This is a genomic window from Hahella ganghwensis DSM 17046, assembly GCF_000376785.1.
In the GTDB taxonomy this organism is placed as follows: domain Bacteria; phylum Pseudomonadota; class Gammaproteobacteria; order Pseudomonadales; family Oleiphilaceae; genus Hahella; species Hahella ganghwensis.
Window position 1 is genome coordinate 1 of record NZ_AQXX01000129.1, and the last position, 57,671, is coordinate 57,671.

The window sequence follows — 57,671 nt, forward strand, 5'->3', positions numbered from 1 at the left end:
CTGCATGCAGTGGACACGAAGCATGGTGGATAACGGATACGGAGGGCGGCCGTTCTCGCCCTTGGGGTAATAGCGGGCGATCTTCTTTTCCATGCGTTTCCATGGGATCAGCTTATCCATTCGCTCCAGAAAGATTTCCCGGCGGGTCTTACGCTTCTTATTCTGGTATTCAGCTTCGGAGAAAGTCATCTGATCCATGGATAGTATTCCTGATGAGTGAAGTTGGCCGTATTATGACTGATTTGGGGAGTTATTCAGAGCCTCCCTAGTACCCTGCTTATTTGAAAGCGGGGTCAAGTTTAATGGGGCGGCGGGCGATTTATATTCTTGCTTCGTTTCTGGTTTGAGTAGCTCGAAAAGCGCCCAGTGTTTCTTATGGAGGGTGTATGATCTAATGGAATTGCCTATGTGTCCAGGTAAGAATTATTATCACCTGAACGATGAAGTGGGCAAACCCAATTATGTAGCCTAAGGCATCTAAATTGGATGTCGCCAGTATAATTCGGGATTGAGGAGCTAATCCCAAAGTGTTGAGAGTTGAAAGGGGCGGCTCGATCCCCGGGGGGGTGGTTGACCTGTCTGAAGTGGCAGCATTACTATATGTCAATAATGACAAATCTCTGGTTAACAAGCTGCTCTCTTTAACTTATATTCATCAACGTCGCTTAATACCTAGAATTCTTATAACAAACTTGAAATGCCAGAGATTGGCTTTCTGTATTATTTGAGGTACCACTTCGAGAGCGTTGTTTCTCTGAGTGGAGGCTTTAAATAGATTGATTTCCCGCTAAGGATTTTGGAATGCAACAACGGCTTAATATAGGCTGGAAAGTTTCTACGTTAAATATCGAGTTGGCCAGTCTTCGTTATAGAGCTATGCTGCCAATTTTAGCGTTAGAGAAGTATGCAATAAAAAGTAAGATATTGGCATGCAGATATCAAGGATGTCTTTCTAATATAGATGTCTTGGTGATAGTTAAGAGTTTTACCGAAGAAGATATTCTATTAGCTCAGGAGGCTGAGAGTATAGGAATCCCGGTTATATTCGATCTCTGTGATAATATTTTTATTCAAGAATACGGTGAAGCTAAGACTAGCTCTCCGGCTAAAGTTTTTAACGCTATTTCTAGAGCCGCGTCGGCTATTGTGGTCACAACAGAGCCTCTTGCTCAAATCGTAAGGAATTCCCTGGAAAAAGACATACCTGTCCATGTGATCCCCGATGGTATAGAGACTGATGAATTGTTAAAACATGCGCGTAGACGCCTAAGGCTGGTGAAGATCAATTCTCTTTTAAACTGGGCGGTAGTAAGGCAGGCTGCAACATCTATTCATCGTCACTTGGTCAGATCTGTCCGTAGCAAGTTGGGCAGCCGTAAAAAACTTACTTTCAAGTTTTGGTTGAAGCTTGCTTATCAATATTACGATAAGAGCCGCTCCAGCGTAAGATCTTTGTTCCAATGGTCTTCCCCAACCCAGAGAGTCGCTTTGGCAGGGGAGAAAAGAGGGCTGTCGAGTGAACTTCCCACCGTAGATAGACTACCTCGCTTAGAGAAAAATCAAGTTGATCGCGGCAGCGAATCCGAAGATTGTTTTCGAATACTCTGGTTTGGTAATCACGGGGCTGCTCATGCCAGCTTTGGTATGTTGGATATTCTTATTATCCGCGATGCACTTGAAAGAATAGCTAAGGATCTGCCGGTTAAATTACAAGTTATTAGTAACAATGTAAGCAAATACGAAGAGTTCATCCGCCCAATGGCTATTACCACTCAGTACATTGAGTGGTCTGCTACTAATTTTCGGGATTATCTCGGTCGTGCAGATGTCGTAATCGTTCCTAACAGTCTTGATCCATTTAGCGTATGTAAATCTTCAAATCGAACAGTCCTTTCCCTGTGTCATGGGGTTCCTGTTGTTGCTACAAGGACTCCTGCACTAAGGGCTTTAGAAAGCTGCATCATCCTTGATGACTTTGAAGAGGGCATTCGTCGATATCTGACTGATAAATCGCTCGTTAAATCACATATTGAGGAAGGTAAGGCTTTAATCGCGTCATTGTATGGCCAGTCCGAAATTGGTTCCTCATGGAAACGGGTCTTCGAAGACGTCAGCAGTCGAATGGGTGAACTGAAAAAAAAGTCCAACCCTGAGCTGATTTTTTTGGTTAACCTGCCGCAAGATATTGATTTGGTAAAGCCCCTCATAGATGTTGCCATCCAGAAGCAACTAACATTTGCAGTATGGACAAGTTTAGGCGCAATTAAAAGCTGGCCGCAGATTGCGCAGTTTATACACTCGTCCGAGTTTGATTGGCGGGTTCTAAATGATTTCCCTGGGGATTTAAGCGATCAGGTCCTGCCTTCCTCTACGCATACTATGCTGGCAGTAACAGAAACTAGCCTGCGCCCCCATCAATTTAGTCATAATTTGGTGGAGCTCGCAAATAAAAAAGGATTGTATACTGCGACGTTGCAGCACGGTTTCGAAAATGTAGGGCTTAGTTATAGTGACGACATTCATGCAATTTCCCGGGTTTCGTTTGCCTCCAAAAAAATCTACACTTGGGGGGAGGTAGATACTCTGCATGATGAAGTGTCGTCGTGCACACGCCTTAAATGTTTTCCAGTGGGTTGCCCCAAACCTCTACATGTTGATAAATCTGTTCCCTTTGAGCGTCTTGTCGCAAATAAAATTGCGATAGGTATTTTTGAAAACCTCCATTGGCATCGATATTCCGATGGCTACAGGGCGTTTTTTCTGGATGGTATTGACACTGTTGCCAAAGCCTTCCCCGATATTTTGTTTGTAATAAAGCCTCATGCAGCAGGCAAATGGTTTACCGACCGTTACCTCGGGACTAAGCCTGAAAGCGATAATTTGATCGTACTCAATTCAAAAGATTCCCGATGGTGTAATCTTTCGGCACCCCAGATGTTGGAGAACCTCGCAGCAGTTATTACTAGCCCTTCCACTGTTGCATTGGATGCTTCACGTGTAGGGTTGCCCACGGCTGTAGTAGGGGAATGTCTAGAATTAAGCAACTATTCGCCACTTCCAATGATTAGGAAAGATAGTGATTGGCTGGAGTTTATTAATCGTGTAATGGATGCTCAAGGTCGCATGCAACTGGAGGAGTTGGCTAGAGCATTCGACAAGCGCGTACTCTTACCTTCTGGCAATGCCGCGGAGGATATAATCAACGATATTGTTTCAAACAGACCGAAAGCTGGAGCCAAGCATGTCTCGTAGAATAATGATAACTGGAGGAGCCGGCTTTATTGGCTCCCGTCTTGTCCAGGCGCTAATAAAAGAAAATGCGAAGTGCAGAATATGGATTTTGGACAGCCTTCTTCCTCAAGTCCATGGTCAGAACCCGGAGTTTGACTGGGTTTCCGATCAGGTTGAATTTATTAGGGGAGATGTTTCGGATAAAGAGATCGTAAATCATGTCGTTGATCTTGCTAAACCTGAAGTTGTGTATCATTTGGCTGCCGAGACCGGGACAGGTCAATCGTATGATGAGGTCGCACGATATTGCGAAGTAAACGTCCAGGGAACGGCTAATTTGATCGAAGCCGTACGTAAATACTCTGGGAAAATTACGACTAAAATTGTTCTTGCTGCTTCCAGAGCTGTATACGGAGAGGGAGGATATCGTGCGTCCGATGGGCGTGTTTATGTTGGTTTGCCGCGACAGCCTGAAACGATGCGCGCAGGAGATTTCTCTGTGCCTTTGCCTCTAGATGCTCCTCTACCCGCTAAAGCGGTTGCGAGCAGCGACCAGTTAGCTCCAGCACCTGCTTCAATTTATGCCTCAACCAAGCTTATGCAAGAGTATTTGCTCAAGCAGGCTGGTGAAGGTGACGCGTGGAGTGCTGTGATCTTACGTTTTCAAAATGTTTATGGGCCCGGTCAATCATTGCGTAATCCCTACACGGGCGTGCTGTCCATATTTGCCAGACAATTACTGGAAGGTAAGCGTTTGTCCATATACGAGGATGGGAAGATAATGCGTGATTTTGTTTATGTAGACGATGTCGTGAATGCTTTAGTTAAGTCCGGTATCTGTAATTTGATTCATGGCTCGACTATAGATATTGGATCGGGTGAGGCTGTAACTATTTGTGATGTGGCCAATCTGCTCATTAGGAATCTTGGAGAAACGGACGAAGGTTATGCGATAACTGGAGAATTTAGGGTTGGAGATATTCGGCACGCTTGTGCAGATATATCTTCTGCCCAGAAATTTCTTGATTGGAGTCCTAGTGTGGGAATTGAAAGAGGTATCACAGAGCTTTCAGAGTGGGCGCGTCAGCAGTTCGAAATAGGCCAATTATAACAGAAGAGGGATTTATGTCCGTTAACGAAACAATCAGAGTTTATGTTGGAGTAGACCGATCTCAACTGTTAGCAGTCCCAGTATTGGAGTACTCAATCAAGAGGCATACGGCGGCGAAGGTGGAAGTTATTCCTATGCTGGATCTACCAGTGCCCGAGCCATTGGACCCCAGGAATGGTCAGCGCACCGGCTTTTCATTCAGTCGTTTTTGCATTCCAAAGCTGGCAGGTTATCAGGGTAAAGCGATATACATGGATGCCGACATGCTTGTGTTCAAGGATATCAGGGAGCTTTGGGATATTCCTTTTGACAATACAAAGGTTGTAATTCAAAAAGAAGTGAAATATCAGGAGCAGACAACTCAGAAAGTCGGAGCTCCCCAGCGCCGGAAAAAGCAGTGCGCTGTGATGTTATTGGATTGTGGACGTCTAGATTGGGATATCGAAACGATCATCGCAGGTATGGATGCAGGGAGCTATGATTATGATGAGTTGATGTCCGATTTGTGTATCCTTCCTGAGTCTGAAGTTAAGTTTGGTGTGCCGTTTGAGTGGAATAGCTTGGAGCACTGGGAGCCTGAAACCTGTTTATTGCATTATACTGACGTTTATACGCAACCGTGGACAGCAGTAGGTAATAAATTTGGATATTTGTGGTTCAATGAAGTGCGTCGAATGCTCAATGATGGAAGTTTAAAAGAAGCTGAAATACGAAAGGAAATTGAATTAGGATATTTCCGCCCCTCATTGCTTCGCGATATTAAATACAGACATATGATTCCGTCTTTTCTGCTAGGACTTTGGGATAAGAAGAATGCATCTATGGACAGATTGGCGGGTTACAAGCCGCATAAGGATGTGTATGAAGCCAAGCGTCGTCGCAAGAAAGCAATAGAAGAGTATGAAAAAAAAATGAGGGCCAGTGTTGAGGGTGCAGAGGTGTCCGGCTGAGTATGAGGGCGATAATAAATAAGTTGATCAAGAGGCCGGTTGCGACGATTGAGTCAAGTCAGGGGGAGTTTGAGGTATACCTGGGAGGGGCGATACATGGCTTGAATATCCTGATTTTCTCTGAACATATTAATGCAACCTATTATATAAGCTTTGATATTCCTTTACGCCGGCTGCATGAGCAGGGGAGGGCTAACCTGGCTGTCGTGTCTCAAGCCTATGTTAAATCTAAAGGCGCTGGGTCCTGGGAATCTTGGCTGGAAACTTTTAAGCCTGATGTTGTTGTCATGACACGATATGGCAAGCCCTATGGGGCAGAAATAATGGCTTATTTTCAGGGTAATAATATCCCCGTTATCTATCATATCGATGATGATCTTCTTGAGATACCTGACTCGCTCGGTAAAGAGATAAAACAGCGACAAGGGGCTGAGGATGTTGTGCGAGTCCGCGAGAAGATGCTAAGTTCTTGTGACTTGATCTATGCGTCAACATCTCGCTTGGGTGATACCTTGCAAAAACGCTTTCCTGACCAGAAGGTATTTTGGGGGATGTATGCGCCTTATTTAGGGGACCAGCTTAAGTCCACTAAGCCCTTCTTGGCGAGAAACCAAAAGACCTTTGGCTATATGGGCTCTAAAGGGCACAAGCAGGATCTTGAATTGGCGGTTCCCGATATAGAGCGCGTGTTGGAAGAGCGCCCAGATGTCAGATTTGAAGTGTTCGGCACGATTGGAATACCATCCTCTTTGATTCGATTTGGAGAGAGGGTTAAAAGCCTCTCTGTGCAAAAATCCTATCCGGAGTTCCTGACCACTCTTGCGTCACTTAATTGGGATATTGGTTTGGCTCCTCTAGTCGATGCTCCATTTAACAACTGTAAGGCCCCGACTAAATACATAGAATATAGCGCTGCTGGGATCCCAGTAGTTGCCAGCAATGTGAGCGTATACAGCAATGTTATCCCTTCTGGTGGTGGCGTTTTGACTGACAAAGATTGGTATACCCCTATCGTCGCCTTGCTTGATGATTCTACTGCTCAGGAGGGTACTATTGAGACCGCAAGGAATTACTGTGCTGAAGCATTTTCTATTGAAAGGTTATCTAACCAATTAGTTGAGGTTTTTAATTTAGTGAGAAACTAGAACGGTACTCCGCACGCTGAAAGGTAGTCGTATTCATACAATCATAAAAGGCGAATAAGAGACATGACACGGGAAGAAATAGAAAGTCGGTTAAAGGAACTATCTCCAGAAACTCCATGGGCTCACTTATACGAGTTTGTGCCAGGCTTGTTTAGTGTCACTCCCGAAAGTGAGCAATTCTACAAGAAGGCTACTGGACTTAATCGAATCGGAGAAGCATTGCTACAGATTGCTGAAACTCAGGTTTACGGACACTCACTTGAAGGAAAGAGGGTGTTGGATTTGGCCTGCGGAGAGGGTCGCCATTCTGTTATGTTTGCCGAGCGAGGAGCTCAGGTGATGGGAGTTGAGGGGCGCAAGCTTTACGTAGATCGGGCGAAGTTTGCTGCTGGAGCTGTAGGGCAGCCTCAAATTGAATTTATCCAAGGCGACGTACGAAAACTGGATCCCGAATTAGGGGTGTTTGATGTAGTAATATTTTCCGGCATCCTTCACCATCTGGGTATTGATGATTTCGATGCTATGGTTCGAGAGCTTGGACGTTTGACGACTGATATGTTGCTTATATACACCCATGTCAGTTCAGACCTGTCCATAAAGCGGCACAACCTGAAAGGGCCGGTGAAAACTGAGGCTGGTCGGGAAGGTTATTTGTTCCGGGAGCATAAAGACAACGCTACGGACCATCAAAAAGAATCCCAAGTTAGAGCGTCGTTAGATAATACTTTCTCGTTTTGGGCAAAGGAAGAAGTATTGATTAACTCGCTTCGTTCGGCAGGGTTTCCTGTTATCCTCAAAGTAATGTCGCCTCACGTTCTTGGGTGGGAGAATGCTTCTTATCGACCAATACTTGTCGCAAAAAAAGCAAAAATAGAAGTGCATCAGAGATAATGTAGCCAGATTATATGCTTTTCAATTCGTTTGTATTCGCAGGTATTTTTTTACCCCTGTGCCTTTTTCTGTTTTGGGTAAGTCCATCGGACCGTATTAAGAGATCTGTACTTTTAGTTGGTAGCCTAATCTTTTATGGTTACTGGTTTCCTCCATATCTTGTCTTATTGGTAGGACTGGTTTTCGTCTCATGGAGTTGTGCATTGTTTGCTGAAAGAACCGCTTCTACCTGGCCGGTTTGGGTGGCTGCGGTCTTACTTCTTGGAACGCTAGGTTTCTTTAAATATGCAGGGTTCTTGGGACAGATTCTGGATGATTTAAATATATGTGAAAATCTAGGCTCTGGAATTGCCAAGTTTGCATTGCCTTTAGGAATAAGTTTTATTGTATTTCAGGCCCTTGGATACGTTATCGATGTTCATCGAAGGGAGTTTTCGGCAGAAAGAAAGTTTTCTGTTGCGTTGTTATTTAAAGCTTTTTTCCCTCAGTTAATTGCAGGACCTATTTGTCGTGCCCATGAATTAATTCCTCAGATTAAGTCTTCTTTCCAGTTTTCGTTGCCAAAGCTATGTTCAGGGATGGCAATATTTGCTGTAGGCTTATTTTTGAAGCTTGTCTTTGCGGATGGGCTGGCACCTTTGGTCGACAGCATATTCTTATCTCCTTTCACCGTCACTCGTATTGAAGCATGGGCGGCGGCTGGTGGTTTTGGTGCCCAGATCTATGCTGATTTTTGGGGGTATTCCACTATGGCAGTAGGACTTGCCCGAATGTTTGGTATAGATATTCCTGTGAACTTCAAACTGCCTTATTTTGCCACATCAATACGAGAGTTCTGGCGGAGATGGCATATTACGCTTTCTCAATGGTTAAGAGACTACTTGTATAAGAGCCTGGGTGGTTCTCGTCATGGACAATTGAGAACTATATTGGCCTTGTTTGCCACTATGCTGTTAGGAGGGCTTTGGCACGGAGCCAACTACACTTTCATAGTTTGGGGGGCGATTCATGGTGCTGTGCTAGCTGTGGAGCATTTGCTCGGAGTTAATCCAAATGCTGGTGGACAAATTTCGGGGACAAGATTGTTCTTGTATCGTTTGTCGCGCTTTATGGGGTGGGGCTATACCTTCATTGTTGTGATGATCGCCTGGGTATTCTTCCGTGCGACAGACGTGTCTCAGGCGTTAAATATTGTGTCTGCAATGTTCATAGGAGGTGACGGAGGTTTATCAGCAACGCTTAAGCAAATTGCGATGATGTCATTGGCATTATTTATAGTTCAGGTCCCAGTGGAGCGATTGTTAGGTGCGTTGAGGGAAGAGAGGCTCGCTCCAGACTTTGCAGTAGGTGGTTCACTGGCGCTTATTCTTGCGGCAGTAGTTTTAGGTGCACCGGAAGCTATGCAGTTTATTTATTTTGAGTTTTAGTTATGTTTAGGGTCTCCATTACAATCTTTTGTTTTGCGACGTTGTTGGCTGTTGCCGAATGGTGGCTCCGCGGCAACCTTTTTGATTTCGTTTCATATAGTAATAGCGAGAGCATAGATGATCAGATATCTCAACGTGATGTTGAGGGGGATTGGACTATGCTGTTTGTTGGTGATTCTGAAACACGTTGGGGAATTCATCCTGCTGAAATAGATGAGGCCTTTGAACAGCAGGGCATTAACATTAAGTCGTTTAATCATGCCTTTGACGGATTTGGTGGTTCCTGGTGGGTAGAGTTGTTACCGCCTTTGCTGGAACAACCTGCATTACAAAAAGTGGAGGTTGTCGTATTAGGGGTGCAGCTAACAGCAGGGTACGGCACAATAGAAAAGCCTAGCGATAATTGCGGAGCCCTACAGAAACCGGTTCTTACCTCTCCTTTAGCAATCGATCTGGGCGTTGATTCACTATGCCGCAACTATGACTGGGATACCCGTCTAGGACGCCAAGTGTTTAATGGCCTATGGACAGTTCGTTATGCTTCTTCGGTTCGTTCTCTACTGCTACCTTCTTCCGTTTTTGCGCCTCAAGGGTTACGGTTCAACTCAGCAAAAAACGGAGAACCCTATCGTGGTTTTTCTCCACACAGCAGCATTGCTGATAATAAGGAAGCATACGAAGGGGAGTTTATGCGCTGGAAAGCCCAGTACAATCCGGAACGGCATTTTGTCCCTTTACCTGAAGATCTGTGGCCTAACCTGACAGGTAAGGACGGTTTTTTTGATCGTTTAAATAATGTAGTGGTTTCGAGCGGTAGACGTCTAGCTTTGTTTGCTCTTCCTACGAATCCGGTTGTTATCGATACTTTTAACAGGAGGGGAGATTACCATCGTAATTCCAAGCTGTTGGCCGACTGGGCAAATAACAATGGTGTGACATATATCGACCTTGGTATTCGTGATGTCGAAGAACCTGATATCTATTTTAGTGATATGCGTCACCTAAGTGATCAAGGTGCCCGGAGTTTTTCACGAATATTGGGCAATGCTTTGGCATCGAAATATTTACCTCGCTCAAGTGGTAAAAGTATGGCCGATAGAGGTAATGATCTTGGCAAGCTATCATCTGCAAAAAACTCTCCTTAGCATTCCGCTATAGATAAGAAGAAAAATATATGGTGATGTGTCTTTAAAAGTGACCCTACTTATTGGTTGGTATGGGGTTAGGGGGGGGATTCTAGTAGATGTGTTAGGGGCTTGAGGGGAAATCGGAGGCAGTATGCAACCCTTAGTAAATAGATGTGTTGAATGGATAATACCGATTCGCGGGGATGTGGGTGAGTTACTTTTGTTTTCGGCATGCGACTCAAAATACTTTGAGTATGCTAGCTCGTTAATAAGGAGTGTCGATTTATACTCACCTGGTTTTGTCTTTTGTTTGCACCTGATAAACCCATCCGAAAAGGTTGTACGCGATGTAAAAATGCTGGCCGACGAGCTGCTTCATACGCGTCTGGCTGTATCAATCGAGAAAACTGATTTATCTACTTATAGTGATGGTGAGAAAGTTACCTACTATGCATGTGCCAGATTTCCACAAGTTGCAAGGTTATTGGAAGAGGTAGACGTAAAATCTATTCTGAGCCTGGATTCTGATTCTCTTATCGTAAATCCTATTGATAATGACTTTTCGGATAAGCCTCTGGCAGAGGTTGTTTTAATAATCCGGCAAAAAGAAAGTAATTCTCAGCCACATTTGGCGGTAGCGACCGGCTCAATCTGGTTTAACTGTTCTGATAGAGTTAAAGCATTTGCTAAATCTGTGGGAGCTGAGCTGGACGCATTGCTTGTTGGGCGGAAACTAAGCTGGTTTGCAGATCAAATAGTGTTTTATCAGCAAATGGATATCTATAGAGAGCGGATGCGGTTTTATAATCTCAAGGGGAAGTATGCTGATTGGAAGTTTGGTAATGATAGTATCGTATGGTCTGGCAAGGGGGCACGCAAAGAATCTGATATGAGGTTCTTTATCCTGCAGTCTTTATTGTCCAATTCTGAAAAGCGCCGCGAATTGGCCCTCCAACTGCTGGAGGTACTTTCAAGCGAATACATATCTGAATCGTCAGAAAATAGTTGGACGGATAGCCGAATAGAGCCTGCCAGGGCAAGATGTATTCAAAAAAAAGAGAAAGTGTGTTTACTGATTCCGAGGCTTGATATGCCCTGGAAGCGGTTAGCGGTCGGGCAACAGATACCACTGCTTCAGGAAGATGCTTTGCAACTGAGGTTATATTGGCGTGAGTTTGTTACAAGGCTTGCAAATGTGTTGCAGGCTCAAGGCTACACCGTAGATATTACTGAGTTACCTGCTTGGGAAATTACGCGAGAAAAAGTGGATGCGATGAATTATTCGATTGCCTTTATTCCACACCGCTGTCACAAAAACTTTGAAGCAGGAAAGACTCAAGTATATTTTTATATGCAGGAATTTTATCGGTGGGTATTTGTAGTGGATCAGCACGGTTGGAGTGCTTCTTCAAGCGTTTACCCAATTAATATTGATTTATTGGCCGATAGCGATAGCCGAGCTTTTGAGATTTATCGCGCGTTACTATCTTCAAATAAATTGGATAGTAAATTTTCTCAAAAACAGCGCAAAACCATAGAACAGCTAATTGCTGATTATGAACTGCCAATTTGTAGCGACGCCATTGGTACCAAAAAAGAAGTGGCTCCTTTTATATTTTTCCCTTTGCAAATACCTCATGACCAATCGATAGAGTATTTCTCAGATATAGATGAGATTGAATTAGTAAGTTGCCTGGTGGAATGGGCCCGTTCACACAAGGTTAATCTGGTTCTTAAGCCGCATCCCGCCAATCGCAAAGCCATGGAGGTATTCCGAACGTTAGTTGATAACACCTCTATTTATTGGAGCGAAGCTCACATACATGATCTTATATCTAATTGTACTGCCGTTTTCACTATCAATAGTGGTGTTGGTTTCGAAGCTCTCATGCATGTGAAGCCGGTAGTAACGTTTGGGCGTGTTGAATATGACTGTGTTTCTTTTAATGCAACGAAAGAAAGCATTAATGAAGCGTGGAAATACTGCAATGAAGTCAGAGCAGAGGATCTTGAGGTCAGGTATCGAAAGTTTGTCAATTGGTTTCTGGATGATTATGCAGTGGATATGTCAAGATCAGATCAGGCAATGCAAAGGATTGGAGGTATCGTTACCGGATTGAAGAGCCGTCAAAATGCTGCATTGGAGGCTCAAGTCTGATGGCTGGGGCATTGATATCCTCCCTTTCTTCAGGGCTGGCTCTAGCCAAAAGGAATATTAGAATACAGGTTCAGGAGCATGCTTTAGGCTATGCCTGGACGTTGATAATTCCGGTTCTTTATGCAACTTGTTATGTTTTTATAAAGCGCGAACTTTCCGGTGGTGGTAGTGTAAGTGAAACGGATGGATGGGATATTATCAGGGCGTTTGGTGGTATTACTTTGTTCCACTGCTGGATTCAGATAGTAAGGGATATGTCCGAAATAGTTACTCGTAACCGAGGGATGTTGAGAGGCTTAAGCGTTGGCTTATCTCCGTTCGTTCTAGCTATTCTTTACGAAGGGGTTCTGGCTCTCATTATTCGGGGGTGTTTAATCGCTGCTGCAATTCCTATCTTGGGTCTTGAATTTCCTTCGAGTGTTGATTCTTGGATGATTATTTTTTCGTGCTTTGCAATCCTCCACCTTACCGCAGCGGCTATAGGGCTGTTTCTCGCCCCTTGGGCTTCATTGTATGGAGATGTAAAAAAAGCAATACAATCAATTAATCTGCCTATGGTTTTGGTTTCTCCAATTTTATATCCGGCGGTAAGCAATGTGGAGTCCTGGATGTACTGGGTAAATATTGTTAATCCCCTCGCTTCCCCGTTGGCGACTCTAAACAGTGCGTTGCAGGATGCTACGGGAACACCCTATTTATTGCCAATGTTGATCTGGGGGGCAACGGCAGTGCTCATGATTGTTATATTGGTCGCTATGTTGAAGAGACAGGTACCGGTTTTGCTTGAAAGGATTGGCTAATGGAAAACTTGTTGGAAGTAGACCATTTATGGAAAAAATATTCTCGCGACCTTAAAGCGTCCGTTCGCTTTGCAACGAAAGAGCTATTAAAAAGTACGCTTGGTAGAACTTCAGAAAAAAGAGAGTTAAGAGATACTGAGTTCTGGGCGCTCAGGAATATTAATTTTCAGCTCAGAAGAGGGGAGGTTCTTGCAATTGTTGGGCATAACGGTGCGGGTAAAAGCACTTTGCTCAAGTGTATAGCCGGCAAGTTACAAGCAGATAAAGGGAATGTCGCTGTAAAGGGCGAAATAGGATATTTGCTAGAAATGAGTGCAGGATTTAATCCTCGAATGAGCGGAAGAGAAAATGTCTCTATAAGAGGCCGCTTGCTAGGCATGAGAGGAAAGGAACTCGATCGGTATGTCGATCAAGTGTGTGAATTTGCGGAGCTGGAAGAGTTTTTTGATGCACCAGTTCAGTTTTATAGCTCGGGTATGAAATCGAGACTTGGCTTTTCTGCCTCATCTGTTATTGAGCCTGACATACTCATTATAGATGAGGTTCTGGCGGTCGGGGATTTGGCTTTCCGCTTGAAGTGCTATGAGCGGATAAATGATATGGCTCGTAATGCCGCAGTTCTGTTTGTATCCCATTCAATTGGTCAAATTGCGCGACTTTGTAGTAGAGGGATTTATCTTGAAAAAGGGCGGGCCATATATGATGGCGATGTACAGGGAGCTATCTCGAAGTATCAGGAACACCTAACAACTCATAGTGGGGGTAATAAAAGTCAAACTCTTAATCCCGACTTAGTTAGTTTTTCTGTTATCAGTAATGGGCGTTACATTAAAGAAGGTGACTCTATTGAGTACGGGGCAAGTTTGTCTCTGGAAATTGATGTATCGAAACTCTCTGCAGGCGTCCAAGTCCGCGTAGTATTGAAAGATGCCTCTCAAATGGTTCTTCTTGATTGGAATTCTGCGCGTGCCGAACTGTCCTGGCCATCTAGTCATGCTCTTTTGTACGCGGATCTTGGAAGTGTTGAATTGGCACCAGGCAATTATTCAATCTATTTGCAAATAATGAGTGGTGATGGCATGGATCATTTATGCCTATCTGAGGCCGTTGTTTTTCAGGTATCCGGTAAGTACTATTACGCCGTCTCCGTTCAAAAGTCTGCAAATTGGAAATTTATTAACACTTCAGTCGCTGAATTAGGGTAATCGAAATCCAAGATTGCTTCTGTTTATGGCAGATTGTCTTTATAACCATGTCGATAAGGTAAAAAATGTCGCAAGGAATTGATCGAATAGGCGCCCTAAACAAGGCCTTTGAGTTTATATATAAGTCTGAGACCCAAGGGGATTATTATGAGTTTGGCGTCTATAAAGGAGTATCATTAGCTCGAGCAATGGCTGCTAATATTAAGTGGAAGAAAAAGACCACAAAATCTTATGTAGAAAAGTTCTTTGGCTTTGATTCGTTTAGTGGTTTGCCAGAATTTACAAGCGGAGATCATCTTTCCGATTATAAGGTATTTCAACCTGGTCAATTTTCTGAAACTAGTGTAGCAGTTGTTTTAGATCACATATCAGAGCAAGGGATTCAGACAGATGATCTAAACCTAATACCAGGATTTTACTCGGAAAGTTTAGTATCTGAAAAGACGATCAATATTGTAGAGGATTCTTTGGTGGCTATAGCGCACATAGATTGCGATTTATATAGCTCAGCATTGGATTGTCTCCAATTTTTAGAGGGAAGACTGGCCGACGGTGCCGTCATACTGTTTGACGACTGGTTTTGTTATCGTGGGAGGCCTGATCAGGGTGTCCATAAAGCATTTAATGAGTGGTGCAAAAGCGGTCTCTATATCGTTTCAGACTATTTTTCATATAGTTGGGCTGGACGGGCATTTATAATCAATAGTGTTTCTGATCAATAACAGAGGCTTTTCTGCACTATTCATCCCTATAAAGAAGTTAGCCGAGCTATACATTAATGAACTCGAATTTACTGTTAATAGGCGGTAGTCCTCGTAGTGGAACTACCGCTATCCTCCAGATACTGAACTCTGATCCTCGAGTTTTTATATCATCTGAGGAAAACTTATTAAAAGCTAGCCAGACATTGAGTCAATTGCTCTCTACTAGAGAGCGTAGAACAAAGGCTCTATCTAAAGGTATGCGAGAACTCTCCCCGAGAGAAACCCTGTCAATGGATAATATCCACAGTCATAACTTTAATCAGGACTCACTCTGGCCCACTTTGAAGTCCATATACGAGCATCACCATAGCTTACTGCATCCTGAGACCCCTTTGTTGTTATGGGGAGATAAATTACCGGCTTACGCAAAAGAAATTAACAATGTGCTCCAAATGCCTGGTGCACGTTATTTGCACATTACGCGTAATCCTCTGGATGTAATTAACTCAATGCTTCGTCGGATGAATGCTGCAAAACAAGGAAGAGATTGGTGGAAAGCGATCACTGATTTCGACGACATGCTATCTGCCTGGGTGGAAGCATACACAGCTGTTCAAGACCATCAAAACAACCCCAATGTGTTTCACTTATATTATGAAGACCTGGTTTTTGATTTCGATAGAACGGTCAGTACGCTTAATGACTTCCTTGGTATTGAGCTTGAGTATATTAATTCATTGGTCTCAGATCCTGCATTGCACTTCGATCGGAGTTTTATTACCGATTCGATCTTGGATTCAATGTCTGGAAACGCAGCGGTTAGAAGCTATGCTGCGAACTATTTGGCAAAGACTAGAAGTGACGTGGTCCGTAACTCGCTGAGATGTTTGATCGCTAGGTTTTAAGTGATTGTCGTATAGAAGGATATTGTGTTAGATGAATGAGTCTCCGCGAATTTTTATAGCTTGTACTGAATCCGAGTGGTTGCCTGCTGAGGTTCTAAAGTATTCAATAGAAAAACACTCGTCTCGCCCCGTGGTAGTGGAGCTTATTTATAAGAAAATTGATAGATTGCCGATTCCTGTCAAGCCACGAAACAGGCCGAGAACGCCATTTTCCTTCCAGCGCTTTGTCATTCCCAGTTTATGTGATTATAAAGGAAGGGCAATTTATCTTGATGCTGACATGATGGTCTTCCAAGATATAGCAGATGTCTATGATATGGATATGGGTGGAGCAGATGTGCTGGCTGTCAAAGAGGGGGATTCTCAAAGGCGAGGTCAGTTTAGTGTAATGTTAATTGACTGCGTAAAGTGTCAATGGTCAGTAGAGTCTATTGTTCGGCAATTGGATAATGGAGATTTCGGCTATGAAGACTTAATGTATGACTTATGTATAGCTGAAAAGGTTGGCCGGATAATACATCAGCGATGGAATTCCCTGGAGTATTATCAGCGAGGGGAAACGGCTCTGCTTCACTTTACCGACATGAATACGCAACCTTGGACTACGAGGAAAAACCCCCTTGAACAGCTATGGATTGATGTGTTACTGGCAGCTATTAAGGGGCATCATATTCAACTCGAGGATGTTAAAAGAGAGATAACTTTAGGACATATACGACCATCACTATTAGCTCAGCTCCTAGCGGAGTTAAATGGTACCGACTTGCCTTCAGATATAGATTCTCTTGACAAAAAGTTTGTACCCCCATTTAAGCTCATTTCGGGGAGTAAATATCGACCAATAGATATTTTAAAACGAGTCTTCTTGAAAGTCGAAAGACAGGTTAGAGGAGGGTGAATATATTTGATGTGGCTTGTTAAGTGTAAATATTTCTTGTAATAGATATTGATATTTCTAAAACAGGCCAAGACAGTAAGAGAGTTTAAATAAAAATGTTTCTAACTTTTTTTGTCTGTAATAGGAGGCTGTTAATGAAATTTTTATCCGGTCGATGATCCCCTTATTATATCCTTCCACTATGATTGCTATTTTATTTGCCTGGCTCGGGTCCAATTCGTCGGAGAATGTATATGAAAAATTTGAAAGCTGTTCTAGCCAACAAAGTCTTTTTTTGGGCGAAAATAAGTTTCGCAATACTGCTCTGGCAGTTGTAATAAAGGCTGTGTTTGTATTAGCCCCCACCAAATTCTGATTATGTTGCCTATATAATATATGCGGGGCGTCATCAAAAATGATATTTCCAAAGTGACTTGCAACTAGATAAAGCCACCAATCGTGCAGAATAATTTTTTCTCTAGAAGTCGGCTTTGTCGCAAGTCGTTTGATAGATTTGTCGAATACAGCTGTGCAGCCTGTGACTACATTTTCGACCATGGCATTATTAAATGACGGTGCACGTTTTGGGGGGGGGGTAGCGTTATTAAGTTTATGATTCTCAGATAGTATATATTGAGTGCTGCAGTATAGTTTAGGGCTAGTCTTTTTCTCCAATAATGCAATAGCGTGCTCTAGTTTTTCTGGTAACCAGATATCGTCTTGATCACAAAATGCATAATAATCATAGTTGTCAGGGACGTCGGATAGAGTACATAAAAAGCTCTTTGTGACTCCAATATTCTGGCCGTAGGTAATATGTATATGCTCTGACTTTTCGTATCTCTTCAGAAAAGAAATTATACTGGTATCAGTTGATCCATCATCTCTGATATAAATGGATACATTTACATTATTTTGATTAAGAACGCTGTTGATTAATTCAGGTAGAAACTTCTGACCATTAAAAGTGGATAAAACGACGGCTACCGATTTTTTTACAGATGGATGCACTCTGAGATTTCCAAAATAATTATAATGCCATAATTTGTGACTTTTAATGAATTTTTATGCTAGATGGTTATTTCTTGTGACAACTAAATGTTTGTTTAAACAAGATATATCTATAGTGTATCCTAGCTTAAGTCTCCAGGCTAGTCCGGATAGTCTGTGTCAAGTGCTAAAATGAATGGGGCGCTGTAAATTGATTGCTTTTTCGTATTTTTCGTGGTGGGTGTTTGGTTGATTTCCCTGTCTTGTGTAACATTTTCTCCAGATCTTAAAGAACTTGAGAATTTTTTGACTTCGCTGGCTAAGGCTATTCTTTATGCTGAAGAGAAGAGTTTAGGACACTCTTTTAAGCTCTTTTTTATAGATAATGGCCCTACTGAGCATAGTCTGGAAGTACTGGAACGAGCAAAAGAAATATCAGTTGGTATTTGTTCTGGACTGCAAATCGAGATACTAAGTGGTCATGGCAATATTGGTTTTGGTGCCGGAAATAATATTCCCTTGGAAAGAGATATTGGAGATTATCATATTGTACTGAACTCTGATCTCATTCTAGATGAGAAGGTGCTGGAAAGGGGGGTAAGGTATCTTGAATTGAATCCTGGCGCAGTTATGACAGTGCCTGCGTCTTATGACCCTTTTAGCGGTGAACTTCAGTATCTATGCAAGCGGTATCCATCCATTCTTGTTTTGTTGGTTCGGTTTCTTCGAATAAATGTACTGAAAAAAATTTTTCGCTTTCAGCTCTCACACTACGAGTATAGGCCTGAAATTGATCGAGGCGAACCTTTTGAGCCGCAAATAGCGAGTGGGTGTTTTATGATGATGCGCTCGTGTGCTTTTAAAGCAGTGAGAGGTTTTGATGAAAGGTTTTTCTTATACTTTGAAGACTTTGATTTGTCGTTGAGGATTTCAAAAATAGGTAAAATTGTTTATTTGCCGGCGATGAAAATTCAACATTTTGGTGGTGGTGCAGGAGGTAAGGGAGGGGGGCATGTTAAAATGTTTCTAGCCTCGGCCGTTAAATTCTTTTGTAAATATAAAATCGTCTTTATCTAATCCTTTCCATAAAATGAAAATGATGCTTATTTTTCTTTTTTTCAGCCTAACAATAGCTGGCCTTAGCTTTTTGATGACGGTAGGTTTGAGGCGTTTTGCGATCCGCCGAGGATTGCTTGATCATCCTAATCATAGAAGCTCTCATGAATTACCAACTCCAAGAGTGGGCGGGGTTGGATTTGTTTCCTTAATGTTATTAACAATATTAGGGGTCGCTATTATAAATGAAGACAGTCTTGAAGTGTTATTCTCTATAATGATAATCGTGACTGGAGTATCGGTAACTGGATTTTTTGATGATCTTTACAACTTGCCTTCAAGTTATCGAGCGGCCTCTTATTCGGGAGTGGTATTAATCGCACTGTATTTTTTACCAAGCCTTCCAAATTTGTCATTCTACTTCGTTGTAATTGAGAACTATTGCCTTTTGCTTTTTCTATATTTTTTGGGGATATTTTGGCTGTTAAACCTATTTAATTTTATGGATGGAATCGATGGCATTACTGCATTGGAGTCAATATATGTCTTGCTGTGTGGCGCATTTTTGGTATTTTTTAAAGATGGTTTCTCTTCCATGACCAACTTGCAGGATGCTGGGGTTATGGAAGTTCTGGCATTTTTGCTTGTTGTGTCAGCCGCGGCAGTTTCCGGATTCCTTATAAGTAACTGGCCGCCGGCAACCATTTTTATGGGAGATGTCGGGAGTAGTACACTAGGGGCGTTTATTGGGTTTGTTGCAGTGGTTAGCAGCACTGTAGGCGATATTTCTGTTTGGCATTGGTTGATTATTACTGCTACCTTTTGGGTAGATTCCACATTTACATTATTCCGCAGGCTGATAAGGCGAGAGAAAATATGGTCTCCTCACAAAAGACATGCATACCAGATTCTAGCTGGTAGGTGGAAGTCTCATAAGAAGGTTACATTGCTTTATTCAGCAGTAAATATCTTCTGGCTGTTGCCTTTGTTGTTAATCGCGATAAGTTATTCTGATTATGTGATTTTGTTGACTGTTATTGCGTCCGTACCTCTTTTTGTTTTTGTGTTTTTAGTTGGGGCAGGTTCAGCGGAAAAATAGAAGACTATGTCTGGGAATTGCCTGGTCGGCTTTCTGGATTTGCAAAATCTAGATAGTTGGATATAAGACTATTGGTCAAGAGATTTGGTGGGTGGGCAGTTAGCTTGCTGGTGACGTCATACAACCTTTGAAGGAGCTTCAAATCATTGTGATTCTCCTTTTAGAGAGGAAAGAGTCATTGTTTGTGTTGGTATATTAAAAAAAATTAGGATGGGCTCCAAAGTTTATGATTAGTACCGTTCTGGATTCCAGTCGCATAGTAAGGCAGTTAATTGCTGTATGTTGGGACATAGTGTTTCTGTTTTTTTCATTATGGGCCGCTCTAAGTCTTCGTTGGGAGCGGTTGTATTTTACTGATGACATGAAAGTACTCTTGAGCTTGGGGATTACTGTCGCTTGTAGCTTGATTTTGTTTGCTAAGTTGGGTTTGTATCGGGCGGTAATTCGGTTTATGAGTAACCACGCATTGGTCGCCGTCCTGTCGGGAATAACGATTTCTTCTCTGGTTCTTGGAGCATCTGGCTTCATACTTCAAGCGCAGATTCCGAGATCTGTCCCCTTTATTTATTGGTGTCTGTCATTAGTGTTAGTAGGGGGCGCGAGGCTGATTGTCCGTTCCTTGGTATTGCATCGATATTTGCGTTCAAAGGAAAAAATAGTAATTTACGGTGCAGGAAGCGCGGGACTTCAACTTTCGTCAGTTCTTTATCAGGGCCAAGAGTATCTTCCTATAGCTTTTGTGGATGATAATCCCGCCAGACAGGGAATGATACTGAACGGGTTACGGGTACATTCCCCTTCTTCTTTGCAAAAACTCATTAATAGATATGGCGTTAAGCGCGTATTGCTTGCGCTTGGGAATACTCCGCGAAGTAATCGTTATCGAGTACTGAAGCGACTTGAAGAAGTCTCGATAAAGGTTCAGACAATTCCTTCAATGACGGATATTGTTCGTGGTGTTGCGAAGATCTCTGAAATTAGAGATATCGATCTCGAGGATTTATTGGGGCGTGATGCAGTGGATGGGGATGTCGGGCTGCTTGAACAATGTATCTCCGATAAAGTTGTAATGGTTACGGGAGCTGGTGGGTCCATTGGTTCAGAGCTTTGCCGGCAAATTGTTGAGCATAGACCCAAAATGCTTGTTCTCTTCGAGCACTCGGAATATGCCTTGTATTCTGTGCATCAGGAGTTAGAGCAATTACTTGAGAAAAGACATATTGACATACCTGTTAAGGCGGTGTTTGGCTCTGTCCAGAAGCGTCATCGGATGGAGGTCGTAATGCAGTCATTTGGGGTTAACACCGTGTATCACGCTGCTGCTTATAAGCATGTGCCCATGGTGGAGCACAATGTTGTTGAAGGCGTCAGAAATAATCTTTTCGGTACTTGGTATACAGCGGAGGCTGCAATCAATGCACAGGTTGAGACTTTTGTGCTTGTTTCAACGGACAAGGCTGTTCGTCCTACAAATGTCATGGGGGCGAGTAAAAGACTAGCAGAGTTGGTTCTCCAGGCCCTCTCTCAGCGTCAGCAGGCGACGCGTTTTTGTATGGTGAGGTTTGGGAATGTCTTAGGCTCTTCAGGGTCGGTGGTTCCTCTGTTCAGAGAGCAAATATCTTCTGGTGGGCCGGTGACCGTAACTCATCAGGATATTACTCGCTACTTCATGACAATACCTGAAGCTGCACAATTAGTCTTGCAAGCCGGAGCACTTGGCAAGGGCGGGGAGGTGTTCGTGCTGGATATGGGTGAGCCTGTAAAAATCGATCAATTAGCAAGAAAAATGATTCATTTGATGGGGTTTGAAGTTAAGAGTGAGGCCAACCCCCTGGGAGACATTGAGATAATCTACACTGGCCTGCGACCTGGTGAAAAGCTGTATGAAGAGGTGCTTATTGGGAATGATCCTCAAGGGACGGTTTATCCCAGAATTATGATGGCTCGAGAAAAGTATCTTCCATGGCATCAAGTTGAAGAGTTATTAAAGGAAATTGATGCAGCGTGCCATAATTTTGACTGCGAATTAGTTAGAATGCTTCTGAAAAAAGCTGAAACGGATTATCATCCTTTGGATGAAACAAAAGATCTTGTTTGGCTGGAAAATCTGCAAAATGTTGAGTCGGCCGAAAATGTCCAGCCGATAGCCCTAAAACGGTAACCTGGTTACCGTAAAGCGATAAACGAATATCAAGGATAAATTTATCATGTCGCTCGCGACCGTAATTCTATGCGGAGGCTCTGGTTCCAGACTCTGGCCTCTTTCCCGGGAAGCTTATCCTAAGCAGTTTCTTAATCTCACTGCCGGGCAGAGTTTGCTTGGGGAAACTGTGGCCAGGGTTGCTCAGTTAAAAAGTAAAGGTAAGGTTTCCGTTGTTTCTAATGAAGAGCATCGGTTTCTTGTGGCGCAATCCCTGGAAGAACAGAAGGGGATTGAGCGATTGCCGATTATTTTGGAGCCCGCGGGGCGTAATACCGCGCCTGCGATAGCGATTGCGGCGCTACAGGCGCTTGAATATGATCCGGATGTTGTGTTGCTGGTACTCCCTGCCGATCATGTCATTGGTAAGTCAGATGTGTTTGCAGAGGCCGTCGAAAAGGCTGGAGTTCAGGCGAAGCAAGGTAAGCTGGTCACTTTTGGTATCGTTCCTGACAGCCCGCATACAGGATATGGCTATATCAAGGCAAATATCGGCGAGTCGGGTGTGGCGCCTGTGGAGCAGTTTGTTGAAAAGCCGGACCTGACGACTGCGGAGTCCTATATAGATTCCGGTCAGTATTATTGGAATAGCGGTATGTTCATGTTTCGTGCTGACCGCTACCTTGAAGAGTTGAAGAAATTCCGGTCGGATATCTACAGTGCGTGTGAAAAGTCTTATGCGGGTCGTCAGGCTGATCTGGATTTTATGAGAGTGGATAAGGCAGCTTTTGAAGCCTGTCCTGATGACTCTATAGATTATGCGGTGATGGAGAAAACCCAGGATGCAGTGGTTATTCCGCTGGATGCCGGATGGAGTGATGTCGGGTCCTGGTCTACGTTATGGGAGATTCAGGATAAGGACAGTGATGGTAACGTCAAAGTTGGCGATGTGATCACTGAAGATGTTGAGGGGTCTTATATCCATTCTGAAGGGCGCTTGATTGCGGCCATTGGTCTGAAAAATCACGTCATTGTGGAAACCGATGATGTTGTAATGGTGGCCGATAAAGATAGGGTCCAGGACGTTAAGAAGCTTGTGGCGCAGGTAAAAGCCCAAGATCGTGAAGAGTACAGATTCCATAAAAGAGTGCATCGTCCATGGGGCACCTATGAGGGGATCTCCAAATCAGATCGTTTTCAGGTAAAGCGTATTACGGTGAAGCCTGGCGGGCGTCTCTCTCTTCAGAAGCATCATCATCGGGCGGAGCACTGGGTGATCGTTTCCGGGACAGCGAAAGTGACCCGGGGTGAAGAAGAAATGATTTTGACAGAAGATCAGTCGACCTATATTCCTCTTGGCGTTGTCCATCGATTGGAAAACCCCGGCGTCATCCCCGTAGAATTGATTGAAGTGCAGACCGGTAGCTATTTGGGCGAAGATGATATCGTCCGTTTTGATGACACATATGGTCGTGCATAAGCGCCTCTGATTGCTCGAGTTTGTAAAAAAAAGCAGTAGCTGAAAAGTTACTGCTTTTTTGGTTCAGGATATCTGCGAGCGGCAGGCAATCAATTGCTTTAATAAGGTATTAAAAAACTCCGTATAGCTTGAGTGTTCACCTGCCATGGGGTCCACCTCGATAATGTGAGCGCCTTTCTGTCTAAAAATTTTGTCCACTAATCCACTGTTAAATTGTGGCTCAACAATGACGCAGGTTTGCTGAGAGTGTGTTTTTTCACTCAGTTGCACAATGTGTCGTGCTCCAGGATTGACATCTGTCTGAGGGGTAACCACGTCGGTAATGATCAGTTTGAGATCCACGGCAAGATAAGCGAAAGCATTGTGATAAGTGATCAGGTGAAGGTCGTCTACTTTTCCTGAGTCCTGGGTAGCGGCGGTTAAATTTTCTGCAAAGGTGCCAATGGCGCCCAATACAGCTTCTGAATCGTTACCATGCTCAGTAAGGTACGATCCAACCGCCTGGGCAGCGGCAACTGCGATGCTACGGCTCAACCATAAGTGAGGGTCAATGGCGTGCTCGCTGTTGTTATCCTCTGCGTGAGCACTTTCTGAGTGGACGGACACTTCTTGGTGTCCGTGGCTGTGTCTTTCTGATTCATCTAGATGAATCAGCAGGTTTGGCGATGAAAGTTCCATCGCTTCGAGTAGACTCAGTGTAGATTCCGAGGGTCTGTTTTTTAGTATCCCTGACACAAAGTTTTCGAGCCCTGGGCCAACCCAGACAAATAATTCTGCCTGATTCAATTTTCTCAGGTCGCTGGGTTTTAGTGAGTAATGGTGTGGGCTGGCCTGAGGCGGTAAAAGATAATCTACAGAGACGATCTCCCCGAACGCTTCCTCGATAATAAGTGCCAGAGGCTTTATGGATGTCAGGATTTTTACTGGCTCTTCCGCACGGGCGTGTGAGGTTGGGGCGAGTGCTGACAAAAGTGACAGGATCACTATCATTGCTTGTATTGGTTTAGTTGTCGGCATATGGGGCTAGAGGATTCTCGAGTTTTGTGTGAGATTGAAAGGTTATAACATAACATATTATACATCGTTAGAGATTTGAGGAAAGCCTAGACTTTTATCCCTGTCAGAATAAACTACACTAAGTGTGTCTATTTAAAGTAAAAAACAGACCCTGATTTTGTGGGTCATAATATTTTTTTGCTCAACAGAATGTCTGTGGAAGTAACTCTAAGGAAACCGGACCTATGCCTCCAAAATTCGGAGCCCGTAGCGGAATATTAACCCTCACGATTAAAGATAAGGCAGTACTTTACGCGGCCTATATGCCCTTCGTTAAAAATGGCGGTCTTTTTATTCCGACAGCCAAATCCTATCAGTTGGGGGATGAAGTCTTCCTGTTGCTGAACCTGATGGATGAGCCGGAGAAAATCCCTGTTGCTGGTAAAGTGGTGTGGGTCACACCAAAGGGGGCTCAGGGAAACCGGGCTGCCGGGATCGGGGTTCAGTTTAATGGTGAAGATGAAACCGCCAGAAATAAGATTGAAACTTATCTTGCCGGTGCTCTGAGTTCAGATCGTCCCACGCATACCATGTAAAATATTCCAAATATCGTGTATTCCTGCGCTGGCGGAATTTACTTATATGCCGCTGATGCAGGAAATTACTTGTCCGCTTGAATCGGGGGGATTGAAGCTCCCGGTCAGTCCAGAAAAGTGTAGTCTTGTTGCACGTTTGAAAATCAATATGCCGGAGTTCGTTTCTTAATACTCTCCAGGCGTATAACATGGTGTTTTTCTGGTAAAAATCTCTTGAAGTGTGTTGAGTTAATCATGTCGTTAATCGATTCCCATTGTCATCTGGATAGAATAGATCTGACTGAAGCTGAAGGCAGTCTGGAAACAGCTCTTGACCAGGCTAGAGCTCGTGGCGTTTCAGGCTTTCTGTGTGTGGATATTGATCTTGATAATTTCAAGGATGTATTGAGCATTGCTGAGCAGCACGAGGATGTCTGGTGCTCCGCTGGAATTCACCCGTTGGCAAAGATGAAAGCTGAAGATCTTGACTCTTCACATCTGAAAGAGTTGGCTTTATCCAGTGACAAAGTGATTGCCGTTGGTGAGTGTGGCCTGGATTATTACTATGATGCAGAAACTGCCCCCAATCAGAAATCCTTATTTGAAAAGCAACTGGCGGTCGCATGTGAAGTTGGCAAGCCTGTTATTGTTCACACCCGGGAAGCCCGCGAGGATACTCTGGAGCTTATTCGTCGATACACACCCAAAGGGCTCTCGGGTGTGTTGCATTGTTTTACAGAGTCTCTTGAAATGGCAGAGGCGGCGATCGATGAAGGGTTTTACATATCGTTTTCAGGCATCATTACTTTCCGAAATGCTGGGCCGCTTCGGGATGTAGTCAGGAATATGCCTCTTGATCGTATTCTGGTGGAAACGGATAGCCCCTACCTTGCGCCGGTTCCTTATCGTGGTAAGAGTAATCAGCCAAAATGGGTGGTTGAGGTGGCCCAGTGTGTCGCAGATCTTAAAGGGGTAAGTCTTGAAGAGTTGAGCCGGGTAACTACGAATAATTTCAGAACCTTGTTTAACTTGCCCGCAACCTGACCCCTGGAGAAGAGTTCTTTCCTGAGGTTGATCGCAAGGAGAATGTGAGAGGTGCAACGTTGAAGGAAATATCATTACAGCTCCCGGATATCAAGCTGGGTGGATTGCGCTGGGGGGAAGGTAATCCTGTCAGGGTGCTGGCTTTGCATGGATGGCTGGATAATGCAGCATCCTATACCTTTCTTGCGCCAAAGCTGGCTGAGGCGGGTTGCGATATTATTGCTCTTGATTTGCCGGGGCACGGTAATTCGCAGCACAGACCGTCCGGTTCCAGTTATCACCTGGTGGATTATATCAGGGAGGTTGGCCAGGCAATTGAGGTGCTGGAGTGGCATCGCCCAGTTCTTCTTGGGCATTCGCTGGGCGCGGTTGTGTCATCATTGTATGCCTCGGCAGCAGGAGAGTCTTTGTCGAAACTGGTTTTGATGGAGGCGTTGGGTCCCATGGCGGATCCAGCGGAGAGGACTGGTGAAAACATTAAAAGAGCGCTAAACAGAGCCTTAAACCCTTCTGCGAAAAAGCGTCCTTATTACAGTATCGAAAAAGCAGTGGAAGATCGTTCTCGGGGCTTTGGAGGGATTACTCATCAAGCTGCAGAGGCGCTTGTCAGGCGTAACTTGGTGGCAGACAAGCAGGGCTGGGTGTGGAAGACGGATTCCAGATTGCGGTGGCCATCCTTTCTGCGGTTTACTGAACCACAAGTTGAAAACTATTTAAGTGCTATAAATTTGCCTACATTATTAGTAGCAGCATCAAACGGTATTATTTCCCTGGATCCTGAAAGCAATTCTCGATTGAGGTGTGTCAGTCATGCCAAAAAGGTCCTGGTTGAGGGGGGGCACCACATGCATATGGATGGTGATGTGGCTCATCTGGCGAGGGAAATCGTATCTTTTATACAGAAATAGTTACATGGTCATCAGGCCACTGAATCTTTAGTCAGGCAGCGCATAGGGAAAAAGTAATGGCGGCAACCATCGGTATGAAAGTGTGTGTGTTGATTTTGGGGGTGATCGCAATGGCGTCGGCAGTCGCGGAAAATGTGTCGGTGCCGCTGCAGTCCTTTCCTTTTTCAAAGGTGGTTGAAAGTCGTCAGCAGGTGTTACCTGAATATCGTCTTGTCACCGGCCGTCTATCCAGTGTAGGGGCGATTGTTAGGGCGGAGCAGGAAAAGATTATCAAGGGAAAGGTGACAATAGTGACCTATGAAGTTCCCCGGGTTCACAGTCCCCGGGAGGTAATGGAGCACTATCTCTCACAGATCGCTGACTATAATGCCAATATCTTGTTTCGCTGCGAAGGGCGGGATTGTGGTCGCAGTAATGACTGGGCCAATGAGATATTCTCCGAGAGAATTCTCTATGGCCATGATCGCTACCAATATTACACAGTCGCCAGCCTGTCCATTGATGAAAAACCCTATGTGGCTGTAATTTACTCAATCAGACGGGGAAACCAGCGGGTGTATGCGCATCTTGAAATGGTTGAGCTGGAAGAGTCCTATGGCGATGAGGAAGGTGAAGTTGGCCGTTATTTGTTTGTGCCGGCCAGTGAGATTTCTGAGGCGCGAGCGCTGAATGATAAGCTGGATTCCTGGCTAAGTGATGTCAGATCTGCTTTACAGGATCCTCAACTGGTCATTGTTGCCTATAGTAACCAGGCAAATGCTTCTGAGCTGAAAAACCTTGAAGAAGCACGAAATCAAGGTCGAACCATGCAGTTGTATTTGACCAGGCAGGCAGTACCTGAATCTTCTATCAATGTGGTGGCGGTTGGCCCATTTGCTCCGTCTGCTTTGTTTGACGAGCATAAGGTTTTTATTCGGATATATGCCGTTGAGGCAGACTAGACCGCTGTGGTATTGGGCTCGGTGGATATAGTAGGCAACGGCAAGGGACAGAAAAGGCTTCTGCCAGGGTGCATGGAGTAGGTCAATGAGTGTCGATAAATCCGGTTCCGGACAAGGTAAGAAAAACGGGAAAACGGTTGCTCTGGTTTTGGGTAGTGGTGGAGCGCGAGGATATGCCCATGTGGGGGTAATCGAGGTTCTTGAAGAAAGGGGTTACGACATCGTTGCGCTTTCCGGTTGTTCTATGGGAGCTTTGGTCGGTGGAATTTATGCCGCAGGGAAATTAAGTGAATTCAAGGATTGGGCCACCGGGCTGGATCGATTCGATATTCTTCGTTTGCTGGATGTTTCATTTTCCTCTCCCGGCGCTATACGGGGTGAGAAAGTGTTTTCGATCGTTCGTGATTTAATTGGTGATACGAAGATTGAAGATCTGTCTATTGATTACACTGCGGTAGCTACCGATCTGCTCCATCATAAAGAAATCTGGTTTCAGGAAGGCTTGCTGAGGCAGGCGATCAGGGCGTCGGTGGCGATCCCTAGCCTACTGACTCCTGAGGTCATAAAAGGCCGTGTGTTGGTCGATGGCGGGCTTCTCAATCCGCTGCCGATCATTCCCACTATTGCTTCACATGCAGATTTGATTGTGGCTGCAAACCTCAGTTTCTATGATGCCAAGATTGACGAACGTTATTACGATACAGCAGATGTTCGCAGTGACCGGAGTTTTGAGGATTGGATGGGGCAGGTCTGGCAAAAGGCTGCGCAGATATTTGACCGGGACGCCAAGGATAAACTATCGGAAGTGCTTCAACTGCAGGAAACGGAAGATCCCGGAAAAGCCGCGTCTGAAAAAGAAAAGTCGGCGAATGAAAGCAAGACTTCCGAGGAATCAAAGCAGGCCGGCAATGTCGACAAAGGCGAGTCCAGGAAAGAAAGAGTGCTGACTCTCGGCAAGTTTGATGCGATGAACATGGCATTTGAAGCAATGCAGAGCTCTTTGACTCAGTACAAACTGGCTGGCTATCCACCTGACATTCTCGTCAATATACCCAAGCATGTATGTTTGAGCTTCGACTACCATAAAGCGCCTGAGCTTATTCAAATCGGCAGGGAAATTACGACAAAAACCCTGGATGATTTTGAAAACGGAAACGGAAGCCCCTATCGTCAACTGTAGCATCCTCCGGTTGAGTGTTAGAAAATAGTAATCAAACTCCCTATAATACCGCCTTTTCTTTGGAGCTCATCTGTGTTCGACGCTAAAACGCTAGCCCCCCTGGTAACCATTCAGGACTATTTGAGATATGCCTATTCCAGGTTTCGGGAAGCAGGGCTTTTCTATGGACACGGAACAGACAATGCTTGGGATGAGGCTGTCCATCTGGTCACGGGTGTATTGTATCTGCCTTGGGATGTGAGTCCCTCTTTGTTGAATGCCAAGCTGACTGATGTTGAAAAAGAGCAGCTTGTTACGGCGCTGAGACGGAGAGTGGTTGATCGCGAGCCGACGGCTTACATTCTTGGAGAAGCATGGTTTATGGGGTTGCCTTTCAAGGTGACACCGGATGTTCTGATACCTCGGTCTCCGTTGGCGGAAATGTTGACTGATGAACTCCAGCCCTGGCTTGGGGATATCTATCCCGAACGTATGCTCGACCTCTGTTGTGGTAGTGGTTGCATTGGCATTGCAGGTGCCTATGTGTTCGAAGAGTCGGAAGTGGTTTTAAGTGATATTTCTGACTCGGCCATTGATATTGCCAAGGAAAATATTACCCGTCATCAGATGGGCGATCGAGTGAGCGTCATAAAATCTGATTTGTTTGATCAAGTAGAAGGCTCCTTTGACGTTATCCTAACCAACCCTCCCTATGTGGATCTTCCTGATATGCAGTCATTGCCTCCGGAGTTCCTGCATGAGCCCAAGTTGGGATTGGAGTCGGGGAGTGACGGGCTTGATGCAACGAAAAGAATACTGGCAACTGCTGCGGATTATCTGAATGAAGGTGGTATTCTGATATGCGAGGTTGGTAACAGTATCGAGGCCTTGTTTGAGCAGTTCCCGGATGTGCTGTTCATTTGCCCGGAGTTTGAGCATGGCGGGCATGGGGTGTTTGTTCTGACAAAAGATCAACTGATGGAACACCAGGTCGAGTTTAAAGAAGCTGCTGGTTTGAATTAGTTTGTGAAGTTAGTGCCGCAGTAATTAAAAAATTTATTAATAAAGTGATGTAAGTCTATGTCTGGTAACACTTTTGGTAAGCTTTTTTCCGTCACGACCTTCGGTGAGAGTCACGGTATTGCGCTGGGCTGTATTGTGGATGGTTGTCCTCCCGGGCTGGATCTGACAGAAGCTGATTTGCAGATTGATCTGGATCGTCGCAAGCCAGGCACCTCCAGACACACGACTCAGCGCAAGGAACCGGATCAGGTCAGAATTCTTTCCGGTGTCTTTGAGGGCAAAACCACAGGGACGCCAATCGGTCTCCTGATAGAGAATACGGATCAGAAGTCGAAAGACTATGGCAACATCAAAGATCAGTTTCGCCCGGCTCATGCTGACTATACCTACTGGCATAAATACGGTATCCGGGACTATCGTGGCGGTGGCAGAAGCTCAGCCAGAGAAACCGCCATGCGAGTGGCTGCTGGTGCGATTGCCAAGAAGTTCCTGGCCTCCAAAGGCGTTGTGATTAGAGGGTATCTTTCCCAGTTGGGACCGATAAAAATCGACAAAGTGGATTGGTCGATCGTGAACGATAATCCTTTTTTCTGTCCCGACGCTGATAAAATTGAAGAAATGTCCGCATACATGGACGCTTTGCGCAAAGAGGGTGATTCCATTGGCGCGAAGATCTCGGTCGTTGCCCAGGGAGTTCCTCCAGGTCTTGGCGAGCCTATTTTTGATCGTCTGGATGCTGAATTGGCGCATGCTCTCATGAGTATTAACGCCGTAAAAGGTGTTGAGATTGGTGCAGGCTTTGACAGTGTTGAACAAAAGGGAACTCAGCATAGAGATGAGCTGACCCCTGAAGGGTTTCTATCCAACAATGCTGGAGGCATTCTCGGTGGCATTTCCAGTGGGCAGGAAATCGTAGCTCACATGGCGCTTAAGCCGACTTCCAGTCTGCATTTGCCCGGGCAGTCCATTGATGTTCATGGCAACACGGTTGAGGTGGTCACTAAAGGTCGTCATGATCCATGTGTGGGCATTCGTGCCACCCCCATTGCCGAAGCGATGATGGCGCTGGTGTTGATGGATCATTTCCTGCGCCATCGTGCCCAGAATGGGGATGTTAGAGTTGATACGCCTGATATAGAGGCTGCGAAGCGGGGGTAGTCTGATCGACAGCCATCGCCCCATAGACAACTCTGGACGGGACGCTCCCTGGAAGCTGTCCATTTTCTACTTTTTCTACTTTGCTCTGGTTGGGGGAATTGCGCCTTATCTGCCTGTTTATCTCAAAGGAACAGGGTATGGCGCTGCCGAAGTGGGGCAACTCATGTCGATCATCATGCTGACCAAGTTGGCGGCACCCAACTTCTGGGGATGGGTGGCAGATAAAACGGGTCGGCAATTAGCCCTGATTCGTTTTGGTAGTCTCGCTGCAGCGATATTCTTTCTGGGTTTTCTGCTGTTTCATGGATTTTGGTGGCACGCTCTTTTTCTGGTGTTGTTTAGTTGCTTCTGGAATGCCGTACTCCCGCAATGGGAAGTTATCACACTCCATAATTTAGGGGCGGAGAGGAGTCAATACAGTCGAATTCGGCTCTGGGGGTCGGTCGGTTTTATTGCGTCAGTGTCTGTACTAGGCCTGTTTTTCGACTACTTCACTATTCAGTGGCTGCCCTATTGGTTGTTGTTCTTTCTATGTGGGATTTTTCTGACTTCATGGGTTGTGGCTCATCAGCCAGGGAAGCAAGGGCATGGTTCATTCCGTAAATTTCTTCACGCCGCTGGCCGTCCTGAGGTGGTGGTGTTTTTTATCACGGCATTTTTGGTCCAGTTATCATTTGGGCCTTATTACACCTTCCTGAGTATTTATTTGAGTAATCTGGGCTACGATATGGTCACGATCGGTGCTCTCTGGGGATTAGGAGTGCTGGCGGAAGTGTTGTTGTTCGTCAAGATGCATGCCCTGATTGAGCGCTTCTCTCTCCGATCTATTATGTTGATCTGCCTGTTGCTCACGACATTTCGCTGGTTTGGGATTGCTTTTGGGGCTACCAGTGCATTAATGCTGATTGCGCTGCAGTTGCTGCATGCTGCCAGCTTTGGAGGTCTTCATGCTTCTTCTATCGAGATGGTGCATCGCTGCTTCAAGCAAGAGCACGCTAGCCAGGCCCAGGCGATGTATAGTGCGGTGAGCTTTGGTGCGGGCGGCTCTCTTGGTGCCTTTGCCAGCGGTATGTTGGCAGAGCAGTTCAACATATCTCTGGCATTTATCGTGGCAGGAGTGGTGTCTGCTGTTGCTACAGCGCTATTGTTGGTAGCCTGGCCCAGGCTTAACCAGTTCTGGCGCTGAGTTCCGATACTGAATTCAAGTATTGGATGTCACCGCAAGGATTTGCTGCCGGGCTTTTTGATTCTGGCATTACCGATTGACTTGGTTCAGAAAAGCCCTGGCGGCTTTGCTGAGGGTTCGGCGATTATCATGAATCACGCCCAGCTCTCTTTTCAATGGTTGATTGATTTCCAGTAAGCAAAGACTGTTATCCAGCATCGATTCCGGCAGAACTGACCACCCCAGACCGACGGATACCATCATTTTAATTGTCTCCAGGTAGTTGGTCGGTATCGAAGAGCGAAGCTGTAATTGGTGCTGTTGGAATATTGTTGAGATTTTCTGAAAGGTGATGGTGTGCGTAGCGGGTAAAATAGCCCTGTAACACGTCAGATCTTCCAGTTTGGGGTGCGGCCGTGAGCTCAGTGGGTGCTCGTTCGACACTACAAACTTCAGGTCATCCTGCCATAGTGGGTGATAGTGCAGTAATGGATTCTGTGTGTCCGGCAGAGTCATCAAGGCGGCTTCGACATCCCCATTCAGTACCGCTTGCTCGGCTTCTTCAGAAGCCAGGAATCGAAGATCAAAGTCCACATCCGGATAGTCCCTGACAAAGCGTCGAATCTGTTCAGGAAGGCGGTGCAATCCAATGTGATGGCTGGTGGCGATGCTCAAGGTGCCGCCAACATTTTCGTGAAGATTCTGAATCAGGGTCTGGGTGTTTTCGACCTCGCGGATAATATGCTCAGCTCTGACTTTTAAAAGTTTTCCGGCTTCGGTCAGTCGGGCGTTTCTTGGGAGTCGTTCAATGAGAGGGGTGGAAAAAGTCTGTTCCAGATTGGCGAGGCGTTTGGATACCGCCGGCTGAGTCACATGCATTTGTTCCGCGGCTGCCGAGAAAGAACCGGTTTCCGCGACTTTGATAAAAGTTTTGAGATCAACAAGATCCATTGGAATTCCAAAAATTTATAGAAAATATGAAAAGAATGAATTGGTTTTATTGTAGTTGGAAAAATACAATGGATACCAGTGAATAACTCTACAACGAAAAATACCCTGATGAGGTGACGAAAATGCCAGGTAAAACCCTGTATGACAAACTCTGGGACGCGCACTTGGTCAAGCAGCGTGATGACGGCAGTGCGTTGATCTATATTGATCGCCAACTGTTGCATGAAGTAACTTCTCCGCAGGCGTTTGAAGGGCTTCGTCTGGCGGGTAGAAAGCCATGGCGCGTCGATGCCAACCTGGCGACGCCTGATCATAATGTGCCTACCACTGAAAGATCTTCCGGTGTGTCCGGGATAGAGGACCCTGTGTCAAGAATTCAGGTTCAGACATTGGACGAAAATTGTGACGAGTTTGGAATTGTCGAGTTCAAAATGCTCGATAAACGGCAGGGAATCGTCCATGTTATAGGGCCCGAGCAGGGAGCTACCTTGCCGGGCATGACGATCGTCTGTGGTGACTCTCATACCAGTACGCATGGCGCCTTTGCTGCGCTGGCGCACGGCATCGGCACTTCGGAAGTTGAGCATGTGCTGGCCACTCAGTGTCTGGTTCAGAAGAAGATGAAGAATCTCCTGATCAAAGTGAATGGTACTCTGCAGCCGGGTGTTTACGCTAAGGATATTATATTGGCTGTCATCGGAGAAATAGGGACGGCCGGCGGTACGGGGTATGCAATGGAGTTTGCCGGTGAAGCCATAGAGTCTTTGTCCATGGAAGGTCGTATGACGATCTGCAATATGGCTATTGAGGCGGGTGCCAGAGCGGGTCTGGTGGCAGTAGATGATAAGACTATTGAGTATGTGAAAGGGCGGCCCTATGCCCCTGAAGGTGAAAACTGGGAGCGGGCGGTTGCAGCATGGCAGGACTTGAAGAGTGATGATGATGCTGTATTCGACAAGGTGGTGGAAATAGATGGTTCCTCGATCGCGCCGCAGGTGACCTGGGGCACTTCGCCGGAAATGGTGATCAGTATCGACAGCAATGTGCCTAATCCGCAAAACTCCACTGACGCGCAAGGTTCTGAAGGAATCCAGCGAGCTCTTGACTACATGGGGTTAAGTGCCGATATGTCGGTAAAAGATATCAAGCTTGATCGCGTTTTTATCGGCTCTTGTACCAATTCCCGAATAGAGGATCTGCGTGAAGCGGCAGCTATCGTGAAGGGGCGTAAAGTTGCTGCAACTCTCAAGCAGGCGTTGGTCGTCCCTGGCTCCGGACTGGTGAAAGAGCAAGCCGAGCGTGAAGGTCTGGATAAGGTTTTTATCGAGGCTGGATTGGAGTGGCGTGAGCCCGGATGTTCCATGTGTCTTGCCATGAACGCTGATAAATTGGGGCAGGGAGAGCATTGCGCTTCCACTTCAAATCGGAATTTTGAAGGGCGTCAGGGGTTCGGAGGGAGAACTCATCTGGTAAGTCCTGCGATGGCGGCAGCCGCTGCAGTGTTTGGGCATTTCGTTGACGTACGGGATTTGGTTTAACCACCAGGGGAAGAATTGAGTATGAAAAAGTTTGTGACTGAAACTGGTGTTGTCGCACCCATGGATCGCGCCAATGTCGATACCGACATGATTATTCCAAAGCAGTTTTTGAAATCCATCAAGCGTTCCGGGTTTGGGCCAAACCTGTTTGATGAACTGCGCTATCTCGATGAAGGCAAGCCGGATCAGGACTGCAGTAACCGTCCGCTTAATCCTGATTTTGTTTTGAATCAGCCAAGATATCAGGGAGCGAGTATACTCCTGGCGCGACGTAATTTCGGTTGCGGCTCCAGTCGCGAACATGCTCCTTGGGCGCTGGATGACTATGGTTTTAGGGCGGTTATTGCTCCAAGTTTTGCGGATATATTCTTCAATAATTGCTTTAAGAATGGGATATTACCTATTGTTTTAGAAGAGGAAGTAGTTGATTCCCTATTTGCGGAAACCTTTGCAAGTGAAGGTTATCAGTTAACCGTTAATCTAGAGCGGAAAGTGGTTGTGAAGCCGGATGGAACAGAATACGCATTTGACGTTGATGAGTTTCGTCAGCACTGCCTGCTGAATGGCCTCGATGAAATTGGTGTTACTCTGGAAGATGCTGAAGCGATTAAAGAATACGAAGAAAAAAGACGAGAAGCGGCACCTTGGCTGTTTCTTGGCGTGAGATAGTTTTCTGGAAATGAATTTTGTGGAGGCGCGAACTTTTCTCTCACGTAAGTTCGCGCTTCTAATAACGAGTTTTTGAGGGTGGATATGTCAAAACAGATACTGATATTGCCGGGTGATGGCATTGGTCCGGAAATTGTGGCCGAGGCCAGAAAAGTTCTTGAGTTGGTTAATGAGCAATTCGGTTTGGGGCTGACCCTGGTAGAAGGTTTGGTGGGAGGTGCCTCCATCGATGCCAATGGTGTTCCATTGACTGAGGAGACGCTGGCTGTTGCCCGTGATTCCGCTGCCATTTTATTGGGAGCGGTCGGCGGTCCCAAATGGGATAAATTGGATATGGCCATCCGTCCTGAGAAAGGTCTTCTCGGGTTGCGGAGTAATCTTGAGCTGTTTGCCAATCTGCGTCCCGCTATTCTTTATCCTCAGCTTGCAGAGGCCTCCAGTCTCAAGCCAGAAATCGTGGCCGGTTTAGACATTTTGATTGTGAGAGAGCTCACCGGAGGGATCTATTTTGGTCAGCCGCGCGGTGTCAGAACTCTGGAAGCGACAGAAGCGTTCCCTCAAGGAGAGCGTCAGGGATATAACACTTATGTCTACAGCGAGAGTGAAATTCGTCGTATCGGCCAGGTGGCTTTCGAGTCGGCCATGAAGCGAAACAAGAAAGTTTGCTCTGTGGATAAGGCTAATGTCCTGGAGGTGACTGTGTTATGGCGTGACATCATGGAGGAACTGGCAAAAGACTATCCGGACGTAGAGCTGACCCATATGTACGTTGATAATGCTGCCATGCAATTGGTGAAAGCGCCCAAACAGTTCGACGTCATGGTGACGGGCAACATGTTTGGCGACATCCTGTCTGATGAGGCTGCAATGCTAACTGGATCTATCGGTATGCTGCCGTCAGCCTCTTTGAATTCCGCTGGTTTTGGTATGTATGAGCCGTGCCATGGTTCGGCGCCGGATATCGCGGGGCAGGGCAAAGCCAATCCGCTGGCAACTATTCTTTCAGTAGCGATGATGTTACGCTATTCAGTTGGCTCAGAGTCAAGTGCAGCGGCCATCGAAGGGGCTGTCGGCAAGGTTCTTGATCAAGGATTAAGGACACCTGACATCGCCGGGGCCGGCAATGTGAGTGTCGTATCCACCGTGGAAATGGGGGATGCGGTCATGGCAGCCTTGAAAGCTTGAGCCGTATTCGACAGGGCGTTGAGCGCATATGTCCTGTAAGAATGAGGCGGGATGGGCAGATGTGTCCGTCCCGGATGTTGGAATGATTAAGGTATAGAAATTCATGCCGGGGTGACCGGCAATTAAAAGTAGATCAGATAAACAGAGGTAGATTAGGAATGAAGAAGGTAGGTTTTGTAGGTTGGCGGGGCATGGTGGGCTCTGTGTTGATGCAGCGTATGATCGAAGAAGGGGATTTTACGCACATCGAGCCTATTTTCTTCACCACGTCCCAGTTGGGGCTGCCAGCGCCGAATGTGGGCAAGGCTGCGCCTCCGCTGAAAGATGCCAAGAGCATTGATGAATTGTCTGAGATGGACATTATCATCACCTGTCAGGGTGGGGATTATACCAATGCTGTATATCCCAAACTGCGCGATAGTGGCTGGCAGGGCTATTGGATAGATGCGGCTTCCGCGCTACGTATGGCTGATCAGTCTGTTATCGTTCTTGATCCGGTTAACCGTAGTGTTATGGAGCAGGCAATAGATCAGGGGCGCAAAGATTTTGTTGGTGGAAACTGCACGGTCAGTCTGATGTTGATGGCGCTAGGCGGATTGTTCCGGGAGAATCTGGTCGAGTGGGTCAGTCCGATGACATATCAGGCAGCTTCTGGCGCTGGTGCGCAGAACATGAGGGAGTTGATTTCGCAGATGGGATCAATTCACGATGCGGTCCTAGATCCGCTTGCTGATCCCGCCAGTTCCATAATCGAGATCGATCGTAAGGTTGCTGAGACCATGCGTTCTGAAGGATTCCCAACAGATCAGTTTGGCGTGCCTTTGGCAGGTAGTCTGATTCCTTGGATCGATAAAGCGATGCCTTCAGGTCAGAGTCGTGAGGAGTGGAAGGCGCAGGCTGAGGCCAATAAAATTCTGGGACGTGAAGAAACGCCGGTTCCTATTGATGGTCTCTGTGTTCGCATTGGAGCCATGCGCTGCCACAGTCAGGCAATGACGATCAAATTGAATAAAGATGTGCCTTTGAATGAGTTAGAAGGCATTATCGCCACCGCAAATGATTGGGTACGCTTGATTCCTAACGACCGGGATGTCACCATGCGCGAGCTTTCTCCAACACGGGTAAATGGAAGTCTGGAAATACCCGTGGGTCGTCTGCGTAAATTGAGTATGGGATCGGAGTATCTGGGCGCCTTTACTGTAGGTGATCAGTTGCTATGGGGGGCTGCAGAGCCTCTGCGCAGAACGCTGGGCATTCTGCTGGGTACTCTCTGATTGAGTTGAATAGACGCAGTTGGTGCCAAAGATGATCCCGTTGGTGGGATTGGAGAAAACCTCTTCCTGGTGAAGGGGTTTTTCTTTTTTGGGGGATAGGGTTGCTGAGGATATGTCGTGTCAGTGGCCATAGAGGTGTTTTGGGTAGGTGAAGTGGTACTGACTTTTTGCCAGTTGTAAGCGGGTGAAATGTTGCGTTTCAGATTTTAACAAGAGTGTCTTTGGTCTCTTGCCAACACTGGTCTAAAGTTATTGATTAGACACAGAGTCTGGCGAAAAGTTGTCTGAAATTTGTCACCTTGTGGAAGGTGACATACTCCATGATTTACCAGATCTGAATGAGAAGCACACTTTGAGCGCTTTTGAAGGGGTATTTTCTTGTAAAAATACAGGACGTCATTAATACTTAGTAGCATTATTCAAAGTTTATTCTAAATAATCTTAATTAACTGAAGTTTTTAAACGAAATTTTACGTCGTCAGCCATCTACTGACATATCGCGATGATAGGTGGTTAGAAAATTTGGGAAGGACAGACGCTATGGTTCGCAAGCTCGCGATTGCAGCATTTACACTATCAGCGCTAACTGCTGGAGTGGCCAGGGCGCTTGGTCTGGGAGAGGTTACCGTTAACAGTTACCTTAATCAGCCTCTGAGCGCAGAAATACAATTGGTGAACGTCCGGGATCTTGAGCAGAACGAGATACTGACCAATCTTGCGTCCAGGGAAGAATTTCTCAAAGCCGGGGTGGACAGGGTCTATTTTCTCTCGGATCTGAGGTTCAAGGTTGATCAAAGGTCAGACGGTTCAACAATTATCCGGGTAACCAGTTCCAAGGCGGTTCGTGAGCCGTTTCTGAACTTCCTGGTGGAGGTTAACTGGCCGACGGGCAGATTGCTCAGAGAGTACGCGCTGCTCATTGACCCTCCTACCTACAGCTCAGAACCTGTCGCGCCAGTTCAAGCGCCTCAGACACAAGTTACTCAACAAGTAACGACACCTGAGCCAACGCCAACGCGTCAGCAGCCAACCCGGGAAACCGCGACAACATCTTCGCAAGCATCTGCACCATCTACAACTGGTGGTACATATGGACCGACAGGTGGTGACGACACCATGTGGTCGATAGCACTAAAGACGCGACCTGATTCCAGTGTTTCCCCGCAGAAAATGATGTTGGCGATACAGGATCTGAATCCAGGTGCATTTTTTGACGGTAATATCAATCGTCTCAAGTCGGGTCAAGTACTGCGCTTGCCCAACCGAGAAGAAATTGATTCTCGTACATCTCGGGAGGCGATCTCCGCCGTTAGTATACAAAATCGAGAATTTGCTGAAGGAAGTAAGCAGCGTACCGTTGATGCAGCGTCTGAAAAAGAGGTTGTGACTTCGACTGGGCAGGCAGCACGTGATGAGCTAAGGGTTATCGTCGGAGATGGTGCTGAGGAAGCTTCAGGGGACGCAACGGTTGCAGGTACTGCGGACAGTGGTGGTGGATCTCTTGAGGATCTTACTCTGGCAAAGGAGCAACTGGATAAAACCACTCGTGAAAACGAAGAACTTAAAAGTCGTCTGGAAGACCTTCAGGGGCAAATGGAGACATTGCAGCGCCTGATCGAGCTGAAGGATGACCAGTTGGCCGCCTTGCAAGGCGAGGCAGCAGTTTCGGAAGCTGAAACAATTGAACCCGGTATTTCTGAAGGGATTACACCTGAAGGAACCGGGTCAGACGTACAGATACCGGAAGAGTCAGGCGAGACTGTTACACCTGAAGCGATGTCTCCGGAGTCAATGACCACTGAAGGTCAAATGACGCCGTTGGAATCCCCGGAGAGCATGACTCCTCAAGTAGAAGAGGAGCCTGTTCCTGTTGAAGAGGCCGTCACTCCAACTGTTGAGGAAGAAAAGCCAGCTGTCCAACCAAAGCCTATTGAGCCGGTGGTTGAGGAAGAATCCTTTGTCGATATGATTATGAACAATCTGGTGTATCAGATTGCTATCGCGGCAGGTGGTGTTGTTGTTCTATTGATTCTCTGGCTGTTGTTCAGAGGGCGTGGAAGTAAGGATGAGGGTCTTGATGAGGGTTTGGAAGATAACGATACCGTCATTACCTTTGAAGAGGATGATCAACTTCCCGTAACTGCGGTGGAGTCTGAGTCTGGCGAAGGGGCTGGTTCTGACCCTGTCGCGGAAGCTGATGTGTATGTTGCCTACCAGAAGTACGGTCAGGCCGAGCAGGTGCTTGAAGCTGCCCTAGAGGAACAGCCTAACAATTACGAATATCGTCTGAAGTTGCTTGAGGTGCTTGGTGAAGCTAAGGAGGCTGCAAAATTCTCAGCAGCTTTTGCCGCACTTGAAGCCAGTGGTGATGCCGATGTATTGGAAAGGGCGGGTGACATTAAGGCTAGATATTCTGATCTCTCGGATGAGCCTGAAGTCTCTCTCGATGATCTCGAAAGCCAGTTGATGGGCGGTGGGGATGACTTTGCGTCAGAGGAAGAGCTGCAAGGGACGGATCTGAGTGATGATTTCGAGCTCGATGTGGATAATTTGGATGATGTCGAAGAAACCGTCATTCAAAGTGAAGCGCAAGCGGACTTTGTTCAGGAAGAGAGTCTCGATCTTGAGGGGGAATCCTCATCAGTTGAGAGCGAGGATGATCTCGATATCGAATTCGACCTCAGTGATATCGATCTGGATGATACGAGTACTGGCATGACCACGGAGGACTTGGCTGAGCCCGAGGCTCAGGACGAAGACTTTGCCGGAATGGATCTGAATTTGGATGAAGATTTATCTACCGACGACCTGGAAGACACCGTGAATCAGCCGCCAATGGTTGAGCCGATGGACGAGGGGTTTAATTTGGATCTGGAAGAAGAGATTCAGAAAGATTCATCAGGTGATGACCTGGATCTGGATTTCAGTGAAGAAATGCTCGACTTTGATTCTGAGTCTGAGACGCCAGCAGAGGAATCCACGCTGGACGTTGAGGAAGAATTGAGTCTTGATTTGGATGATAATGATCTGGATTTCTCCCTGGATGAGCAGGGTGCCGGATTAAGTGACGAAGAAGAGAAAGCGCTTCAGGGCGACGATGTTGAAGATTTCTCTTTGGATACGCTAGATGAAGAGGCTGACCTGGATCTTGACTTGGGTGAAGTGTCTGAAGATTTGCAGGATGATAGTAAAGCTGAAGGTCTGTCAGAAGATATTGCAGAAGAGTTCGTTCAGGAGATGGATTTCCTAGAGGAAGAATCTGATGCTCAAGAGTTAAATGTTGACGATCTGGGATCGCCAGATGAAACGATGATTCAGCCTCCTGCAGGCGCTCAGCAAGAGGTAGGAGGAGAGGAGAAAACTGCAAAACCACAGGATGAATTTGTGACGGAAATGGAAGAAGACTTTGACTTCCTGTCCGATACCGACGAATCAGCAACCAAGCTGGATCTGGCACGGGCTTATATCGATATGGGAGATAAAGAAGGTGCTCGCGATATTTTGGAAGAAGTCGTGGATGAGGGTAATGATACCCAGAAGCAGGAAGCAGCCGATCTGTTAAAGGGACTTGAATAATTCAATTCCTTGCCAATAATGCGACCCTCGAATTAAAGAGGGTCGCTTTCCGCAATGCCACATCAATATTCTGCAAATTCTGAATCGGTCGAATCTGTTTATCCTTTGTCAAGCTTGGCTTTGACTCCGGGTAAGCGTGTAGCTCTGCTCTTGGGTTATGAGGGCGCAAAATACCATGGGTGGCAGGCCCAAAACTCCGGGGTTGCTTCGGTGCAGGCGGAGCTTGAAAGGGCCCTTTCCAAGGTTGCGGATCAGCCAATTCAGGTTGTGTGTGCCGGTAGAACTGATGCCGGTGTCAATGCAACTCAGCAAGTTGTCCATTTTGAAAATCCACCTTCTCGAAGCCCTCATTCGTGGGTTATGGGAGCCAATCATTTTTTGCCTGATGATATTGCCATCCAGTGGGCGGGAGGGGTAGCCGACGATTTTCATGCCAGATATACCGCCACATCGAGAGTATACCGCTATGTTATATACAATCACCCAGTCAAGCCGGCCTGGGCGCATGGCAGTGTGACCTGGATTCACCCGCGACTGGAAGAGCATCGCATGCATGTGGCGGCGCAGTTTCTTCTGGGAGAGAATGACTTTACCTCCTTTCGCGGTTCGGATTGTCAGTCCCATACCCCTTTCAGGAATGTGAGTCGAGTAAGCGTTACTCGCAAGGCGGACCTTGTTATTGTTGAAATAGAGGCGAATGCTTTTCTGCATCATATGGTGCGCAACATCGTAGGGACCTTGCTGCAAGTAGGAATGGGTAAACAGGAGCCTGAGTGGGTAAAGGAAGTGCTCGGGGCAAAAAAAAGGTGCAAGGCCGGCGTGACGGCTCCTGCAAGTGGATTGTATCTGGTGAAGGTTCGGTATCCCAAAGATTGCGCTATTCCTGACTTACCCTTTGGCCCGTTTTTCCTGCAGGATTAGCTTCGCGGTGATCAAAACCTGTCTTGTGGTCAGGAGTGTGACGGGACAATGATTTCCAAAAGGGACGTTTCCTACCTCCGAATGATCCCGTTATAATTCAGGTCCTTTGAATCGAAAATAGGGCGATTTAAGTTGCGCACACGCTGTAAGATATGTGGAATTACCAGGCTGGAAGATGCGCTGGTGGCGACAGAGCTTGGAGTGGATGCTCTGGGATTTGTTTTTTATGAGCCCAGCCCGAGGTATGTGGCTCCTGATGTGGCAAACGATATTATTCGCCAACTGCCTCCGTTCGTAACTACGGTTGGGCTGTTTGTGAATCATGAGCATTCTCAGGTCGAAGCTATTCTGAAACAGGTTAGGCTGGATGTGCTGCAATTTCACGGGGGTGAGGATGATGCCTTCTGTCGCTCGTTCGATAAGCCGTATTATAAGTCCATTGGCGTGGAGAGTCGGCAGGCCCTTGAGCAAAAAATGAAAGAATTTCCGTCTGCTTCTGCATTATTGCTGGATACCCATGATCCGGTTCTGAAGGGCGGCACCGGTCGCACTTTTGATTGGCAGCTGGTAGGGAAAGATAGGCCAAAACCCCTCATTGTGGCTGGAGGATTGAATCCGGCCAATGTGCATGAGGCGATTCGCATGTTGCATCCGTACGCCGTCGATGTCAGTGGTGGAGTTGAGGCGTCCAAGGGAATTAAGGATGCGCAATTAATGAAAGATTTTTTAAGAGAGGTGTATCGTGACAGCAAGGCTTGATGCCGAAACCCTGGCTAATATTCCCGATAAGAGAGGTCACTTCGGGCCATACGGCGGTCGCTTCGTTTCTGAGACGCTGATGTCTTCACTGTTGGAGCTGGAAGCGCACTACGAAAAGCTAAGAATTGATCCGCGATTTCAGGATGAATTTGACAGAGATCTGGCGGATTATGTGGGGCGTCCTTCTCCGTTGTATTTTGCCGAACACCTGACCAGAAAAGTTGGCGGAGCGAAAATCTACCTGAAACGGGAAGACCTTAATCATACTGGTGCTCATAAGGTTAACAACACCATTGGGCAAGCGCTCCTGGCCAAATATCTGGGTAAACCCCGTATTATTGCCGAAACGGGCGCTGGCCAGCATGGGGTTGCCTCCGCCACTGTTGCTGCCAGGCTGGGCTTGGAGTGCGTGGTCTATATGGGGGCTGAAGACGTTCAGCGGCAGGCGCTGAACGTCTACCGGATGAAATTGCTTGGAGCGACAGTCAAGCCAGTCACCAGTGGAACCCGCACTCTAAAAGATGCGATGAATGAGGCGTTAAGAGACTGGGTGACCAATGTCGACGATACGTTCTATATCATTGGTACCGTAGCGGGGCCCCATCCATACCCTAAATTGGTGAGAGACTTTCAGTCAATTATTGGTCGGGAAGCCCGTCTGCAGTGCCTGGAAAAAGAAGGGCGTTTGCCGGATGCATTGGTCGCCTGTGTTGGCGGCGGGTCAAATGCAATGGGGCTGTTCTATCCGTTTATCGAAGACGAGAATGTTGAAATGTACGGCGTCGAGGCTGGTGGTCTGGGTGTCTCCACGGGGCGGCATGCTGCTCCTTTGTGCGCGGGCCGTCCGGGTGTACTGCATGGTAACCGGACTTACCTCATGGAAGATGATAATGGGCAGATCATGTCCACTCACTCCATTTCGGCAGGTCTGGACTATCCAGGTGTCGGGCCTGAGCATGCCTGGCTGAAAGATATCGGGCGTGCCAATTATGTGGCTGCTACCGATGAAGAAGCTTTGGAAGCATTTCACACGCTGACTCGTGTTGAAGGCATTATGCCGGCGCTGGAGTCGAGTCATGCCATCGCTCACGCTATGAAACTTGCCGGTGAAATGGATCGGGATCAGGTGATTGTGGTCAATCTTTCAGGTCGTGGCGACAAAGATATCCATACAGTGGCAAATCTGGACGGCATCGATCTCAGCTAAGATGTCACCTCACAATCATAAACAAGACTAATTAGAAGAAGGGTGCAAATACAGCTCCCTTATGTGCAAGGTAAACTATGAGTCGTATAACCCCCTGCTTAAAAGCGTTGAACGAAGCCGGAAAGAGTGCGCTGATTCCATACGTGACAGCCGGTGATCCAAATCCCTCCGCGACAGTTGAGATAATGCATACGCTGGTGAAGTCTGGCGCGGATATTATTGAGCTTGGCGTTCCCTTCTCCGACCCCATGGCAGATGGTCCGGTCATTCAGCTAGCCTGTGAGCGTGCGCTGGTTCATGGTACCTCTCTGCAAAATGTGTTGGATATGGTGGCAGAGTTTCGCAAAACAGACGACAAAACACCGGTGGTTCTGATGGGGTATCTCAATCCGGTAGAAGCCATGGGGATGGAGGTCTTTATTGAAAAGGCGAAAGCTTCAGGAGTCGACGGTGTGCTGACTGTAGATCTTCCCCCTGAAGAGGCTGACGATGTTGTTCCCCGTTTCAAGGAAGCAGGGCTGGATGCCATCTTTCTGCTGGCTCCTACAACGACAAACGAGCGTATTAAATCTGCGGTGGCACATGGCTCTGGTTACATCTACTATGTATCTCTTAAAGGGGTGACCGGATCCAGTGCCCTGAATATCGATGATGTCAGTCAGCAATTGGCCCGAATTCGTGGTCTGACTGATATGCCGGTAGGAGTTGGATTCGGTATCAAGGATGCGGATTCCGCAGCGGCCGTCTCGAAAGTAGCCGATGGTGTAATTGTCGGTAGCGCACTAGTCAATACAATTGCAGAAAATGCCGACTCTTCTGAGAGCATGCATGGCCAAATCGGTAAGCTGATAGGCGCAATGCGATCTGCAATGGATCAGTAGTCGGAACAGAGAGCAGCTTGCAAGCTGAATGGAATAACCGCAAAAAAGTAGGTAACTATGAGTAGCTGGCTAGAAAAGATCATTCCTGGAATGGGCGGAGCACAGTCAAAGCACAAGAGCAATGTTCCTGAAGGGCTGTGGAAAAAGTGCCCTAAATGTAGCGCAGTACTTTACCGGCCAGAATTGGAAAAAAACCTGGATGTCTGCCCCAAATGTCAGCATCACATGAGAGTGACAGCCAGGAAGCGTATTGAGTTGTTCCTGGATAAGGATAACCGACAGGAAATTTCTCCCGATCTTGAGCCAAGTGATCGTTTACGCTTCAAAGATACCAAGCGCTATCGGGACAGGTTGGTGAGTAATCAGAAATCAACCGGAGAGAAAGATGCGCTTGTGGTCTTCAAGGGGACGGTTGAGTCTGTTCCTGTAGTGGTTGCGGCTTTTGAATTCAGTTTCTTGGGTGGTTCCATGGGGGCGGTTGTTGGCGAGAAATTCATTCGGGCCGTCAATACCTGTCTGGAAAACAAATGTGCGCTGATATGTTTTTCTGCCAGTGGCGGCGCCCGCATGCAGGAAGCCTTAATCTCACTGATGCAGATGGCGAAGACCTCGGCAGCATTAGAAGTTATGAAGATGCAGGGATTACCATACATCTCTGTAATGACTGATCCGGTTTTTGGTGGTGTGTCGGCCAGTCTTGCGATGTTGGGAGACCTGAATGTTGCTGAACCTAATGCATTGATCGGTTTTGCTGGCCCCAGGGTTATTGAACAGACGGTCAGGGAGAAGCTCCCTGAAGGATTTCAGCGTAGTGAGTTTCTTTTGGAGCATGGGGCGATCGACATGATCATCTCCCGTGGACAGATGAGAAACCGATTGGCGGCCATAATCGCCAAACTGCAAAATTTACCCGCACCGGACGCGGAGTCTGAGCCTGAGTTTGATGAAACTGCCGGGCAACAGGCGATGCAGGAGGGAGCGGCTCCGAGCCCAGGTGACAATGTCGGATAAATCTCTTTCTCAGTGGCTTGATGATGTCACTGCATTGCATGATCAAGTTATCGAAATGGGTCTGGACCGGGTCGCTGATGTTGCGTCCAGACTCTTGCCAAAACACTTTCCCTCATCAACCTGTAAGATCGTGACTGTTGCGGGCACTAACGGCAAAGGCTCGACGGTCGCTGCCATTGAAGGGGGCGCTCTCAAAGCGGGTTGGAAAGTCGGGGCTTACACGTCGCCACACATTCTTCGGTTTAACGAACGAATCAGGGTTGCAGGGAAGGATCTGGATGATGCTTCTCTGGTCAAAGCATTTGAGAAGGTGGAATCTGTACGTCAGGGTGTCTCTCTGACTTATTTCGAATATACCACCCTTGTCGCGTTTGCGGCATTTGTCGAAGCTGGCCTTGATCTGTGGATACTTGAAGTCGGTCTTGGTGGCCGTCTGGATGCCGTAAACATCGTTGACCCCGATCTGGCGATTATTACCACGATTGATATCGATCACCAGGATTGGTTGGGAGACAATCGTGAGATGATCGGTCGGGAAAAGGCTGGAATTTTTCGACCAGGTATCCCGGTTTTGTTGGGAGATGCAGACATGCCTGTGTCGGTATTTGATTACGCCGACAAGCAGTCCTGCGAGGTAATGCAGTGGCAAAGGGATTATGCATTGAAAGATGGCGTTTGGTCGGGGAAAAGCGCAGAGGGCGAAAGCCTCGAGCTCGCTTTGAAAGATTTGCCTGAAATCCCTGCTGCCAATATTGCCACCGCACTGCAGGCTGTAGCTTTGCTTGGAATCCCTTTTGATTCTTTGGTCGGCAATTCTTTTCCTGTGCTGAACCTGATGGGGCGTTTTCAGAAAATCGGTGCAAGTCCGCAGGTTGTTCTGGATGTGGCGCACAATCCTCATGCAGCTCGAAATCTCGCGCTATGGCTGAAGGACCACCCGGTAGAAGGGGAGACTATAGCGGTGTTTTCGGCATTGAAAGATAAAGATATTGATGGGGTCATCAGGGCATTGTCTGATAATTTCAGTCGATGGTATGTGTTTGAGCTGGATGATACCCGGGCTTGCTCATTGGATCAGTTGGTGGCGTTGTGTAAAGAAGGTGCTGTTAACTGCAGTGCGTGCAATTCGGAGGATGATGCGCTCAAAGAGGCGATGGATCAGGTTGGAGATTCTGGGCGCGTTGTTGTCTTTGGGTCATTCTTTACAGTGGCAGCGATTCTCGAAACAGGTATCATATCACTCTGATTTTTCGGGTGGATTGGATAGAGATTGTCTAACCTGATGATTTTGTAATAATTAAAAGGTCAGAGTGCAGCAGATGGATGGATTGAAGCAGAGAATAGTCGGGGCCGTTGTCCTGGTGTCGCTGGCAATCATATTTATTCCGATGGTATTTGAGCAGTCTCACCAGGCTCGAACTTCTCACGTCATTAGTATTCCTCCTGAACCGGAAGTGCCCAAGTTCACGATTGAAGATCCGAAGCCGCCAAAGTTGAGGTATTCGGAAACGCCACAACCTATTGAAGTTGAGGCAGTTGTTGAAGGGAAAGAGCCAGCAGAGCTGAGACAGGAAATTGTAGAGACTGATTTTGAGCAGGATGCGATTGAACTTGCGAGTCCGGAACCTGTCGATCGCTCTGTTGACGAGTCTCAGGCTGACAAGCCAAAACCAATACAACCTAAACCCGAGCCTGAAAAAACAGCACAGAAAGTCCCTGTTCTTCCTGCGCCAGAGGAAGTGACCAAGTTAGATGCTCAAGTGAAGGATCTGTCTCTGGATGAGCGTGGTGATCCGGTCGCCTGGGCAGTACAAATCGGGACTTTCAAAAATCGGGAAAGCGCTTTTAAAATCCGTGATGAGCTCAATCAGGAGAATATTCCAGCCTTTACTCAGGAGTTTCAGTCCGGTGGCGACAATCTTGTCAGGGTGTTCGCCGGACCGACCCTGAAAAGAGAGCAGGCGGACCGCTTGAAGAGTAAAATGGACACGCGTTATCAGGTATCTTCACTCGTTGTCAGATACAAACCCGCAAACTAGCGGTCGTATTCTTCGCATGCCCCTCTAACCATTTAGAAAACGCCCCAAATACAGTCTGTTACTGGATTGTTGGAAAGTCTCGGAGTTGGGTAATAAATTCGTTTTACTTTTGTTTTGCTGTAGGGGCGTTTTTGATAGAATGTGCGCCCTTCGAAAGACGGGAAGATTGTTGCCAGCTATATGATGAGCTTATTGAATTGGGCTGACTGGGTGATTTTGGGAATTATCACACTGTCGACCGTTGTCAGTATCGTGCGCGGGTTTGTTAAAGAGGCATTATCCCTGGTCAGCTGGGTTCTTGCATTTATTGTCGCGCGCATGTTTTACGTTAACTTGGCGACATTGCTGGAAGGGCTCATAGCAGCGCCCTCTGTCAGGCTCCTGGTAGCATTCGCACTTCTTTTTGTGGCAACCCTGATAATCGGAGCGTTGCTTAATCATCTTATTTCAGCGTTAGTGAAGACGACGGGACTTTCCGGTACCGACAGGGTATTGGGGATGGTGTTCGGACTGGTGCGCGGTGTGATTCTGGTTGTGGTGGTAGTTGCGCTGCTCAGGTTGACCCCGGTGACCCAGGATGCCTGGTGGTCTGAATCTTCATTAATTTCACATTTCGAAAAGATTGAGGCTTGGTCACGTGCTGTGTTCGGAGACCCAATCAAGTCTATGCTTAAATCAACGAACGGATGACTTCCGGTGTTAAAATTACCGGAGTTATCCGGTCAGTGCGCTCAAGCAAAAGGGTGAGGTAGAAATCATGTGCGGTATTGTTGGTATCGTCTCTAAGTCCAATGTTAACCAGGAATTGTACGATGCTTTAACGGTGCTCCAACACCGGGGGCAGGATGCCGCAGGAATTGTGACATTCCAGGACGAGCGCTTCTTTTTGCGCAAGGATAATGGTTTGGTTCGTGATGTGTTCCGTACAAGACACATGTTACGGCTGGCCGGAAATGTGGGGATCGGCCATGTTCGCTATCCTACTGCGGGTAGCTCAAGCTCAGCGGAAGCTCAGCCCTTCTATGTAAACTCGCCTTACGGGATTACGTTGGCGCATAACGGCAACCTGACGAACACCGAGGAAGTTGCCAACGAAATCTATCGGACAGACCTGCGTCACATCAATACCAATTCAGACTCAGAAGTCTTGCTCAACGTTTTTGCACATGAGCTGCATAAACTCGGTAAGCTTGTGCCGACAAAGGATGATGTTTTTGCCGCGGTCAATGCCGTTCATAAGCGAGTGAAAGGTGCCTATGCTGCGATCGCGTTGATCACCGGCTATGGTATCGTCGCATTTCGCGATCCGAATGGCATTCGGCCTGCCTGTTACGGCAAGCGCGTCAGTGAGCGCGGTACAGAGTATATGATCGCCTCTGAAAGTGTTGCATTAAGCTCGCTTGGTTTTGAATTGGTGCGTGATATTCAACCTGGCGAAGCAGTATATATAGAAACAGACGGCACCCTGCATACTCAGCAGTGTGCTGAAAAACCCGTGTTGAATCCCTGTATCTTTGAGCTGGTTTATTTTGCTCGTCCGGATTCTATTATTGATGGGATTTCAGTCTATAAAGCCCGCCTCAGGATGGGGGACCATCTGGCAGAGAAAATTCGTCGTGAGAATCCGGAACACGATATTGACGTGGTCATGCCGATTCCTGATACCAGTCGTACTTCAGCGATGCAAATGGCGTTGAATCTGGGAATCAAATATCGCGAAGGGTTCATGAAAAACCGGTATATTGGCAGAACTTTTATCATGCCCGGTCAGAGTGAACGGAAGAAATCGGTGCGCCAGAAGCTGAATCCTATTGAGTTAGAGTTTCGGGGCAAAAACGTCATGCTGGTGGATGATTCGATTGTCCGAGGTACCACTTGTAAGGAAATCGTTCAGATGGCCAGGGACGCGGGAGCCAAGAAGGTTTATTTTGCCTCAGCTGCGCCAGCAGTGAGGTACCCGAACGTTTATGGTATCGATATGCCAGCAGCGAATGAACTGATTGCCCATGGGCGCACTGTAGAAGAAGTGCGGACCATGATTGGGGCCGACTGGTTGGTATACCAGGATCTTGATGATTTGATCGAGTGTGCCCGAGAGGGTAATGCCGATATTGAGAAGTTTGATTGCTCGGTGTTTGACGGCAAATATGTTACTGGGGACATTACAGATACTTATCTGCAGCGTCTGGAATTGCTGCGTAGTGACACCAATAAGTCACAGCGTGAAAAAGAACTGATGTCTGCTCAAGTGCCTTTGGATCTGCATAACGATGAGTAAGATCAACTGACAGTGTTTTTTGTAAGATCAACAGTGCAAATGAACAGACAGTAACTTATTGATAGGCTGGTGCCGAGAATGGCAAGAAAGACAGATACCTGGGAAATTCTGAGTGCCCCTGACCTGGATTGGCAAGATGCAACCCAGGCGATCAGGGCGGGGCAGCAGAGAACTCACCAGCAGGAACATAGTGAGGTGCTTTATCCGACCTCAAGTTTTGTGTTCAAGTCAGCTGCAGAAGCGGCAGCAAAGTTTGGTGGAGAAGAGGCCGGGAATATCTACTCGCGATTCACCAATCCGACTGTTTCTATGTTCGAAGAGCGACTGGCGGCACTTGAGGGGGCTGAGCGTTGTCTTGGTACTTCCTCTGGTATGGCGGCGATACTGGCGACGTCCATGGCATTGTTGAAGTCCGGCGATCATGTGGTGTGCTCACGCAACGTTTTTGGTACGACACATGTTGTGTTTGAGAAATATCTAAAGAAATTCGGCGTAGAAACCACCTTTGTCAGTCTTACTGATATTGGGGGATGGAAGGCTGCATTAAGGGAGAATACGCGTTTTCTGTTCCTGGAAACCCCATCCAACCCATTGAATGAAGTAGCGGATATCCGCGCTCTAGCAGATCTGGCACATGAGAATGGTAGTCTGTTGATCGTGGATAATTGCTTTTGCACTCCGATACTGCAGAAGCCTCTTTCCCTGGGGGCTGATCTTGTGATTCACTCCGCAACCAAATTCCTGGATGGCCAGGGACGTTGTATCGGAGGGGCGGTTGCAGGCTCAAACGCGTTGGTAGAGGAAGTCTTCGTTTTTATGCGGTCAGGTGGCTTTACCATGAGTCCATTTAACGCATGGGTCTTCCTCAAAGGGTTGGAAACTCTGCCAATTCGTATGAAGGCCCATTGTGAGCAGGCGTTGGCGCTGGCTGCTTGGCTAAAAGAGCAGGACTGGGTTGAAAAAGTCTACTATTGTGGTTTGCCGGAACATCCGGCTCATGAGTTGGCCAGCAAGCAGCAAAAGGGCTATGGTGGTGTAATTTCCTTCAAGGTTAAAGGCGGCAGGAAAGAGGCCTGGGCATTGGTTGATAATACAGAATGGATATCGATCACAGCTAATCTGGGAGACACCAAGACCACCATGACTCATCCTGCAACCACGACTCATGGCAGGCTTTCAGAACAAGAAAAGCAGTTGGCCGGTATATCTGAGAACCTGATACGGATCTGCGTGGGTCTTGAGGATATAGAAGATATCAAGCAAGATTTGCTTCGAGGCGCTGCGAGAATAGCGTGAATGGTTCAGCCGAAGGTGATACTGCCTTCGGCGATCCTAAAAATAGCGCTTTTTTGAATAGATAAAACTGTTTAAAAACAGTTAATTATATTGGTTGCTTAATTTTAATTGTTAAATGCTCCCCGTCATCTCTCTTACTGGTTCAACTCCCTGTTACCCTTGTGTACACTAGAGTCCGGTAATTATCAGGCCTTGGAGTAAAAGGCCTTTCAAATCCTATGGCAGCAGAATTAGATCAAACCAGAACCAAGCGATATATCGAGCAGGGGCTTCGAGAAGGCCTTCTTATCCTGTGCGTTACCCTCGCAGCATACCTCGTTATTGCACTGATATCCTATGATCCGAATGATCCTGGCTGGACGAATACCGGTCGGCACTCTCAGGTCGTCAACTATGCCGGTGCAGTCGGTGCCTGGATCGCCGACGTGTTGCGATATTTCTTTGGTAACGTGTCTTATCTCTTTCCCTTATTATTTGCTGTAAAAACCGTGCAGCTTTTCCGGCAGAGGCATAAGAAAGTGCCGATCAACTGGCCGATTACCGGTTTGAGAGTTTTCGGCCTGGTCTTACTGATGGTGGCGGGATGTTCTCTTCTGGCGATGTATTCTGTTGCCGGATCGGGCCCAATGGCCGGTGGAATACTGGGAAGCGAAGTGGCCGAGTGGTCTGTTTCAGTATTCAATATGGTGGGTACTACGCTGATTGCCATGGCATTCCTGTTAATCGGATTCAGTCTTGCAACCGGTTTATCCTGGTTAAAAATAATGGATTGGGTTGGCAGCAAGACGTTAATGCTACTGGGGATGACGGCTGCGAAGTTCAAGGTAGCAAAAGGGCAATTCTCAGAGAATATGCAGCGTCGGGCAGAAGAGAAAGAGGACGTCCGCAAAGAAAAACTGAAGCTGAAGGAAGAAAAGAAGCGCAAAGAACCTAAAATCGATCGGGATGAATTACCGGTTCTGGATAAAAGAACTGATGATGCAGCCCCTAAGCGCAAGCTATTAAGTTTCAGTAAAAAGCCCAAGGATGAGGAAGATGATCTCAGTGTTCCGGTTCTTGATGAGCCTGTTGAGCAACCGGTTGATATGGGCGAAGCCGAGCCTGGCAAAAAGATTAAAATTTCTCCTTTTCAAAAGAAGAGCAGTGGTGAAAGCAAGAGAGCCAAGAAGGATTCCCAGCCTTCATTATTCAAGTTTACTGAAGGTCCACTTCCCCCATTAACGCTGCTGGACCCGCCTGATCCGCATAAAAAAGGCGGATTTTCCAAGGATGTCCTTGAAAATCTGTCTGGTTTGCTGGAAACCAAGCTCGCTGATTTCGGTGTTATTGCGGAAGTGGTTGAGGTCAATCCGGGCCCGGTAATTACCCGCTTTGAAATTCAGCCTGCACCCGGCGTGAAAGTCAGTCGTATCAGTAATCTGGCAAAAGACCTGGCGCGTTCTCTGGCAGTATTGAGCGTAAGGGTGGTAGAGGTCATTCCCGGGAAATCTGTTGTGGGGATTGAAATACCCAATGAAAACCGGGAGATGGTCAGGCTGCGCGAAGTACTCTCATCACCTGAATATGATAGTTCTCACTCTGCACTGTCTCTGGGGCTGGGGAATGACATTGCCGGCAATCCTGTGGTGGAGAACCTGGCAAAAATGCCTCACCTGTTGGTTGCCGGTACCACAGGCTCAGGTAAATCGGTCGGTGTAAATGCGATGATACTGAGCATGTTGTTCAAAGCAACACCGGAAGAGCTCAGGCTGATCATGATCGACCCCAAGATGTTGGAGCTCTCAATATATGATGGCATTCCACATCTTCTAACCCCCGTCGTTACAGACATGAAGGAAGCGGCCAATGCGCTGCGCTGGTGTGTGGGTGAAATGGAGCGGCGCTATCGCCTGATGGCTGCTTTAGGGGTCAGGAATCTTGCAGGTTACAACAAGAAGGTCAAGGATGCTCAGGAAGCCGGAGAGCCTATCCTGGACCCGCTATGGAAGGCCTCTGAGCACGCCCTGGACGATGAGACTCCTTCAGAATTGAATACATTACCATTTATTGTGGTGGTGGTAGATGAGTTTGCCGATATGATGATGATCGTCGGCAAGAAAGTGGAAGAGTTGATTGCGCGGATTGCACAGAAGGCCAGGGCGGCAGGGATACATCTGATTCTGGCAACGCAGCGACCCTCGGTTGATGTCATTACCGGTTTGATTAAAGCCAATGTGCCAACCCGGATTGCTTTTCAGGTTTCCTCCAAGATCGATTCACGGACGATTCTGGATCAGGGCGGCGCTGAGCAGCTTCTCGGGCATGGAGATATGCTTTACATGCCGCCAGGTATCAGTTTACCGATTCGTGTGCACGGTGCTTTCGTGGCTGATGAAGAAGTTCATGCGGTCGTTAGCGACTGGAAGCGACGGGGAGAGCCGGATTACCTGGATGAAATTCTGGATGGGGTGACAGACAGCGAATACGTCGCCAGCATGGATGGTGGAAGTGGCGACAACGGTAACGGCACAGAACAGGACGAACTGTTTGATCAGGCCGTTGCATTTGTCACTGAGTCGCGCAAGGCCTCTATTTCTGCAGTTCAACGTCGGCTGAAAATTGGTTATAACCGAGCCGCTAACCTGGTGGAAGCCATGGAAGCGGCCGGTGTGGTATCTTCCGCAGGGCATAATGGTGCCAGGGAAGTTCTGGCACCGCCTCCACCCAGGGATTAATTTATGCGCATTATGTTATTTGTACTGGCCTTATGCGCCAGTTTAATCAGTTTTGTTACCCAGGCTAAAACGGCCTCTGAAGAGCTAACAAAATTACTGAAACCTATTGAAACCTTTTCTGCCTCATTTGAGCAGACGCTGATTTCTGCCTCGGGGCAGACTTTGCAACAGGTGAACGGCACGCTAAAGGCTCAAAGGCCGGGATTATTCTACTGGCATACTCAGCCTCCATTGGAGCAGGTTATTGTGACTGATGGTGAGAAAGTGTGGTTGCACGACCCGGATCTTGAGCAGGTCACTGTTCAAACCCTTTCCCAACAATTGTCAAATACACCAGCTTTGCTGTTGAGCGGTGAGGTTGCCACGATTGACAATGAGTACGATGTTGAACGCAAAGAATCTGGCAATGACACGGTTAAGATCTTTGAGTTAACGCCCAAAGGGGTTGACTCCCTATTCGACACCTTAAAACTGGCATTCAGTAACGGTGCATTGACGACTATGGAGCTTAAAGATTCTCTCGGACAAGTGACTACCTTATATTTCAGTGGCGCTGAAATGAATGTGCCATTCAGTGACAATACTTTTCACTTCGAAATTCCTCCTGGTGTCGACGTCATAAGGGAGTGATGCCTTGAACCTAAACCTGTTTGAGGCTGAAGGCGGGGGTCGTGAATACGCACCGCTTGCCGCTCGTCTCAGACCCCAGACTGTTGCTGATTATGTTGGTCAGGAACATTTGCTAGGCCCTGACCGACCTCTGCGCAAGGCGCTTGAACGGGATAATATCCACTCAATGATCCTGTGGGGGCCGCCAGGGGTGGGGAAGACCTCTCTGGCAAAACTGATTGCGGCCACAACCGGGGCAGAGTTTCTGACCATGTCAGCCGTACTACACGGCGTGAAGGACATTCGTGAGTTTGGCGAGCTGGCCAAAAAGCACCGACAGGCAGGCAAACGAACCATTGTCTTTGTCGATGAGGTGCATCGTTTCAATAAAGCCCAACAGGACGCGTTTTTACCTTATGTGGAAGATGGTGATTTCGTCTTTGTTGGCGCTACTACGGAAAACCCATCCTTTGAATTGAATAATGCTTTGCTTTCCAGGGCTCGGGTATATTTGCTCAAATCGCTTTCTATTGATGACCTGACAGGATTAATGCGGAAAGCGTTGACGGACGCAGAGAAAGGGCTGGGAGAGGTAGAATGGGATATATCCGATGAGCTGCTGCATAAGGTGGCGATGGTGGCTGACGGCGATGCCCGGCAGGCTCTCAACCTGATTGAAACCATGTCAGATTTGGCCGAGGTGCTGAACAACAAAGGGACCTTGACTGAAAATATGCTCGCGGAAGTGACGCAAATGTCGCTGAAACGGTTTGATAAAGGCGGAGACGTTTTTTACGATCAGATATCGGCCTTACACAAGTCCGTTCGGGGATCGAATCCGGATGCTTCGCTCTACTGGTTTGCACGAATGCTCGATGGCGGATGTGATCCGCTTTATATCGCTCGGCGTGTTGTGCGTATGGCGAGCGAAGAGATCGGTAATGCAGATCCAAGAGCGTTGCCTCTGGCCTTGGCCGCATGGGATGTACAGGAGCGACTGGGGAGTCCGGAAGGAGAATTGGCGATCGCGCAGGCAATTACCTACCTTGCCGCAGCTCCAAAGAGCAATGCGGTTTACAAGGCCTATAATCAAGCTCGTTCCTTTGTTAAAGACTCGCCAGACTATCCGGTTCCTATGCACTTGAGAAATGCACCCACGTCATTGATGAAGGAGTTGGGATACGGTCACGAATACCGTTATGCCCATGATGAGCCAGAAGCCTACGCTGCTGGTGAAAACTATTTTCCAGATCAATGCGAGCCTGTTACTCTTTATGAGCCTGTACCCAGAGGCCTGGAGTTGAAAATCGGTGAAAAACTAAAGCGATTGAAAGTGTTGGACGAAGAAGCGCTGGCACGCGCTGGGGGCACACCGGAATCCAGCAAATAATCGGGTCTGGCCCAAATCCGAATTGACACCTCATCAGGGTCGGTAACTAACCAGGATACAAAGCCATCGTGAATGTCACCCATTTGTTAATAGTCGGAGCTGGCGGCGCAATCGGTGCCATCGGTCGTTATATGGTAGTGGCCCTGACGACAAATCTGCTCGGCAATAAGTTTCCCTGGGGTACATTTGTTGTGAATCTGATCGGCTCGTTTTTACTGGGGGTTGCGTTTGTTATCGTGCTTGAAAAACTGCATGGGCAAGCAGAGTTGCGGTCTCTGGTGATGGTTGGCTTTCTTGGCGCTTTTACGACATTTTCTACTTTCTCTCTGGAAGTATTCAGCTTATTCCATAGCGGCCATGTAATCTCTGCTATGGCCTATATCCTAATGAGCGTTATACTATGCGTTTTAGCGACCGGGCTGGCCGTAACCCTGACTCGATTGCTGATTCAGTGACACAGGTTGTAAATCTCTGACGAATCAGGTCTCAGATAAACTCGATTTTAGATAAAAATAAAATCCTATCCTGGTCTAAATACGGAAAATTCACTTTTTACTGAGAAAACCGGAACTATTCATGCTTGATCCAAAACTTCTTCGAGCCGATCCTGAGGCTGTCGCCCAGCAACTGAAGGTTAAACACTTTGAGCTGGATATTGCATCCTTCCAGAGCCTGGAAGAGCGTCGCAAGTCGATTCAGATGCGCACAGAAGAGCTTCAGAGTGAGCGTAACAGCAAATCGAAGAATATCGGGAAGTTGAAGGCAGCCGGAGAAGATATTCAACCTCTGTTGGATGAGATGGCCAGCATTGGCGACAGTCTGGATGAAGCCAAACAGCAACTGCACGAAATCCAGACAGAGATGGAAGCGATTATACTGGGAATTCCCAATATTCCAGATACCGACGTTCCTGAAGGCAAGACAGAAGATGACAATGTAGAAGTGCGCCTCTGGGGGGAGCCCAAAAATTTCTCCTTTGAGCCACGTGATCACGTCGACCTGGGAGAGGCTCTGGGCCTGCTGGACTTTAATAAAGCTGCCAAGATCAGTGGTTCCCGTTTCGTCACCATGCATAGCGGTCTGGCAAGGCTGCATAGGGCACTGGCCC

Annotated in this window: 49 protein-coding genes (1 of these 49 running past the window's edge); 45 read left to right on the plus strand and 4 right to left on the minus strand. The window is 46.9% G+C overall.

Annotation, left to right across the window (positions count from 1 at the left end; translation table 11 throughout):
* On the minus strand, nucleotides 1-198 hold a 198-nt coding region (locus F566_RS0119985), incomplete at its 3' end, for an IS5/IS1182 family transposase (RefSeq protein WP_020408807.1).
* Between the two features lie 603 nt (nucleotides 199-801).
* Here F566_RS0119985 and F566_RS0119990 point away from each other — a divergent pair.
* From F566_RS0119990 to F566_RS33555, 13 genes are all read left to right on the plus strand, one after another.
* Nucleotides 802-3,252 (plus strand): hypothetical protein, encoded by a 2,451-nt coding sequence (locus F566_RS0119990; protein WP_020408808.1) that lies wholly within the window; start codon nucleotides 802-804, stop codon nucleotides 3,250-3,252.
* Nucleotides 3,242-4,342 (plus strand): SDR family NAD(P)-dependent oxidoreductase, encoded by a 1,101-nt coding sequence (locus F566_RS33545; protein ID WP_020408809.1) that lies wholly within the window; start codon nucleotides 3,242-3,244, stop codon nucleotides 4,340-4,342. Before F566_RS0119990 ends, F566_RS33545 begins: the two co-directional genes overlap by 11 nt.
* Nucleotides 4,343-4,356: 14 nt before the next feature.
* Complete coding sequence (locus F566_RS0120000; RefSeq protein ID WP_020408810.1) at nucleotides 4,357-5,292, plus strand: glycosyltransferase; 936 nt, start codon at nucleotides 4,357-4,359, stop codon at nucleotides 5,290-5,292.
* A gap of 2 nt (nucleotides 5,293-5,294) precedes the next feature.
* Nucleotides 5,295-6,437, plus strand: a complete 1,143-nt coding sequence (locus F566_RS35675) for a glycosyltransferase family protein (RefSeq protein ID WP_020408811.1) — start codon at nucleotides 5,295-5,297, stop codon at nucleotides 6,435-6,437.
* Nucleotides 6,438-6,500: 63 nt separating this feature from the next.
* Nucleotides 6,501-7,328 (plus strand): class I SAM-dependent methyltransferase, encoded by an 828-nt coding sequence (locus F566_RS0120010; protein WP_020408812.1) that lies wholly within the window; start codon nucleotides 6,501-6,503, stop codon nucleotides 7,326-7,328.
* A gap of 203 nt (nucleotides 7,329-7,531) precedes the next feature.
* Nucleotides 7,532-8,755 (plus strand): MBOAT family O-acyltransferase, encoded by a 1,224-nt coding sequence (locus tag F566_RS0120015; protein ID WP_020408813.1) that lies wholly within the window; start codon nucleotides 7,532-7,534, stop codon nucleotides 8,753-8,755.
* Between the two features lie 2 nt (nucleotides 8,756-8,757).
* Nucleotides 8,758-9,900, plus strand: coding sequence for a hypothetical protein (locus F566_RS0120020; RefSeq protein ID WP_157496932.1), 1,143 nt, complete (start codon nucleotides 8,758-8,760; stop codon nucleotides 9,898-9,900).
* A 133-nt stretch (nucleotides 9,901-10,033) separates the two neighbouring features.
* Nucleotides 10,034-12,040 (plus strand): capsular polysaccharide export protein, LipB/KpsS family, encoded by a 2,007-nt coding sequence (locus F566_RS0120025; protein ID WP_083921135.1) that lies wholly within the window; start codon nucleotides 10,034-10,036, stop codon nucleotides 12,038-12,040.
* Nucleotides 12,040-12,840: an ABC transporter permease gene (locus F566_RS0120030; RefSeq protein ID WP_020408816.1), complete on the plus strand. Its 801-nt coding sequence runs from the start codon at nucleotides 12,040-12,042 to the stop codon at nucleotides 12,838-12,840. The genes F566_RS0120025 and F566_RS0120030 overlap by 1 nt, the downstream gene beginning before the upstream one ends.
* Nucleotides 12,840-14,045, plus strand: a complete 1,206-nt coding sequence (locus F566_RS0120035) for an ABC transporter ATP-binding protein (protein WP_020408817.1) — start codon at nucleotides 12,840-12,842, stop codon at nucleotides 14,043-14,045. Before F566_RS0120030 ends, F566_RS0120035 begins: the two co-directional genes overlap by 1 nt.
* A gap of 65 nt (nucleotides 14,046-14,110) precedes the next feature.
* Nucleotides 14,111-14,767, plus strand: a complete 657-nt coding sequence (locus tag F566_RS0120040) for a TylF/MycF/NovP-related O-methyltransferase (protein ID WP_020408818.1) — start codon at nucleotides 14,111-14,113, stop codon at nucleotides 14,765-14,767.
* A gap of 56 nt (nucleotides 14,768-14,823) precedes the next feature.
* Entirely contained in the window at nucleotides 14,824-15,654 is an 831-nt protein-coding gene (locus tag F566_RS0120045; RefSeq protein WP_026180163.1) for a sulfotransferase family protein, read from the plus strand.
* Nucleotides 15,655-15,685: 31 nt separating this feature from the next.
* A complete protein-coding gene (locus F566_RS33555) occupies nucleotides 15,686-16,552 on the plus strand; it encodes a glycosyltransferase (RefSeq protein WP_020408820.1) in 867 nt (288 codons plus the stop codon).
* A gap of 57 nt (nucleotides 16,553-16,609) precedes the next feature.
* Here F566_RS33555 and F566_RS0120055 read toward each other — a convergent pair whose 3' ends face one another.
* Nucleotides 16,610-17,542 carry a glycosyltransferase family 2 protein gene (locus F566_RS0120055; protein ID WP_020408821.1) on the minus strand — a complete coding sequence of 311 codons (933 nt, stop codon included), beginning with the start codon at nucleotides 17,540-17,542 and terminating at the stop codon, nucleotides 16,610-16,612.
* A 228-nt stretch (nucleotides 17,543-17,770) separates the two neighbouring features.
* Between F566_RS0120055 and F566_RS0120060 the strand changes: the two genes are divergently transcribed.
* The 4 genes from F566_RS0120060 (at nucleotide 17,771) to F566_RS0120075 (ending at nucleotide 23,296) form a co-directional block, all read left to right on the plus strand.
* Complete coding sequence (locus F566_RS0120060) at nucleotides 17,771-18,598, plus strand: glycosyltransferase (RefSeq protein WP_157496934.1); 828 nt, start codon at nucleotides 17,771-17,773, stop codon at nucleotides 18,596-18,598.
* 19 nt (nucleotides 18,599-18,617) lie between these two features.
* Nucleotides 18,618-19,676 carry an MraY family glycosyltransferase gene (locus F566_RS33560; RefSeq protein ID WP_157496936.1) on the plus strand — a complete coding sequence of 353 codons (1,059 nt, stop codon included), beginning with the start codon at nucleotides 18,618-18,620 and terminating at the stop codon, nucleotides 19,674-19,676.
* 226 nt (nucleotides 19,677-19,902) lie between these two features.
* Entirely contained in the window at nucleotides 19,903-21,837 is a 1,935-nt protein-coding gene (locus F566_RS33565; RefSeq protein ID WP_020408824.1) for a polysaccharide biosynthesis protein, read from the plus strand.
* 46 nt (nucleotides 21,838-21,883) lie between these two features.
* Nucleotides 21,884-23,296 carry a mannose-1-phosphate guanylyltransferase/mannose-6-phosphate isomerase gene (locus F566_RS0120075; RefSeq protein ID WP_020408825.1) on the plus strand — a complete coding sequence of 471 codons (1,413 nt, stop codon included), beginning with the start codon at nucleotides 21,884-21,886 and terminating at the stop codon, nucleotides 23,294-23,296.
* Between the two features lie 63 nt (nucleotides 23,297-23,359).
* On the opposite strand, the gene F566_RS0120080 is transcribed toward F566_RS0120075, so the two are convergent.
* Nucleotides 23,360-24,280 (minus strand): metal ABC transporter solute-binding protein, Zn/Mn family, encoded by a 921-nt coding sequence (locus F566_RS0120080; protein WP_020408826.1) that lies wholly within the window; start codon nucleotides 24,278-24,280, stop codon nucleotides 23,360-23,362.
* A 257-nt stretch (nucleotides 24,281-24,537) separates the two neighbouring features.
* On the opposite strand from F566_RS0120080, the gene F566_RS0120085 reads away from it, so the two are divergent.
* From F566_RS0120085 to F566_RS0120120, 8 genes are all read left to right on the plus strand, one after another.
* Nucleotides 24,538-24,888 carry a PilZ domain-containing protein gene (locus tag F566_RS0120085; RefSeq protein WP_020408827.1) on the plus strand — a complete coding sequence of 117 codons (351 nt, stop codon included), beginning with the start codon at nucleotides 24,538-24,540 and terminating at the stop codon, nucleotides 24,886-24,888.
* Between the two features lie 234 nt (nucleotides 24,889-25,122).
* A complete protein-coding gene (locus tag F566_RS0120090) occupies nucleotides 25,123-25,911 on the plus strand; it encodes a TatD family hydrolase (RefSeq protein ID WP_020408828.1) in 789 nt (262 codons plus the stop codon).
* Nucleotides 25,912-25,970: 59 nt separating this feature from the next.
* On the plus strand, nucleotides 25,971-26,819 hold the full coding sequence (locus F566_RS0120095) for an alpha/beta hydrolase (RefSeq protein WP_157496938.1): 849 nt from the start codon (nucleotides 25,971-25,973) through the stop codon (nucleotides 26,817-26,819).
* Nucleotides 26,820-26,875: 56 nt separating this feature from the next.
* Nucleotides 26,876-27,760 carry a DUF4892 domain-containing protein gene (locus F566_RS0120100; RefSeq protein WP_020408830.1) on the plus strand — a complete coding sequence of 295 codons (885 nt, stop codon included), beginning with the start codon at nucleotides 26,876-26,878 and terminating at the stop codon, nucleotides 27,758-27,760.
* 85 nt (nucleotides 27,761-27,845) lie between these two features.
* Nucleotides 27,846-28,940 carry a patatin-like phospholipase family protein gene (locus F566_RS0120105; protein ID WP_020408831.1) on the plus strand — a complete coding sequence of 365 codons (1,095 nt, stop codon included), beginning with the start codon at nucleotides 27,846-27,848 and terminating at the stop codon, nucleotides 28,938-28,940.
* Between the two features lie 72 nt (nucleotides 28,941-29,012).
* Complete coding sequence (gene prmB / locus F566_RS0120110; RefSeq protein ID WP_020408832.1) at nucleotides 29,013-29,942, plus strand: 50S ribosomal protein L3 N(5)-glutamine methyltransferase; 930 nt, start codon at nucleotides 29,013-29,015, stop codon at nucleotides 29,940-29,942.
* Between the two features lie 57 nt (nucleotides 29,943-29,999).
* Nucleotides 30,000-31,100, plus strand: coding sequence for a chorismate synthase (gene aroC, locus F566_RS0120115; protein WP_020408833.1), 1,101 nt, complete (start codon nucleotides 30,000-30,002; stop codon nucleotides 31,098-31,100).
* A 61-nt stretch (nucleotides 31,101-31,161) separates the two neighbouring features.
* The gene (locus F566_RS0120120) at nucleotides 31,162-32,286 is read left to right on the plus strand and encodes an MFS transporter (RefSeq protein WP_083921140.1); all 1,125 of its coding nucleotides are present in this window, start codon (nucleotides 31,162-31,164) and stop codon (nucleotides 32,284-32,286) included.
* A 69-nt stretch (nucleotides 32,287-32,355) separates the two neighbouring features.
* Here the strand turns inward: F566_RS0120120 and F566_RS0120125 are convergent, their stop codons facing one another.
* Nucleotides 32,356-33,216 carry a LysR family transcriptional regulator gene (locus tag F566_RS0120125; protein WP_020408835.1) on the minus strand — a complete coding sequence of 287 codons (861 nt, stop codon included), beginning with the start codon at nucleotides 33,214-33,216 and terminating at the stop codon, nucleotides 32,356-32,358.
* Nucleotides 33,217-33,338: 122 nt separating this feature from the next.
* On the opposite strand from F566_RS0120125, the gene leuC reads away from it, so the two are divergent.
* The 20 genes from leuC to serS form a co-directional block, all read left to right on the plus strand.
* Entirely contained in the window at nucleotides 33,339-34,754 is a 1,416-nt protein-coding gene (gene leuC / locus F566_RS0120130) for a 3-isopropylmalate dehydratase large subunit (RefSeq protein WP_020408836.1), read from the plus strand.
* 21 nt (nucleotides 34,755-34,775) lie between these two features.
* A complete protein-coding gene (leuD, locus tag F566_RS0120135) occupies nucleotides 34,776-35,423 on the plus strand; it encodes a 3-isopropylmalate dehydratase small subunit (protein ID WP_020408837.1) in 648 nt (215 codons plus the stop codon).
* Nucleotides 35,424-35,507: 84 nt separating this feature from the next.
* Entirely contained in the window at nucleotides 35,508-36,608 is a 1,101-nt protein-coding gene (gene leuB, locus F566_RS0120140) for a 3-isopropylmalate dehydrogenase (protein ID WP_020408838.1), read from the plus strand.
* A gap of 158 nt (nucleotides 36,609-36,766) precedes the next feature.
* On the plus strand, nucleotides 36,767-37,882 hold the full coding sequence (asd, locus tag F566_RS0120145; protein WP_020408839.1) for an aspartate-semialdehyde dehydrogenase: 1,116 nt from the start codon (nucleotides 36,767-36,769) through the stop codon (nucleotides 37,880-37,882).
* Between the two features lie 540 nt (nucleotides 37,883-38,422).
* The gene (locus F566_RS0120150; protein ID WP_020408840.1) at nucleotides 38,423-41,458 is read left to right on the plus strand and encodes a motility hub landmark protein FimV; all 3,036 of its coding nucleotides are present in this window, start codon (nucleotides 38,423-38,425) and stop codon (nucleotides 41,456-41,458) included.
* A gap of 54 nt (nucleotides 41,459-41,512) precedes the next feature.
* A complete protein-coding gene (gene truA, locus F566_RS0120155; RefSeq protein WP_020408841.1) occupies nucleotides 41,513-42,379 on the plus strand; it encodes a tRNA pseudouridine(38-40) synthase TruA in 867 nt (288 codons plus the stop codon).
* Between the two features lie 132 nt (nucleotides 42,380-42,511).
* A complete protein-coding gene (locus F566_RS0120160) occupies nucleotides 42,512-43,138 on the plus strand; it encodes a phosphoribosylanthranilate isomerase (RefSeq protein ID WP_026180166.1) in 627 nt (208 codons plus the stop codon).
* Nucleotides 43,122-44,345: a tryptophan synthase subunit beta gene (gene trpB / locus F566_RS0120165; RefSeq protein WP_020408843.1), complete on the plus strand. Its 1,224-nt coding sequence runs from the start codon at nucleotides 43,122-43,124 to the stop codon at nucleotides 44,343-44,345. The genes F566_RS0120160 and trpB overlap by 17 nt, the downstream gene beginning before the upstream one ends.
* 77 nt (nucleotides 44,346-44,422) lie before the next feature.
* Nucleotides 44,423-45,226, plus strand: coding sequence for a tryptophan synthase subunit alpha (gene trpA, locus F566_RS0120170; protein WP_020408844.1), 804 nt, complete (start codon nucleotides 44,423-44,425; stop codon nucleotides 45,224-45,226).
* 57 nt (nucleotides 45,227-45,283) lie between these two features.
* Nucleotides 45,284-46,237, plus strand: a complete 954-nt coding sequence (accD, locus tag F566_RS0120175) for an acetyl-CoA carboxylase, carboxyltransferase subunit beta (RefSeq protein WP_020408845.1) — start codon at nucleotides 45,284-45,286, stop codon at nucleotides 46,235-46,237.
* The gene (gene folC, locus F566_RS0120180; protein ID WP_020408846.1) at nucleotides 46,227-47,483 is read left to right on the plus strand and encodes a bifunctional tetrahydrofolate synthase/dihydrofolate synthase; all 1,257 of its coding nucleotides are present in this window, start codon (nucleotides 46,227-46,229) and stop codon (nucleotides 47,481-47,483) included. The genes accD and folC overlap by 11 nt, the downstream gene beginning before the upstream one ends.
* Before the next feature lie 73 nt (nucleotides 47,484-47,556).
* A complete protein-coding gene (locus F566_RS0120185; protein WP_020408847.1) occupies nucleotides 47,557-48,276 on the plus strand; it encodes an SPOR domain-containing protein in 720 nt (239 codons plus the stop codon).
* Nucleotides 48,277-48,417: 141 nt separating this feature from the next.
* Nucleotides 48,418-48,966, plus strand: a complete 549-nt coding sequence (locus F566_RS0120190) for a CvpA family protein (protein WP_020408848.1) — start codon at nucleotides 48,418-48,420, stop codon at nucleotides 48,964-48,966.
* 67 nt (nucleotides 48,967-49,033) lie between these two features.
* Entirely contained in the window at nucleotides 49,034-50,554 is a 1,521-nt protein-coding gene (gene purF / locus F566_RS0120195; RefSeq protein WP_020408849.1) for an amidophosphoribosyltransferase, read from the plus strand.
* A 78-nt stretch (nucleotides 50,555-50,632) separates the two neighbouring features.
* A complete protein-coding gene (locus F566_RS0120200) occupies nucleotides 50,633-51,850 on the plus strand; it encodes an O-succinylhomoserine sulfhydrylase (RefSeq protein ID WP_020408850.1) in 1,218 nt (405 codons plus the stop codon).
* A 218-nt stretch (nucleotides 51,851-52,068) separates the two neighbouring features.
* Nucleotides 52,069-54,564 (plus strand): DNA translocase FtsK, encoded by a 2,496-nt coding sequence (locus F566_RS0120205; protein ID WP_020408851.1) that lies wholly within the window; start codon nucleotides 52,069-52,071, stop codon nucleotides 54,562-54,564.
* A 3-nt stretch (nucleotides 54,565-54,567) separates the two neighbouring features.
* On the plus strand, nucleotides 54,568-55,194 hold the full coding sequence (lolA, locus tag F566_RS0120210) for an outer membrane lipoprotein periplasmic chaperone LolA (RefSeq protein WP_020408852.1): 627 nt from the start codon (nucleotides 54,568-54,570) through the stop codon (nucleotides 55,192-55,194).
* A 4-nt stretch (nucleotides 55,195-55,198) separates the two neighbouring features.
* Entirely contained in the window at nucleotides 55,199-56,563 is a 1,365-nt protein-coding gene (locus tag F566_RS0120215) for a replication-associated recombination protein A (protein WP_020408853.1), read from the plus strand.
* A gap of 68 nt (nucleotides 56,564-56,631) precedes the next feature.
* On the plus strand, nucleotides 56,632-57,018 hold the full coding sequence (crcB, locus tag F566_RS0120220) for a fluoride efflux transporter CrcB (protein ID WP_020408854.1): 387 nt from the start codon (nucleotides 56,632-56,634) through the stop codon (nucleotides 57,016-57,018).
* Nucleotides 57,019-57,139: 121 nt separating this feature from the next.
* Nucleotides 57,140-57,671: the start of a serine--tRNA ligase gene (gene serS, locus F566_RS0120225; RefSeq protein ID WP_020408855.1), read on the plus strand. The gene runs 752 nt beyond the window's last position; 532 of the gene's 1,284 nt are visible here — the first part of the coding sequence; it begins with the start codon at nucleotides 57,140-57,142; the stop codon falls past the right edge of the window.

Coding starts and splice junctions, on each gene's coding strand:
- F566_RS0119990 (WP_020408808.1), top strand. CDS start 802: ATGCAACAACGGCTTAATATAGGCTGGAAAGTTTCTACGTTAAATATC.
- F566_RS33545 (WP_020408809.1), top strand. CDS start 3,242: ATGTCTCGTAGAATAATGATAACTGGAGGAGCCGGCTTTATTGGCTCC.
- F566_RS0120000 (WP_020408810.1), top strand. CDS start 4,357: ATGTCCGTTAACGAAACAATCAGAGTTTATGTTGGAGTAGACCGATCT.
- F566_RS35675 (WP_020408811.1), top strand. CDS start 5,295: ATGAGGGCGATAATAAATAAGTTGATCAAGAGGCCGGTTGCGACGATT.
- F566_RS0120010 (WP_020408812.1), top strand. CDS start 6,501: ATGACACGGGAAGAAATAGAAAGTCGGTTAAAGGAACTATCTCCAGAA.
- F566_RS0120020 (WP_157496932.1), top strand. CDS start 8,758: ATGTTTAGGGTCTCCATTACAATCTTTTGTTTTGCGACGTTGTTGGCT.
- F566_RS0120025 (WP_083921135.1), top strand. CDS start 10,034: ATGCAACCCTTAGTAAATAGATGTGTTGAATGGATAATACCGATTCGC.
- F566_RS0120030 (WP_020408816.1), top strand. CDS start 12,040: ATGGCTGGGGCATTGATATCCTCCCTTTCTTCAGGGCTGGCTCTAGCC.
- F566_RS0120035 (WP_020408817.1), top strand. CDS start 12,840: ATGGAAAACTTGTTGGAAGTAGACCATTTATGGAAAAAATATTCTCGC.
- F566_RS0120040 (WP_020408818.1), top strand. CDS start 14,111: ATGTCGCAAGGAATTGATCGAATAGGCGCCCTAAACAAGGCCTTTGAG.
- F566_RS0120045 (WP_026180163.1), top strand. CDS start 14,824: ATGAACTCGAATTTACTGTTAATAGGCGGTAGTCCTCGTAGTGGAACT.
- F566_RS33555 (WP_020408820.1), top strand. CDS start 15,686: ATGAATGAGTCTCCGCGAATTTTTATAGCTTGTACTGAATCCGAGTGG.
- F566_RS33560 (WP_157496936.1), top strand. CDS start 18,618: ATGATGCTTATTTTTCTTTTTTTCAGCCTAACAATAGCTGGCCTTAGC.
- F566_RS33565 (WP_020408824.1), top strand. CDS start 19,903: ATGATTAGTACCGTTCTGGATTCCAGTCGCATAGTAAGGCAGTTAATT.
- F566_RS0120075 (WP_020408825.1), top strand. CDS start 21,884: ATGTCGCTCGCGACCGTAATTCTATGCGGAGGCTCTGGTTCCAGACTC.
- F566_RS0120085 (WP_020408827.1), top strand. CDS start 24,538: ATGCCTCCAAAATTCGGAGCCCGTAGCGGAATATTAACCCTCACGATT.
- F566_RS0120090 (WP_020408828.1), top strand. CDS start 25,123: ATGTCGTTAATCGATTCCCATTGTCATCTGGATAGAATAGATCTGACT.
- F566_RS0120100 (WP_020408830.1), top strand. CDS start 26,876: ATGGCGGCAACCATCGGTATGAAAGTGTGTGTGTTGATTTTGGGGGTG.
- F566_RS0120105 (WP_020408831.1), top strand. CDS start 27,846: ATGAGTGTCGATAAATCCGGTTCCGGACAAGGTAAGAAAAACGGGAAA.
- aroC (WP_020408833.1), top strand. CDS start 30,000: ATGTCTGGTAACACTTTTGGTAAGCTTTTTTCCGTCACGACCTTCGGT.
- F566_RS0120125 (WP_020408835.1), bottom strand. CDS start 33,216: ATGGATCTTGTTGATCTCAAAACTTTTATCAAAGTCGCGGAAACCGGT.
- leuC (WP_020408836.1), top strand. CDS start 33,339: ATGCCAGGTAAAACCCTGTATGACAAACTCTGGGACGCGCACTTGGTC.
- leuD (WP_020408837.1), top strand. CDS start 34,776: ATGAAAAAGTTTGTGACTGAAACTGGTGTTGTCGCACCCATGGATCGC.
- leuB (WP_020408838.1), top strand. CDS start 35,508: ATGTCAAAACAGATACTGATATTGCCGGGTGATGGCATTGGTCCGGAA.
- asd (WP_020408839.1), top strand. CDS start 36,767: ATGAAGAAGGTAGGTTTTGTAGGTTGGCGGGGCATGGTGGGCTCTGTG.
- F566_RS0120150 (WP_020408840.1), top strand. CDS start 38,423: ATGGTTCGCAAGCTCGCGATTGCAGCATTTACACTATCAGCGCTAACT.
- truA (WP_020408841.1), top strand. CDS start 41,513: ATGCCACATCAATATTCTGCAAATTCTGAATCGGTCGAATCTGTTTAT.
- trpA (WP_020408844.1), top strand. CDS start 44,423: ATGAGTCGTATAACCCCCTGCTTAAAAGCGTTGAACGAAGCCGGAAAG.
- accD (WP_020408845.1), top strand. CDS start 45,284: ATGAGTAGCTGGCTAGAAAAGATCATTCCTGGAATGGGCGGAGCACAG.
- folC (WP_020408846.1), top strand. CDS start 46,227: ATGTCGGATAAATCTCTTTCTCAGTGGCTTGATGATGTCACTGCATTG.
- F566_RS0120185 (WP_020408847.1), top strand. CDS start 47,557: ATGGATGGATTGAAGCAGAGAATAGTCGGGGCCGTTGTCCTGGTGTCG.
- purF (WP_020408849.1), top strand. CDS start 49,034: ATGTGCGGTATTGTTGGTATCGTCTCTAAGTCCAATGTTAACCAGGAA.
- F566_RS0120200 (WP_020408850.1), top strand. CDS start 50,633: ATGGCAAGAAAGACAGATACCTGGGAAATTCTGAGTGCCCCTGACCTG.
- F566_RS0120205 (WP_020408851.1), top strand. CDS start 52,069: ATGGCAGCAGAATTAGATCAAACCAGAACCAAGCGATATATCGAGCAG.
- lolA (WP_020408852.1), top strand. CDS start 54,568: ATGCGCATTATGTTATTTGTACTGGCCTTATGCGCCAGTTTAATCAGT.